This window comes from Meiothermus ruber DSM 1279, from assembly GCF_000024425.1.
Classification (GTDB): domain Bacteria; phylum Deinococcota; class Deinococci; order Deinococcales; family Thermaceae; genus Meiothermus; species Meiothermus ruber.
On record NC_013946.1, the window covers coordinates 2,504,237 to 2,557,583 of the forward strand.

The window sequence follows — 53,347 nt, forward strand, 5'->3', positions numbered from 1 at the left end:
GTTCGATGGTAGGGGCACGTTGCAACGTGCCCCTACCATGCAACGTGCCCCTACCATGCAACGTGCCCCTACCATGCAACGTGCCCCTACAATCATCGGTGATGATGATGACGCCGTGGATATGATTGGGCATCACAACGTATTCATCCAACACCACGGACGGCCGCAAAATGGCCGTTTTCAACCATTCATCCCGGACAATCAGGCCAATTTCATTCAACCGCATTTCCCCGTCCACCACATCCCCAAACAAACATTCGCGATTCTGCGCGCATATGGTGATGAAATACGCCCCCGCCTGGGTGTAGTCGTACCCCTTCAGGCGAACGCTGCGGCGGTGGTGTTTGTCGGGGTTGTATTTCACAGCCCACGCTCCTCTAAAAACCGCTCCGCATCCTTCACCCGAATCTCGCCCGAGATGAGCTTGGGCAGCAGCGCATCGCGCAGGGCGGCGAGGGTGCGGGATTCGAGCGCGTTTTCAACGACCTTGCCATACATAGGGCGCGAGAACTGATCGAAGGCATCCATTATGGGAGTGGGAGGCGTGACTACGCGGATTGGACGAAAGCTCGCTTTGCTGATTTCCAAAAATGTCGAGCCATTCGCGTGACTGAGAATCTCGTCGTGGGCGGCACGTGCCCAGCGCAGCAAGAACAGGTTTGATACACCCTGTCGTGGTTTCATCGCAATGAAACCCTGATTCACTGCTACGGGCACTTCAGCAATCGCGAGATAACCAATGGGAGCACGTGATGAAAGGAGAACTGTACCTCTCGGTAGCAAACCGGAACTGATCTGAGCCAAACCGGCATCTGTGATCTTACGCTCAGTGTCGAGCAGAACCGGCATCGAAAGCCCCGACAAGTCCTTCGGTGTGACCCAGTGATGGGTGCCACCGTCCCAAAACTCTGCGCACTCTGTCTTTGGTGTGCTACCACCGACGACTTCGGCCAAGTCACCGATGGACTTTACCCCCCACCCCTCCGGAATCTCCCCCAGCTCCGAGTCCACCAGCCGGTCGGGGAAAAGGTCGTAGAGGTGGGCGGGCAGGCCGGGCAGCGATTGGCCGCGCTGCCAGCGGCCCTCCATCTTGGCGCGCACGGGGTCGAAGTCCACAAACCACGACTTAAACAGCGCCCGCGCCATTGCCTCCAGCGTCTCGCTCATGCGCCGGTTTAGCTCTATCTTGTCGTCCAGCGTGCCGAGGATGTGGGCGATGGCGCGTTGTTCGCCCACGTCAGTTGGGACGATGACGCGAGCTTGATGAAGATGGTTACGATTTATTCCTGGAACCGCAGCCTTGTCCACATACGCAAAGAAATCCAAGCCACGCAGGAAGTAGCTGATAAAACGCGGATCGTTGCCTTTGAAGTCGCGTACGTAGAGCGTGGTGTTCAGGGGCCAAAAGTCCTGCTCGACGTAGAAGACCTCTCCGAGCGTTCCATATCGGCCGGTAACAACTCCCGGGCCCTTGACCATTGCCTCAGCGTGATAATCGGTGACTCCGGACGATGACACGATGGGCACATACCCAGGTCGGCGATCCTGCTGTGGAAGATCGTATCCACGCTTCAGCTCAATCACCTCGCCAAGCGCACACTCTTTCCACTCACCCCCCATACCCCAACTCCTTCAGGTTGGCAGCAATAGCCTTATCCAGCCTCGCGGCCTCGGCCTGCTGCTCGCGCAGTTGCGCCACCAGCCGCGCCATCTTCTCCTCAAACGGTTCGCTGTCATCTTCCTGCGCCTCGGCCCCCACATAGCGCCCCGGCGTGAGCACGTAGCCGTGCTTGCGCACCTCGTCCAGGGTGGCGCTTTTGCAGAAGCCGGGCACGTCCTGGTATTCGCCCGCGTCCTTTTCGCCGCGCCAGGCGTGGTAGGTGCTGGCAATCTTTGCGATGTCCTCGTCGGTGAGTTCGCGGTGGGTGCGGTCTACCATGCGGCCCATCTTGCGGGCATCAATAAACAGAATCTCGCCGCGGCGGTCGCGGAACTTGCCCCCAGGCGCTGCGCCAGCAGCGCCGTATGGACGAGAGCTGCGGTCGCGCGCGAGGAACCACAGGCAGGCCGGGATCTGCGTCGAGTAGAAGAGCTGGCCGGGCAGCGCCACCATGCAGTCCACCAGTCCCGCTTCAATCAGGTTCTTGCGAATCTCGCCCTCGCCCGACTGGTTGCTGGACATCGAACCGTTGGCTAGCACGAAGCCGGCCACGCCCGTGGGGGAAAGGTGGTACACGATGTGCTGCACCCAGGCGAAGTTGGCGTTGCCCACCGGGGGCACGCCGTACTGCCAGCGCTTGTCGTCGCGCAGGCGCTCGCCGCCCCAGTCGGAGACGTTGAAGGGTGGGTTAGCCAGAATGAAGTCGGCCTTCAGGTCGGGGAACTTGTCGTTGTGGAAGGTGTCGCCGTGGGCGATCTGGCCCTCGATGCCCCGGATGGCAAGGTTCATTTTCGCAAGCCGCCAGGTGGTGTAGTTCGACTCCTGGCCGTAGATCGAGATGTCGGCTTTGGCCCTGCCACCGTTGCCGTTACCGGTCGCATGGGCGCGGATAAACTCCACCGACTGCACGAACATACCCGCCGAGCCGCAGCAGGGGTCGTAGACCCGGCCATGGTAGGGCTCGAGCATCTCCACCAGCAGCTTGACCACGCAGCGGGGCGTGTAGAACTCGCCTCCCTTCTTGCCCTCGGCGCTGGCAAACTGCGAGAGGAAGTATTCGTACACCCGGCCCAGCACGTCCTTGGCGCGGGCTTCTTCGTCGCCCACCTTGATGTTGCTGATCAGGTCTATAAGCTGCCCCAGGCGTGTTTTATCCAGCGCCGGGCGGGCGTACTCCTTGGGCAGCACGCCCTTGAGCGCGGGGTTGTCGCGCTCGATACAGGCCATGGCGTTGTCCACAAGCTGGCCGATGGTGGGCTGGCGGGCCTGGGCCTTCAGGTGCGCCCAGCGGGCCTCGGGGGGCACCCAGAAGATGTTCTGGGCGCGGTATTCGTCGGGGTCTTCGGGGTCGGCGCCTTGCGCGCGTTCGGCCTCGAGCTTCCTGTGCAGCTCCTCGAAGGCGTCGGAGATGTACTTGAGGAAGATCAGGCCCAGCACCACGTGCTTGTACTCGGCGGCGTCCATGCTGCCGCGCAGGGTATCGGCCATCTTCCAGAGTTCGGCCTCGTAGCCGACGGTGGCGGCGGTGGTTGGGGTGGATTGCGGGTTGGATTTTCGCCTCGGCATGGTTTACCTCGTGGGATGTAAGCCCGGAGCGCCAGAAGTTCGCTCGGAGAGCACGTTGTGCTCTTTATGCTACGCAATCCCAAAAGCACACGCCAAGTCATTTGCACTGAAATAGCACCGGTCTATGCCCGCCCGCCGTACGCGGGCGCTGGTGCGGGAATAATTTTCAGCCTGCGACGCCCTCGAGCCGCCAGTCCACCTCGGGGTAGATGGGCCGGATGCCGTGCAGGAGTTCGTTCAGGCGGTGGAGGGTCTCGAGGCCCTCCTCGCGCAGGGCCTCGCGCAGCCGGGAGCGGTCGGGGTAGAAGCGCAGGGGGTGCTGCCAGACCGCGCGGCCTGCCAGGTAGCCCCGCGCACCGGCCCGCAGGGCTGCTTCCAGCACCTGCACGAACTGGTCGGCGTTCAGGCCGCCCGAGAGCAGCAGCCAGGGGGCCGGGAGCTTGCTGTACTCCTTCATGTCGGCCTCGAGGTCGTCCAGCGAGTAGCCCTTGCCGCCCCACTCCTTCACCAGCCCCGCCGCGCCGGGGAAGGCCAGCTTGTAAAGGTCAATGTGAAAACCGGGGTCGGCGAAGGCCGCGGCGATTTCCAGCGACATCTCGCGCAGCTTGGCGTTGTAGGTAGGGGCATCCTCGCCGGGGAGGGGGTAGGGCAGCACCTCAAAGATGAAGAGGCGGTCGGCCTTTCGGCAGGCCTCGCCCACGCTTCGCACAAAGTTCAGTTGGTGCTCGGTTATTTCGGGCGGGGCATCGGGGCGGTGCCAGGCCAGAAGCTTCAGGCCATCGGCCCCCATGCGCACCGCCTGCTCCACGCTCCAGCCGGGAATCATCGCACTTTTGCGCCAGCCGCCCTCTACGGTCTCGAAGCGGTGGTGCTCGAGGGTCAGCATCAGGCCGGTCTCGCGCGGCAGAACGGGCATGGCGGCGGGGAAAGCGTAGTGCGGGTCTATCAGGATTCCAGTCACGCCCCGGGCCAGGGTCTCGGCCAGCAGGCCCTTGAGTTCGGTCACTTCGGGCCCCACGCTCTCCGGGTCGCGGCCCAGGGCCTGGGCGACGATCTGCATCAGGGGTGGGCGCTGGTCAATGGCCAGGGTGCCAAAGCGCATGGCCCCATCGCCAATACGGGCATAGGCGCGGGCTTTTGCTGGGGTGGTTTTCATGCTTCTCCTCGTGTATCTAGCTTGCTTAGGGTTTTGGGGTTCAGGGCAAGGAAGCCAGAAAGGCCCGCACCTCGTCCCGGCGCGGGGGGCTGGCCTGGGCGCAGTGCAGGGCGGCGGTCGCCGAGGCGAAGCGCAGCGCTGCCACCTCGTTCTGCCCCTCGGCAAGGGCCAGGGTAAAGGCCCCGTGGAAGACGTCCCCCGCCCCGGTGGTGTCGCGCACCTGCACCGGGTGGGCCGGCAGGTGTCCGCCCGCATAGGCCACCCCCTGGGCCCCCAGGGTCACCGCGGCAAACACCCCCAGGGCTTGCAGTTGGGCCAGCAGCGCGTCCACGCCGCCTTTCTGCACGGCCAGTTCCTCCGAGGCCACCACGTGCGTGGCCACCTGGGTGAGCATCCAGTCCTCGTCGCGGTCGCGATCCAGGTCCAGCACCACCGGGAGGCCCCGCGCGCGGGCGGCCTGGCCCAGGCCATACCCCGCCGAGGCCCAGCGCCCGTCCAGCAGCAGCGCGCCGGTTCCTTTGAGCAGGCCCTCTTCGTCCAGCACCAGCCCCTCGGGCAGCCCGGGCCGGTAGGGGAAGATGTAGCGCTCGCCCTCCGGCGTGACCAGCACCGCCGAGACCGGGGTGGCCGCCCCAAGCTGGAAGTGGGCCCTGACCCCTTCGGCCTCGAGCATCCCCTGCAGGCGTTCTCCCGTGGCATCGTCACCCCGACGGCTCACCAGGTGGGCCTCGGCCCCCAGCCGGGCCGCCGCCACCGCGGCCACCGCCGCCGGCCCCCCGATGGTCTCGCGGTAGTCCAGCACCCCGGTGCGGCTGGCACGGGGTGGGAAGGTCTCGATGTAGTAGCGCTGGTCCAGGTTGGCCCAGCCCACGGTCAGGATCTTCACCATACCAGTCGGTTTTCCTGGGGCCGGGCGGGCAGCACCTCCAGGCCCAGCCAGGCGCACATCTCCAGCAGGGCCTCTTCATGCGCGCCCATCCCTACGGCCAGGTGGTGGGGGAGGCGGTGGTTGAGCCAGCTTGCCAAAAACTGCCGGGGGGTGAGGGGTTCGGCGGCCCAGGTGGGGCGGGTGAGGTAGCCAGAGTCCCCGTCGTAGCCTTTCTCACCGCTCAACACACCCCCGTGCACCACGGCTTTGCGGCCCGGCAGCAGGCGCAGGCCGCTGATGGGCCCGGCCCGCAGCGCCATGTCGCGCACCGCGGGCAGGTGGCGGTTGAAGTGCGGCACCAGCCGGGTGGGGCCCGCGGCCCAGGCCAGAGGCGCCTCGCCCCCGTGCCAGAGCATGATCCCTTTGGCCGAAAAGTGCGAGATGTCCAGCAGAATGGCCGGCCGGCCCGAGATGGCCTTCAGGGCTAGCTGGCTGGCCAGGCCCATCACGTCGCCCTCCGGGGCCAGGGTGTAGCCCGCATCGGCCAGGCGGGCCATGGCTGCATAGGCCATCACCCCTGTTCGGTCGGGGATTTCCGGCCACTCCCGCAGGGCCACCCCGTCGTAGGGCCGGGCCAGTTGCTCCAGGGCCAGCTCGAGGCGGAAGCTTTCGCGCAGCTGCTCCAGCGGGTACTCGGAAAGCTCGCGGAACTCTGCGACCCGCGCCTCTAGCTCGGCCTCCGAGACCGCCGCCAGGGCCTCCCACAGCTCGGACAGCTCGGCTTTCTCCACGGTGAGGCCGGTCTCGGGCAGGGCCCCAAAGGCAAAAAAACCGGGCGCGTGGCCGCCCAGCCAGAGCACCCGGCCCTCGCGCAGCACCTTCACACCCCGCAGGGCCTGCAGGGTGAGCTCGAGGCGGGTCTGAAACCAGGCATCCTCCACCGAGCCGTAGAACCACTTGGTGGGCTTTTGGGCCAGCGAGACCCCCAGGTTGAGGCCGCAGACCGCGTTCTGCGGCAGCGGGCCGCTGTCCCATACCTCGGGCAGGGCCCACAGCCCCACCGGGATGGGCAGTTCCAGAAGCGGCAAAAAGGCATCGCCGGTGGCAAAGGTCACGTGCTGCACCAGCAGCAGATCCAGCTTCGCGGCCTGGGCCGCGCGGGCCGCCGCCTCGGCCTGGGCGGTGTCGGCCACCGGCTCGGCCGCATAGGCCAGCTCGAAGCCCAGCTTGGGGCCCAGGGCTTCCAGGGCCTGGCGGGCGGTGGGCTCGAGGCCCAGCCTGGAACCCCTAAACAGGGGCCGCACGATAGGAACAAGTCCGATTCTGAGGTTTTGCATAACGATGATCTGGTACTACCTGTCGGCCTACCCTTTCACCCCCCCCTGGGTCAGGCCGCCCACCACCCGCTCCTGGAAAATCGCAATCACCAGGGCCACCGGCACCAGCGCAATTATCAGCGCCGCCGAGATCAGCGGCCATGGAAAGCTGTACTCGCCCTGCAGGAACTGGATGCCCACCGGCAGGGTGCGCATGGCCTGCGAGGGCAGCAGGGTCAGCGACAGGAGGAACTCATCCCAACTGTTGACGAAGGCCAGAATGCTGGCAGTAAAGACCCCCGGTGCAGACAGCGGCACCACGATGCGCCACAACGCTCCCAGACGAGAGCAGCCATCCACCATGGCGGCCGACTCCAGATCCTTGGGGATGCCCTGAAAAAAGCTGACCAGCACCAGCGTGGCTACCGGGATGGACAGCGCGGCATGGGGCAGAATCAGGGCGACATAGGTGTTGCGCAGCCCCAGCGCCAGCACCATCTCGAACAAGGGCAGCAGCAGGGTGACGGTGGGAAACATCGAAACCCCCACCAGCAGAGAAAAAATCAGGGTTTTGTAGGGGATGCGCAGACGGGCCAGGGCGTAGGCCGCCAGCGCCGATACGAACACACACAGCAGGGTTGCGCCCACGGCCACAATCAGGCTGTTGAGGAAATAGCGCCCGATGGGGGCCCTGGTAAGGGCCTGCACGTAGTTTTGCAGGGTCGGGTTCTCAGGCAGCCAGGTGATGGGGATGCGGGTGAGCTCCGCCTCGGTTTTGAACGAGGTCAGGAGAATCCAAACCGCCGGAAAAAAACCGTTGATAACAACGATACCCGCCGCAATCCAGAGCCATATACGGGGACTGTTGAGTTTCACCATACCCTCCCGGCTCGAGCGCGGGCGCCAGGGCGCAGACAAGCCCCGAAGGAAGCGGGCCGCTCGAGCCTAATCATCGGCCCCCCTCACATACCGCAGGTAGACCAGCGTAACCGCCAGGCTGATCAGGAACATCAGCACCGCCAGGGCCGACCCATAGCCAAAGTTGAGGTTTTCGATGCTCATGGTGCGCACATACATAGCCAGGGTTTCGAAGGAGCTGCCCCCATTCTGCATCGCAAAGGGGATGTCAAAGGTCTGGAAAGCCGTGATGGTGCGGAAGATTGCCGCCACCAGGATGGCCGGGGTCAGGAGCGGCAGGGTGATCCGCCAGAAGCTCTGCCAGCGGCTGGCCCCATCCACCGAGGCCGATTCGTAGAGCTCCTTGGGAATCACCTGCAGCCCGGCCAGCAAAATCAGGGCCACAAAAGAACTGCTTTTCCAGATGATGCTGAAGCAAATGGCCCAGAACAGCAGCTCCGGCGTGGTTACCCACAACAGCCGCTCGCCCCCTAAGCGCACGATCACATCGTTGACCACTCCATACTGGCTGTCAAAAAACCATCTAAAAATCAGCCCAGCGAACACCAGCGGCAAAGCCCAGGGTAGCAACAGACCCAGGCGCACCGGCCACTTGGCGCGAAAAGGCAGGTTGGCTAGCAAGGCCAGCAAGAGCCCCACCACCAGCGCCCCCGGCACCGTCACCAGCACAATCAGAAGGGTGTTCCACAAAGCCGTCCAGAAGCGCTCATCGGAAAGGGCCTGGGCAAAGTTGGCAAAGCCAATGAACACCGGGTTGCTGCCGGTTTCATCGGTCAGGCGGCGCTGGAACAGGCTGTTATAGATCAAGCGCGCAACCGGATACAAGGCCACCGACCCCAGCAGCAAGGCCGCCGGAAGCAGCAGCCAGAAGGCCAGGGCGCGCTCGCTCAGGTCGCCAAAGCTGCGGCGGTATTTGGGCTGAATCATGCGCACCTCCCGGTAAATCCTTGGCCCAGCCACTCGGTCATCGCCATTCCGCTATGCCTGGAGATTGTTGGGTCGGTCTTGGGCCATCTGTGCATGGCTTGTGCCAAAAAGAGCTGTTCTTGTGTTGTGCAAACAAAAAACACCGGTTGAGGGGTAGGGGCGGCAGGCCCCTACCCCAATCGGCTATTTATCGGCCGCTGTAGATCGCCTGCAGACGGTTCACGATATCGCGGGCACCCTGCTCGGGGGTTTTCTGCCGGGCCAGCACCTGGTTGGTATTAACCCGGATGGCCTCGGAGATCTCGGCGTAACGCGGATGCTGCGGACGTGCACGGGCTGCCTGCACCACAGGCAAAGCCTGGGCGAACCAGGGGTTCACCCGCAGGATGTCGGCATCGCGGTACAGCGAGGGGAAGACCGGCAGGTTGGAAGCATCAATGGCTAGAATCTTGGAGACCTCCGGGCTACTCAGGAAGCGCACCAGGCGGTGAGCCTGCGCTTTGTTGCGGCTGAAGTCGGAGACGGTCCACTGCCAGCCGCCCAGGCAGCTCGCCTGGCGGCCCCCAGGGAAGGCGGGCAGGGGCACCACGCCAATTTTGCCCTTGACCTGGCTGTCGGGGTCGTTCTGGAACCTGTTCCAGGCATAGGCAAACAGCGTACCGAAGATCCAGCGCCCGGCCTGCATCTCCTGGCGGATGGTGTCTTGGGGTTTTTCGGCCATGTTGGGGGGAGAAACCCGCCGATCCATCAGGCTGACCCAGAACTGCAAGGAGCGCTGGGCCTGTTCCACGGTGAGGCTGAACTGGCCCTGGGCGTTGGTCACATCGCCACCAGCCGCCCAAATGGGCAGCAGGAAGGTACAGACCGTCCCTTCGATGGGTGCGCCGATATAACCGATGCCGTTGAGGTTGGGGTTGTTCTCGCGCTGCAGGATGGTCTGGGCCTGCTGGATGGCCTCATCCCAGGTGGTGGGAGGCTTGAAGTTGTACTTCTCCAGCAAGTCGGCGCGGTAGTAGAGGAACATCGCGTCGGCAAAGGCCGGCAGGGCCACCAGTTGACCGTTGATCACGTTGGCCTGCGAGTAGGCCGGCAGGTACTGCCGCAGCAGGTTCTGGCGCGAAGCGGCGGGCAGATACTTGTCCAGGGTATCAGCCCAGCGACTGGCCAGGTACTGAGCGGGGCGGATAACGTCAATCAGGATCACGTCGATGCTGGGATCGCGCGAAGCCAGCACGGTGGTGAGGTACTGCTGCTGCTGATCGGAGGTAGCCCCACCCACCTCCAGATCAACCCGAACGCCGGGGTTGCGCGACTGGTAGAGGTCGAAAATCTTCCGCATCACGTCCGGGCGCTGCTGACCTCCCACGAACACCCGCAGGCGGGTTTGCTGCGCCAGGGCGGTTGAAAACACCAGCACAGCGACGAGTAGCCAAAACAACTTCTTCATCTTGTCCCTCCTCCTTGTAGATGCACGCCTAGTGTACCGAGTTCGGCCTGAAGCGTCTGGTTGACCTCCAGACCTTCCGCCAAGGCTTTCTCTCGTAAAGCGGCCCGGCGCGCACCGGGAATCCGGCCTCCGGCCGCTTTAAGAGCCTCGATGAGCTGGGCCACCCGGCCCCTGTAGCCCGGGCCAAAGGCGGCGGGGTCAAAGGCCAGCAGCAGCAGCCCCGGCTTGGCGGCCTGCGCTGGGGGCATCCAGGGCAGGGGCAGCTCGGGCGAGAGCACGTCGCCCGCCAGGGCCCCGGCCAGAATTTCCACCAGCACTGCCAGCGCAAACCCCTTGCCCTCGCCAATGGGCAGCAGTGAGCCTTCCAGCGCAGCCTTGGCATCGGTGGTTGGGCGACCCTCCTTGTCGAGCGCCCAGCCCGGCGGGATGGGCTCGCCCTTTTTAGCCGCGGCGATGATCTTGCCGCGCGCCACCACCGAGATGGAGGTATCAATGATGACCGGCTGGGGCTCGGCCGGCGCGCCCAGGGCGATGGGGTTGGTGCCCAGCACCGGCCCCGGGGCGATGGCCGGGGGGGTGTTGGCAAAGGCCAGGGCTACCAGGCCCTCTTGGGCCAGCCGGCCCACGTACGCCGAGAGCACCCCGGAATGCCCCGCGCCGCGCACGGCCAGGGCGGCGCTTCCCTGCTCCCTGGCCATCGGGGCCAGCGCCTGCACTGCAAAAAGCCCGGCCACCGGCCCGGGTGCGCCGTCGGCATGCAGAACTGCAACCCCGGGTTTGGTTCGTTCCAAACGCATCTGCGGCCGGGGGTTGAGCCCACCGGCCTGTAGCTGGGCGGTGTACTGGGCAATCCGGGTCAGGCCGTGCCCCAGGTTGCCCTCGAGCTCGGCCTCGAGGATCACCTCGGTGAAGGCCTCGGCATGATCCGGGGCCAGCCCCAGGCCCTGGAAGTGGCTCGAGACCGCCTGCTTGAGTACGGGATAAGGAACCCTCATGCCACCCCCAGGATGTTCAAAACCCCCTCGGCCACCCGCAACCCCACCGCCTCCTGGGCCTCGGCGGTCAGGCCGGCCACATGGGGGGTGATCCACAGGTTCTCCACACCCCGCAGCGGGTGTTCAGGGGGCAGGGGCTCGGGGTCGACCACGTCCAGCACCGCCCCGGCCAGGTGGCCCGAACGCAGGGCCGCCACCAGGTCGGCCTGCTGCACCAGCTCACCGCGGGCGGTATTGATGAGAAAGCTGCCCCGGGGCATGGCGGCCAGGGTCTCGGCCCGGATCAGTTCTCTGGTCTCGGGGGTTAGCGGGGCGTGCAGCGAGAGGAACTGGGCCCGCCGCAGCACCTCCGGGGTCGAGACCAGCTCAATCCCCAGGTCTTCCACCGCGCTCTCCCAGGGCAGGCGCATGGGGTCGGAGGCCACCACCCGCATGCCAAAGGCCCGGGCCCGCCGGGCCACCCGGAGCCCCACCTCGCCCAGGCCCACCAGGCCCAGGGTCTTGCCCGAGAGCTCGAACCCCCCAAAGGCCGTGCGGTTCCAGCCGCCCTCCGCCACATGGGCCGCCGCCCCCGCGATGTTGCGAGCCAGGTGCAGCATGGCGGCCATTACATACTCAGCGACGCCATTGGCGTTGATGCCCCGGGCAAAGTAGAGCTGAACCCCGGCGGCCTTCAGGTCGGGCTGGTTGATGTTGTCCAGGCCCACCCCCAGCCGCCCCACCACCCGCAGCCGGGGCGCGGCGGCCAGCAGCTCGGCGTTGACCTGGGTCTGGTTGCGCACGATCAGCGCGCTGGCCCCGGCCAGCCGGGCCTTGAGGGCTTCGCGGTCTTTCCAGAGGTGGGGGTCGTAGTGCACCTCGAGGCCGCTTTGCTGCAGGCGCTGCAGGCCGCTGGGCGTGATGAACTCGCAAACCACTATCATGGTTCAGGCGCTGGGGTAGAGCTTGGTGATGACGAACTCGTTGTGCCGCAGGAGCTCGGCCGCGGTCAGGCGGCCATTGACGGTGCGGGCGAAGACCTCGAGGATGCGGTCGGCGGCCTGGTCGAGGTTGATATCGCCCACCAGCAGATCCGGCAGCTTGACGTCGATGTGCTCGCTCATGGTGCTGCAGGTGATGGGGTTGGGCGAGACCTTGATGACCGGAATCAGGGGGTGCCCCACGATGTTGCCCTGGCCGGTGGTGAAGAAGTGCAGCACGCTGCCCCCCGCCGCGCAGAGCGTTACCTGCTCGGCCCCGGCGGAAGAGCTGTTCATAAAGACCAGACCCTGGCCCGGCTTGACCGGCTCGGCGTAGTCGAGCACCGCCTGGATGGGGCGGGTGCCGGTTTTCTGGATGTTGCCCAGGGCTTTTTCCTCGATGGTGGAAAGGCCGCCGCGGATGTTGCCCTCGGTGGGCTGGGAGCCCAGCAGGTCAACGCCCTGGGCCTCAATCATGCGGATGTAGTCGTTGTAGATCTGCATGAATTTGCGCTTGAGGGCGGGCGTGGCACAGCGGTTGGCGATCAGGTGTTCGCCGCCGGTGAGCTCGGAGGTCTCGCCAAAGATGACCGAGGCCCCCATATCCACCAGTCGATCCACCGCCCGGCCCTGGGCCTTGTTGCCGGCCAGTCCTAAGGTGGGATCGGACTCGCCGCACTTGATGGAGAGCACCAGCTCCGAGACCTGGATGGGCTCGCGCCTGAGCTCGGAGGCGTCCTGCGCCATCCGGTAGGCCACCCGGCTGGCCGCGTTGATCACGTTGAGGTCGCCGTGGCGCTCGATGGAGAAGGTCTCCACCGGTTTGCCGGTTTTGGCGATAGCCGAGGCTACCCGGTCGGTCCACTTGGGCTCGATGCCGATCACCACCACCCCATGCACGTTGGGGTTGGCCCCGTGGCCCGAAAGGGTGCGGAAGGTGAGCTCGAGGTCGGCGCCGAACTGCAAGCGCCCGTAGGGGTGCGGCAGGGCGGTGGTGCCGTGGATGAGCCGGGCCACCCCCTCGGCAGCGGCGTTGGAAAGGTCGTCTACTGGCAGGATCAGCACATGGTTGCGCACCCCCACCGCCCCGTTGGGACGGCGGTAGCCGGTCAGTTGTAGCTCTTTAGAGGCGGCTTTCCTCGGCATCAGCGGCCCCCTTTGGCCCTGGCCTTCTGGCTTTTGCTCTTGCTGCCGTAGTCCCAGCGCAGGGTGCGGATGTTGTGCACGTGTACATAGCCACCTTTTTTGACGGGCTGGGTCATGCGGCCCACCTTTTCGCCGTACTCGATAACCACATGGCCCTCGGGCATGTCCCTGAGGGCAATTTTGTGCCCCAGCGGAATATCCTCCAGCAGTTTGACCCTGTGGGTTTGCCCGCCCTCGAGGCTGTGAATGACCAGCTCCTCGCCGGCTTTCAAGTCGGCCACCGCAACCGCCACATCATCGGTGCTTTTATGCGCTAAGGCCCTATATGCCACCAGATCCTCCTTTGGTTTCTGCAAGATTTTATATCTAAAATATTTTGTGGTCAATGTGCTAAACTGGAAGACCGAGGATGACCCTGCACCGCACCACCCTGAACCGCGAAGCCTACAAGGCGCTCAGGCAGGCCATTCTGGGGCGCCGAATCCCCCCCGGCCAGAAGCTGGTGGTGCGGGTACTGGCCGAGGAGCTGGGCCTCTCCCCCACCCCGGTCAAGGAGGCCCTGGCCGCGCTGGAGCGGGAGGGGCTGGTGGTGGCGGTGCCCCACCGGGGCTATTTTGTGCTGGAACCGAGCCTCGAGGACGTGCGCGAAATCTACAGCCTGCGCGAGGTGCTGGAGGGGCTGGCGGCCCGTCTGGCCGTTGAGAACGATGGAAAAGCCCTCCTCAAGAGGCTCGAGCGGCTGTTCGAAAAGCAGCGCGAAGCGGCGGAACGGGGGGATATGGACGCCTACGGCGACCTCGACCTGGCCTTTCACCGCACCTTCTGGGAAGCCGCCGGCAGCAAGCGCCTGCTGGCCACCGCCGAGACCATAGACGGCCAGATTCGCATGCTCATCAACAGCTCGGCGGCCATCCCCGGGCGCTTACCGCAGTCGCGGGCCGAACACCAGGCTATTTTGCAGGCGGTGCGCGACAAAGACCCTCAGGCCGCCGAGGCCGCCATGCGCACCCACGTGCGCAACGCCGGGCAGGCCCTGGAGCAATTCCTGCTGCACCAGGCCAAGCGCTAAGGCCCCACCGCCAGGGCCCGCCGCACATTCCCATCCACCCTATTCAGCAGGGCCTGGGCTGCCGGGGCATCCAGCCCTTTTTCGATCATCACAATGGCGGTCTTGACGCGGTACTCACAGGCTTCCAGGGCTGCTTTGGCCTGGGCCTCGGAGGCCCCTGTGGCCGCCACGGTCAGGCGCACCGCCCGCGCCAGCAGCTTGGCGTTGGTGGCCTGCACATCCACCATCAGGTTGCCATACACCTTGCCCAGTCGCACCATCAGTGCGCTGGAAAAGGCGTTGAGGGCTATCTTTTGCGCGGTACCGGCCTTGAGGCGGGTTGAGCCCGAGATCACCTCGGGGCCAGTCTCGAGCACAATTCCTATCTGGCTCTGCTGCACCAAAGGCGTCTGGGGGTTGTTGGCGATACCGATGGTCAGGGCTCCCACCTCCCTGGCGGCGCCCACCGCCCCCAGCGGGTAGGGGGTGGTGCCGGAGGCCGCGATCGCAATCACCACGTCGTGATGCGTGGGATGCAGGGCCAGCAGGTCGCGCTTTCCGGCCTCGAGGTCGTCCTCGGCGCCCTCCACCGCCCGCCACAGGGCTTCCCGGCCCCCAGCGACACAGGCCACCGCCCGCTCCCTTGGCCAGGAAAAGGTGGGGGGCAGTTCGGAGGCATCGAGCTGCCCCAGGCGTCCGCTGGTGCCAGCCCCCACGTAAATCAGGCGCCCCCCCGCGTTCATGCGTTCGGCTGCCTGTTCGACTGCGTCTACCAACTGGGGTAGGGCCCGCTGCACGGCCTCCACCGCCCGGAGCTGATCCTCCACTAGGGCCTGCAGGATCGCTGGGGTGGGGCGGGTCTCGAGGTCGCGAAAGGCCTGGTTGATCTGCTCGGTGGCTATAAAGGGCTCTTTCATAGATACTCCAGCGATTCTAAATGCCAGACCTGAACAGCGCCCAGGCCATGCGGGCGGCGGCCTCGGCGCTCGAGGCGTGCTGAACGGTCAGTTCCAGCATTTCTCGGGCTCCTTGCTCGATGAGCGGGCTCACCTGCAAGGCCCCCCCGCACAGCACCACCGGCAGGGGCCCCAGCCGCTGGCGCAGGGTCAGGGCCAGGTCGGCCAGCGCGCGCCCGGCCTGAAGCAAGATCTGGGTTGCGGCCTGGTCGCCCTCGAGGGCCGCCCGGCCCACCGCCGGGGCCAGCCCGGCCACGGCCTGCCGCCCACCCCCGTACACCTGCGCGCGAATGTGCGGCCAGTCACAGCCCCCCAGCGCCCTGTACAGATGCCGGGCCAGCGGGTACGAAGCGGCATCCAATCCCATATCGCGCCAGCGCAACACCTGGCGCAGCGCGGTTTTCCCTATCCAGAACCCGGCCCCCTCGTCGCCAATCAAAAAACCGTGCCCGCCCGCGCGGTAAACCGTACCGTCCTGGACGATGCTGTAGGCCACCGAACCGGTTCCGGCATAGACCACGATGCCCTCCCCAGGGGCGAAGTGGGCCCGGTAGACCAGTTCCATATCGTTAAGGACAAGCACCCGGTTCTCTGGAAGCCCCAGGGCTTGCTGGATATATGCACCGAGCTGCTGGGCTTCCTTGGTGCCCGCATCCAGACCAGCAACACCGGCCACCACCGCCATCGGCGCAAATGACCGGCCCTCCCGCAGCAGCCCATCCAGCGCGGCCAGGGTCTGGGCCTTTACCTTTTCGTCGAACAGGTGGCCCACAAGGGGGGCTGTGCGTCCTCGAGCCACCAGGCGGCCTTCTTCATCCAGCACCGCCCATTTACCGCTGCTGGCGCCACCATCAATACCCAGGGCATAGCGCATGGGCTTTCTCCTAAAGCTCGAGCCCGCCCCGAAACACCCGCCCAACAGGGCGTCCGTTTTCCCACAGGGTCAGGTCGGCGGGGGCCTCTGGGCGAATCTGGCCGTGCTGGGGCCAGCCCGCCGCCAGCGCCGCCCCCCTGGTATGAGCCCACAAAACCTCAGCCGGTGTCAGGCTCTGGGCCGGGTTCAGGGGGTGCTGGGTAGCGGCCTGGAGATTAAGCTCGTAGAGCGGTTTCATCACCGGGGCATCCGAGCCAAAGGCCACAGGCAGGCCGGTCTTCCAGAGGTCGCGCAGGCGGAAGGCCTCGTGCTCCTGGCCCTTCAGGTGAAACCGCACCAGCTCGGCGTCGCCCAGTAGGTGCATGGGCTGCAGGGAGAGGGCCAGGTTGAGGCCGGCCAGCCGGGCCAGCTCGGCATCGCGCACGTGCTGGGCGTGCTCGAGCCGAAAGATGCGCCTGGAGATGGGTTGCAGTTGGTGGAACACCTCCAAGACCCCCTGCACCGCCCGGGTTCCAATGGCGTGCACCACCAGGCCCAGGCCGGCCTCCAGGGCGGCCCGCCCTTCGCTCAGGATGAGCTCGAGGGCATCGAGCGCCAGCCCGTGCGAGCCGTCGGGGTAGGGCTCCACCATCCAGGCCGTGCGGCTGCCCAAGGCCCCATCGGCAAAAAACTTGACCGCGGCGATCTCCAGGCTGTCGCCCCGCCAGCCGGGCCGGGCTTCCCGCCAGTGGTCGCGATCCAGGGCCCACCACAACCGCACCGGCAGGCGGCCCGATTCTGCCAGTTGTTCGGCCAGGCTAAAGTGGCACCAGCCCATATGGTGCACGGCGGTGTAGCCCCGGCGGGCCAGATCATGGAGGCCGCGCTCGAGTTCGGCCAGGCCGGGTTTTGGCATCACCCGCTGCACAAGCTCCTGGGCGGCTTCCAGCAGGTAGCCGGTGGGCTGGCCCTGGGCATCGCGCACCAGAACCCCACCAGGCGGGTCGGGGGTCTGGGCGGTGATACCGGCCTGCTCGAGGGCCCTGGTGTTGGCCCAGCCCGAGTGCCGGTCGCGGCTTTGCAGGAAGACGGGGTGGTGGGGGGCCGCCGCATCCAGCAGTTCGCGGGTGGGATAGGCCCGAAAAAGATAGCCGCCCCCGCGAATCCAGCCGCCGGGGGGCAGGGCACGGGCCTTCTCGGCCACCTGCTGCGCCACCGCCTGGGGGTCGGTCAGCCCCTCCAGATCCAGGCTGTCGAGTTGCAGGCCCCACATCTGCGGGTGGGCGTGGGCTTCGTGCAGACCGGGGGTGATCTGCTCGAAAAATTGCTTTTTTGCACCGGGATACCGCGCGCTCAGGTCTTGCAGACTGCCCACATCGGCAATGCGATCACCCTCCAGGTACACCGCTTCGACCTGGCCGGCCTCGGTCATGGTTTCAACGCGCCCGTATAGCAGCATGGAAGGCATCCTATCCCGCCGATGCCCCTGGCTCAAGCCGGGGGTGGAGGTTCTGTACAGCCCGATTGGGCATTCGCCCCCAAATCCAGGTTATAGCGGGCGGCTATACTCGGAGTCCGATGAGGCGCAGCGTGGTGGTCGGGCTGGGTCTGGCAACTGGTCTAGCATTGGGCTGGGCAGCCTTTGAGCATTACCACCGCAACCGCATCTATGCAGGCGTCGAGGCCGCTGGGGTTTTGGTGGGAAGCCTGACCCTGGAAGAGGCCGAGGCTCGTATTGCCGCCGCCACGCAAAACACCCCCCTGCCCCGGCTTACCCTCAAGGCAGGGAATCAAACCCTCGAGGTCTCCGCGGCCGAGCTGGGCTGGAGGCTCGATGCCAGGGCCACCGCCCTGCGCGCTTTTGCAGTAGGACGGACAAGCCTGGGCGAGCGTTTGGCCGCCCTGCGCGGGCAGATCAAGGTTCCGCTGGTGCCCAGCGTGGATGCCACAATCCTGGAAAAGCGGCTGCAATCCATCGCCCGGGGCCTCGAGCGCCCCCCCACCAACGCCAGGGTGGTCTTCAAAAACGATCGGTTCGTGGTTATTCCGGAAAAGCCAGGCCTCGAGCTGGACGTCCAGAGCGCAGTCGAGAGCTATCTACAACACCCCAAACTGACCGTGCTCGAGTTTTTCCCCAAAACCATCACCCCCCGCGTTACCGCCGCCGTGCTCGAGCCGGTGGCCCGCCGGGCCAACGAGCTCCTGCGCCCCCTCGACCTGATCTACACCGAACCCCCTCCCAGCGGCAGCGGAAAACGCCACCGGTACAGCCTGGGCGCGGCCCAGGTGGCCTCGCTTTTAAGCGTGCAGGAGGAGGTCAGGGTTAACACCCAGGCCCTGCGCAAGCTCCTGGCCCAGATAGCCACCCGCCACGACCGCTTACCCAAAGACGCCCGCTACTCCCCAGGCCCCGGGGGCCAGCTCACGGTGCAGCCCGAGGTCAATGGCTGGAAGATGAACCAGCCCGAGAGCCGCAAGCGCCTCGAGCTGGCCCTTCTGCGGCCCGATCTGAGCGAGTTTCACCTGACCGTGGTGCCCAAGGCCGCCCAGGTGCGGGCCGCCGACCTGCCCAAGGCCGAGAACCTTCAACTCCTGGCCGAAGCCACCACGCACTACGGCGGCTCGAGCCCCGAGCGGATCGCCAACGTCCACGCCGCTGCCCGCAACCTGGACGGCTACGTGGTGCCCGCGGGAGGGGTTTTCAATTTCAACGAGGCCATCGGCAGCATCAGCCCCGAAAACGGCTTCAAGGAGGCGCTGATCATCTCCGATGGGCGCACGGTCAAGGGCGTGGGGGGCGGGGTTTGCCAGGTTTCCACCACGGCCTTCCGGGCTTTGTACCAAGCCGGCCTGCCCATCCTCGAGCGCAACCAGCACGCCTACCGGGTGCGCTGGTACGACCCCATCGTGGGCTACGACGCCGCGGTGTACCAGCCCTATCTCAATCTGCGGGCCAGCAACGACACCCCAGGCCCCATCATCGTGCGCACCAGCTTTACCCGCTCCAGCCTCACGGTGCGGCTGTACGGCCTCCCCGATGGCCGCAAGGTAGCGGTCTCCAAGCCGGTCATCCTTGCCCGCACCCCCCACCCGCCCCCGCAGTACATCGTAGATCCCAGCCTGCGCCCCGGGCAGATTAAGCAGGTGGACTGGGCCGTGGATGGCTTCCGCACCCGCATCACCCGCACCATCACCCGCCCCGACGGGCGGGTGGAGGTGGACGTGCTCAACTCCAACTTCCGCCCCTGGCGGGCGGTGTATCTGGTGGGGCCTCAGACCCCCATCCCAGCGGACGAGGTGGCCTCGAGGAACCCTTAGGCCGGGCTCATCTCCACCCGGTTGCGGCCCAGGCGCTTGGCTTCGTACAGGGCCCTGTCGGCCCGCTCTACCAAAGCATGAATGCTGTCGCCTATATGCCCTTCGGCCACCCCAAAGCTCGCCGAAACCGGGCCCACCAGCTTAAAAGGCCAGAAGGCGATGTCTTCCCGTAAGCGCTCCACCGCCGCCGGCACATCCTGCTGGCTCTCACCACGCATCAAGATCATGAACTCCTCGCCCCCCCAACGCCCCAACACATCCTCCTTGCGCATGGAAACCCGCAGGCGGCGGGCCACCTCCCTGAGCACCTCGTCGCCGGCTGCGTGACCAAAGCGGTCGTTTATCTGCTTGAAGCGGTCGATATCCAGCAGCACCAAATACAAACCATGCATATGCTGCGAGGCTTCTTCCAGCAGCTCGCTCAGGGCCAGGCGGTTGGGCAGCCCGGTCAGGGGGTCGGTGCGGGCCAGGGCATGCATCTCTTCCACCTGCCGGTTGGCCAGGGCAAGCTGATCCTTGACGATGGCCAGGGCGTATAGCAAACCCGCCATAGCAAAAAGCCGCATCTCCGAGCGCACAAAGGCCAGAAACTCGGTTCTGTACTGGCCCTGGGCCACCTCGCCCCCCAGCCGCAACAGACCCAGGATCAGGGTCACCACCGCCAGGGCCAGGCTGTATGTCAGACCCTTGCGGGCATCGAATACGATGTAAAGCAGAACCATGACAAACGCCATGACCCAGTAGGTGCTCTCGATCTCGACCCAGTTCTGCTCGAGGTTGCCCCAGAACAGGTAATAAGCCAGCTTGATGGTAAAGAAAAGCGTTACCGTAGCGATGGTCTCGCGCTCAATAGCACCCAGATTAACCCCGCGGTATAGCCGCCAGGCCCAGCCCGCACACATCAGGATAAACGCCGGGTACAGCCAGCGGATAAAACCCTCCTCGGGCCGCATCAGCCAGATGAAAAACAGCACCGGTATGGCCAGCAGAATAGCCCAAAAGTAAGCCGCCCGTCTTTTGCTTTTAGAAATAGCTACAAAAAGCCCCCGCACCCCATCAGTCTAGAGGAAGCTCGAGGGCCCCGTGCGATGTTTTGAGCGTCACAGGCAGTTAGCGCGTAACGGTATCGGAAATCTTGGCCTTATCCCCCAGACGGCGCTCGTTGCCTGCTTGCAGACGCTTGATGTTCTCGCGGTGCGTCCAGAAGACCAGCCCGGCCAGCAGCACCACCGTCAGGATCTCCCACATGGGCCGGCCCAGGGCTACAGCAACCACCGCTGCGGTAAGGGCGCCGATCATGCTGCCTGCCGAGACGAAGCGGGTAAGCCCCATGGTCGCCACGCCCACCGGAAATGTGAGGAGGGCCAGCAGGGGATCCAGGAACAGCAGGGTGCCAAAGCTGGTCGCCACCCCCTTACCCCCGGTGAAGCGCAGGAAAACCGAGTAGTTGTGGCCCAGCACCGCCGCCAGCGCCACCCCGCCCAGCAAATAGCCTTCGATGCCCACCAGCCGGGCCAGCCACACCGCAATTCCACCTTTGAGCACGTCAAAAGCCGCCACCACCAGCGCCGGGCCCGCCCCCAGGGTGCGCAGGATGTTGGTAGCACCGGTATTCCCGGAACCCACCTTCTGGATGTCCACCCCATAGTAGCGGGCCACCCAAGCCCCCGCGGGGATCGCGCCAAACAAGTAAGCTAGCAACAAAACAAGCCAGGTTGTCCAGTCCACTGGGGCATTTTATACCCAACAGCCCGTGGCCCAAAGGCCCGTCTGGGAACTGCACCTGGAACCAGCGCTCAGTCGCTAAAGCGTTCCTCTTTCCAGGGGTCGCCCCGGCGATGGTAGCCGTTCACCTCCCAGAAGCCCAGTTCCTCCTTATCCAGAAACTCCAAACCCCGCACCCACTTGGCGCTCTTCCAGGCGTACAGGTGCGGCACCACCAGGCGCAAAGGGCCGCCGTGGTCCCGCGGGAGGGGCTGGCCAAACAGGGTGTGGGCCAGGATATTCTCCGCGCGCAAAAAGTCCTCGAGGCTGAGGTTGGTGGTGTAGCCCCCGTAGCAGTGCACCAGCACCGCCCTGGCCTGCGGCTTGAGTTGAACCTGCTGCATTAGGTCGAGCACCCGGACGCCACTCCACTGTACGTCCAGCTTGCTCCAGCGGGTCACGCAGTGAAAGTCGGCGGTCAGGTCGGACTGGGGCAGGGCCATCAGATCGGCCCAGCTCAGGGTTCTGGGCTCCTCAACCTGGCCTTTGATTTCAAATTGCAGCTCTTCTGGGCGCACGGTGGGGGTGGGACCGTAGGTGAGCACCGGGAATTTTTCGGTGAGCACCTGGCCGGGAGGCACCCGGTGCTGATCCACTACCCTGGGCTTGAAGAAGTTACCGAACATGGCTCTAGCCTAGCTGGGCTCGAGCCCCAGCCCCGTAAGCAAACGTACAATGCCTAGCGGGAGCGGTAGCGAATCACCTCGACCTTTTCCATGGTGATTAGGCCTTCCTGCACCATCTGGTCGAGGGTAGGCAAAAAGCCCTGTATTTTCTCTTCGCTGTCTACAATTTCGATGCAGATGGGCAGGTCTTCGGATAGCTGGAGGATTTTAGCGGTGTGGATGCGGGAGTGGGCTCCAAAGCCCATGAAGCCCCGGAACACGGTGGCACCGGCCAGGCCGGCTTTTTTGGCCTCGAGCACAATCGCTTCGTAGAGGGGCCGCCCCTGCCACTTGTCCGACTCGCCCAGAAAAATGCGCACCAGTTTGGCTTCGCCCTGCAGTTTCATACCCACCTCCCGGCCCAGCGGTAGGCCAGCCAGACCAAGACAAACCCCAGCACCACACTGCCAGCCACATATAAAAAGGCTTTGAGCCACTCCCCCTGCTGCACCAGGGTCAGGGTCTCCCAGCTAAAGGTGGAGAAGGTGGTGTAGCCGCCCAGCACCCCCACCGCCAGAAAAAGCCGCCACTCCGGGCTCAGGGCCCCCTCGAGGCTCAGGCGCAGCACCAGCCCAATCAGAAGGCTGCCGGTGATGTTAATCAAAAAAGTGCTCCAGGGAAACCCCGGCCCCAAGAGGCCCTGCACCCAGGCCCCCAGCCCATAGCGCAGCATGGCCCCGATGGCCCCGCCCAGCATGACCAGCAGATAGCGTTCCACCCTGCACAGTATCTTGTCTAAAGCCCGGCTTAATCCAGTCCCCTGTGGTGCTCTCAGGAAGTAAGGGGTAGACTTTTGGGATGAGATTCCTGGGCTTTTCATTAGTTGTATTGCTGCTGGTGGGCTGTGCGCCCCAGCCTGGAATTGGCGAAAAAGAGCGCCGTGAATGGGGCCTGCAGCCCATCATCAGCGGGTTTGCCCCCGACCGGGGCGAGGGCGGCAAGTACAAACTGCGCGAGCGGGTGTTTTTTAGCTTTACCCTGAGCCAGCCGGGCTACGTGACCCTGGTGACCATGGACAGCGACGGAACGACGGTGGTGCTCGAGCGCAACGTGCAGTTGCCGGCAGGCCGCCATACCTTCCCCCTAGCCACCGACCGCAACGCCCAGGGCCAGGCCGCCTACCTGGTGGTGCCGCCCCTGGGGCCTTCGCGCTTCCGGCTGCTGTATACCGATGTGCCGGCCACCAACCGGGAGCTTTTCCGGGGCAAGCTCAGCAACGATGAATTCAACCGGCACACCCAGGCCTACCTGAGCGCTGCCACGGTGCGCGACGTGGCCGAAACCTGGATGGAGGCGGTGCAATGAGATGGTGGCCCATAGCCCTGACCGGTGTGCTGGGGCTGACAGCCTGCACCCCGCCGGGCCCCCAGACCCAGGTCTGCACACCCGTCACCGATACCGGCACCGTGACCGGCAGCTTTACGCCGGTGGCGACGCTCAAGGTGCTCGACCCCGACAAAACCGAGGTGGCCCCCGGCCAGGTGGTGGTGACCGACAGCACCTTCAGTGCAAGCGCCGGGGACGTGCTTGTAAGTAATTGCAACGACGGCCTGCTACAGAAGGTCAAGAGCGTCTCCGCCCAGTTTGTGGGGGGGAACGGGGTCTCCAGCCAGGCGGTGCGGAAAGTTTACATTCAGACCGAGGAAGCGAGCCTCGAGGACGCCATTGCCTCGGGCGAGGTAACCCTCGAGACCGACCTCACCATCGGCGAGGCCAGCCTGGTGCAGGCCCTGGATGGCGTGAGCGTACAGGACTTCACCGGGCGCATCAACCTGACCAACGTCAAGTTCGATATTCCGGGCGTGCCCGGCGGGAGCATCACCCTCAACGGCTCTATCGAGCAGACCCTCAAACCCAGCTTCAACCTCAAGTTCAGCAACGGCAGCGTGGAGGTGTTCAGGGCCGGCCTGAGCGGCACGCTCAAGTCCTCCATTACCGCCACCATCCAGGCCAACGCCAGCTACAGCCCCTTTAGCCTAAGCAAGGAGCTGGCCTCCTGGAACATCAAACGGGCCTTTCTGGTGGGCAGCGTGCCGGTGGTGGTGGTCTTGCAGCCCAAGCTAATCGCCGGGGTGAGCAGCAACGCCGGGGGCAAGGTGACGGTCTCGGTGGGCATTGCCCCCACCTTTACCACCAACCTCCAGCTCGACTACAACCGCAACCGCACCACCAACGGGGGATGGAACAATACCTTTACCGCCAACTTTGCCCTCAACCCCACCTTCAACTACTCGGTTCCGGTACAGGGCACGGGCAATGCCTTCGCGGGGCTGGCTATGGACATCAAGTTCTATGGGGTGGCCGGGCCCAGCCTCGAGACCAAGCCTTTCATCAACCTGACCCTGAACGGCAACAACGGCACCGCCGGACTCAAAACCGGCATCAACGGCCAGAGCAAGGTCGAGGCTGGCTTCAAGGTGCTGGGCAAGGGGCTCGAGACCAGCTACAACGGGCCCAGCATCGAGCAGGCCCGCACCTTTAGCTGCCAGGCCCCCAGCACCTGCACTGCCAACTGAGTACGCCATGGGAAGCTGCGCCCCCTGGCTCATCGTAGTAAATTTGCCCTTCCTGCGGGGAGTCTTGGGGTGAGGAAAATCCAGCAGGGGTAAGGCCGGTTGAACTTTGGGCCAGTAGGCCCCAAAATACCCAGGTGTTCGAGTTTGCCATCACCGCCCAGTCCGGCCGGGCCCGCACTGGGCTTTTTCACACCCCCCACGGCCTGGTGCAAACCCCTTTGTTCATGCCGGTTGGCACCCAGGGCAGCGTCAAGGGCATCAGCCCCCGCGAGCTTAGGGAAATCGGCTCACAGATCATTCTGGGCAACACCTACCACCTGCTGCTGCGGCCCGGCCCCGAGCGGGTGCGGGCCCTGGGTGGGCTGCATAAATTCGCCGCCTACGACGGCCCCTGGCTCACCGACTCGGGCGGTTTTCAGGTGATGAGCCTGGGCGACCTGCGCCAGATCAGCGAGCAGGGCGTGACCTTCCGCAGCCACCTCAACGGCGACCTGATCGAGCTAACCCCCGAGTACAGCATCCAGGTGCAGGAAGCCCTGGGGGCCGATATCATCATGGCCTTCGACGAGTGCCCCCCCTACCCGGCCAGCCCGGAGTACCTCAAGGCCTCCATCGAACGCACCCTGCGCTGGCTCGAGCGCTGCCTTAAGGCCAAAACCCGGCCCGACCAGGCCCTGTTTGCCATTGCCCAGGGCGGGATTGACCTGGCCCTGCGTAAAGCCAGCGCCGAGGCCACAGCGGCCTTCGATACCCCCGGTCTGGCCATTGGCGGCCTGGCCGTGGGGGAACCCAAGGAGGGCATGTACCCGGCGGTGGAGCTTTCCACCCGGCTGCTGCCCGAGTCCAAACCCCGCTACCTGATGGGGGTGGGCCACCCCGAGGATCTGGTGGCCTCGGTGGCCCTGGGGGTGGATATGTTCGACTGCGTCTACCCCACCCGCACCGGGCGCTTTGGCTATGCCCTGGTGACCGAGGGGCGGCTCAACCTCAAGCTCTCGCGCTACCTCGACGACCCCCGCCCCATCGACCCCACCTGCGACTGCTACGCCTGCACCCACTACAGCCGGGCCTACCTGGCCCACTTGGTGCGGGCCGAGGAGATGCTGGCCCCCCGCATGATCTCGCTGCACAACCTGCGCTACCTGCACCGCCTGATGGAAAGCGCCCGAAAGGCCATCCAGTCCGGCAACTACGGCGAGTTTGCTAAGGACTTCGCCGGCCAACGCTTTGGGCAGCAGATTCCCGCGTGGTTTACCAGGGCCCTCGAGGAAGGTGGCCACTGGTAGTAGCCTCAACCCTCCTGGTAAAAACGACTATTCAGGTAGTAGTCGTTGTATAGGATTTTGAAAAAGGCCACCAGGGGCACGGCCAGTAAAGCCCCCGCCACCCCAAACAGCGAGCCCCCGATCAGCACCGCAGCAATGCCGGTCACCGGGTGCAGGCTGGTGGTACGGCCCATAATGATCGGCCAGACCACCCCCTGGATCTGGTTGCAAACCCACAGCACCAGGGCCACCACCGCAAAAGCCAGCCAGCCCAGCGGTAAAGCCAGCAACAAGGCCGGTATGGCCGAGATGATCACCCCCAGCACCGGCACAAAGCTAAAAATAAAGGCCAGAAATCCCAAAGACATGGCCTGGGTCAGCACCCCCACCCCAAACCCCTGAAAAGCCCCGAACGACAGGTACATGGCCAGGCTGATGAGCACCCCGTTGAACAAAGCGCCCAGCAGGGTACCCCGCACATAGCCCCCAAAGGCTGCATCGGCTTTTTGGGCCAGTTCCTGCACCTTGGGCTGGTAGGGCAACGGAACCGCGCGGAACAGCGCCGCCCCCACGCGGGGCAGGTCGTAGAGCAGGTAGATCGAGATGGTAATGACCGTCAAAAGCTGGAAGGCGCCGCCCAGAAGCCCTGTGAAAAAACCCAGCAGGTTGCCCCCCTGTGCCAGCAGGCTCTGCAAGCCGCGCAGCAGGGTCTGGGTGAAGGCTTGTAGCAGGGTTTGCAGGTTGAGGGTGGCCTGGTTGAGGGCCTCGAGCAAAACCGGCGGCAGCTCGATGCGCCCGATCTGCTCTGGCAGGCCCCGCGCCCAACCCACCAGGGGCTCTACCAGGCTGGGCAGATTGTTGACAAAGCGGGCGAGCTGCGTTGTCATACCGGCCAGCAGCACCGTGGCCAGCCCCAGGAAAAAGAGCAGGCCCACGAACACCACCACCACACCCAAGGCCCGCGTCAGACGCCGTTGCTCAAACCAGCGCACCACCGGGCTCGCCAGGTAAGAAAATACAAAGGCCGTCGAAACGATTCCAATGGCGGTGCGCGCGCCGTTCAGCACCCAGCTCAGCAGCCAAAAAACCAGCCCCGCCAGCAGCAAATACACCACAAGGCGTATCCAAGGGTTCTGCCAGGCCCAGCTCAGGGTTGTGCTCATACCTTTATCCCTCACGGTAGAACCGGCTGTTCAGATAAAGCTCGGTATAAAGCACCTTGAAAAAAGCCAGCAGCGGCACCGCCAGCAAGGCCCCTACCAGACCATAGAGGCTCGAGCCCACCAAAATGGCCGCAATTACGCTCACCGGATGCAGGCTGGTGGCCTGGCCCAGAATGCGCGGGCTCAGGACATGGGCTTCCACCTGGTTGGCCACCACCACCACCCCCAAGACCGCCAGCACCTGCGGCCAACCCACCGTAAGGGCCAGTAGCATCGCCGGCACCGTGGAAACAATCACCCCTACAAACGGAACCAGATTGAATACCGCTGCCAGAAACCCCAGCGACCCTGCCAGCGGCACCCCGCATATCCAAAAACCCACCGTCACGATCAGACCTACGCTGATGGCCACCAGAAGCTGTCCCCGGATGTATCCCCCCACCGCCCGATCCAACTTGGCAGCGATATCGGCCACAAAAGGTTGGTACGGCAAGGGAACCGCCTGGAAGAGGGTCTTGGAGATTTGCGGCAGGTCGTAGAGCAGGTAAATCGAGATGATCAGCGCGGCAAAAAGCTGCAACACCCCTCCCACCAGCGAGGCAAAGAAGCCCACCAGGCTCCCTCCCTGGGCCAGCAGCGCGCGCAAACCCTGCAAAAGGGTCTGGGTAAAGCCCTCGAGCAAGGTCTGCAAACCCTGGGCCGCCTGGGCAAAGGCCCCCTCCAGGGCTGGTGGAAGCTCTACCTGGCCGATGCGCGAGGGCAGGTTCTCAATCCAGGTGAGCAAGGGGGTCAGGATGCGGGGAAGTTCGGTCACGTAGCGGGCCAGCACATTTACCATTTCGGCGATCAGAAACGAGGCCAGCCCCAAAAACAGCCCCAGCCCCAGGTATACCAGGAGCACCCCCACAAAGCGCGGCACCTGGCGCTTTTCCAAAGCCCGCACGATGGGCGAGGTTAGATAGGCAAAAATAAAAGCCAGCGCCAGCGTAATCAGCGCCCCCCGGGCCCCCCCCAGCACCATCCCCAAAAGCTGGAGAAGCAGGTAAATCGAAACCGCATAGACGGCAATCCGCACCCACAACAGCTTCCAGATCTCGGCGAGGTCACGGCGCATGGGGATTACAATACCGCACGGTTCAGGGAAGGGCGAACTCGAGCCGGGCCCTGGCCCGCAGCGCCTCGGGTGTGAGTCCCTGGCCGAAGTACCTGTCTCGATCGGGCTCACCATCCCACAGCTCAAACAAGAGCCGCGCACCTTCACGGGTGCCTCGCACGGCGGCCTCGGTTCCGCTGTTGCCCACCCGGCCAATCCACTGCCCCTTGTGCACCCTGCTACCCACCTTTAGCCCCGGCGCGATCTCGGCAAGGTGGGCGTACACAGTGGTAAAACCGCCTGGATGGCGAATCCAGACCTCGCGCCCCCGCAGTTTGTCCATCTGCTCGGGCCCGGCCCCATTGGCCACCGCCCGAACCAGGGCCTCAAACTCGGCACGGCTCATTTCTTTGTAGCTGGTCTCGGCCTTAATCACCTCGCCCCCGGCGGCGGCCACCACCCCCATGCCATAGCGCACCGGAATACAGGCATCATCACCAGTAAACACAAAACCAGGGTTGGTGCCCTTGCGGTATTCGCGGGGGGCACCGGGCAGGTTGCCATCGGTTTTGGGCAGGCAGGCGCCGGGCAGGGGCAGCATAAAGCCCCCAGGGCCTTGCTCGAGGCGCTCTTTGAGCTGGGAAATTTCCGATTGCAAAACCGCAATCTGCCGGCGGGCACCGGATAGTTGCACGCTCTGCCACAAGGCCAGCAGGGTCACCAGAGCGAGCAGAATCCAGCCGGGCTTGATCGGCATGGGCCTATTTTATGCCAAAAGTAAAGAGGCACAGCGGGCTGTGCCTCTTGATGCTGGATGGCCTAGAGCAGGCTTAGCAGACGGGCTTTGATCTGCTTAGCGGTGAGGCCCTCGAGCTTCATGCCTTTGGCGCGCTCCACCAGCTCGTACACCTTGTGGGCGTGGCTGTTAGCGACGCGGAAGGTGATGGCCTGACCAACAACGGTAACGGTCACCTTGCGTAGGTTGGGCTCCTGCCAGCGCTTGGTATAGCCGGTGATCTTCTTACCCACCCCACCTTCGCGTTTGGCCTTACCACGGGTAATGATACTGTAGGCCACTACGGGGCGCTTGCCGCTAATTTCGCAAATCTTCGACATTGCAGGACTCCTAACTGCCAATGCAAGGGGCTGCCCCCTTGCCTCAGGGCAACAGCAAGGAGTATAGCATACCCTCATGGGAGCGTGCTAGACTTCCAGCGGTATGAATATCGCCACCTGGCTGGTTCCTGCCCTGCTGGTTGCCGATCAGGCCATCAAACTTGCGGTGCTATGGGCGGTTGGGCCACGTGTGTTCGAAGGCGAGGTAGGCGCGGTTTTTTTGAGCAATTTGTTTTGGGTCGTGGATGCCACCTTTGTGAAAAATACCGGTGCAGCCTTTGGGATATTCCAGGGTGGGGCCCGCATTTTGGTCTGGATAAGCCTGCTAATAGGCCTTGGCATTCTCGTATATCTGAGCCTGCATCACCGCCGAACCCCCCTGTTGCAGCAGTTGGCCTTATCCCTGATTGCCGCAGGGGCCCTGGGCAACGCAATCGATCGACTGGGCCACGGCTGGGTGGTCGACTACGTGGACATCAACCGCACGGGGCTGTCTATTTTAGACAATTTCCCCATCTGGAATCTGGCCGACGCATGCGTGGTGGTGGGGGTGTTTTTACTGTTGCTACCCCAGCGTAAGCGTCGGTACTAGCCGAGCGCAGACGCTCCGGTTGCGCCGCGGGCGTTCTTTTCTCCATTCAAGGTGGGAGAACAACGGCCTGGGAAGACCTTAAGGCCACGCACCCTGCGCTTGCCAACCCATCATCGCGGTGTGACTGCGGTTCAGACCTCGGGCTTGAAAGCTGTGGGAGCGACGGTTTCGGGCTGCTTGCTCTGGGCGATAATTTCCCGCACGCGCTCGCCCTGCACAATCTCGGTATCCAGGAGTTCGGCGGCCAGCTGATGCACGGCTTTGGCGTTTTCGGATAGAACCTGCTTAGCCCGTTCGTAGGCCCGATCCAGGATGGCCCGGATGTCCGCATCGATCAGGCGGCTGGTCTCCTCGGAGTGGTCTTGCTTTTTGGCGATCTCCTCCCCCAGGAAGATGGGGCCGGTGTTGGAGCCCCAGGCCACGTTCTTGAAGTGGTCGCCCATTCCCCAGTCCAGCACCATCTGCTTGGCCAGGCTGGTGGCCTGCTTGAAATCGTTGGCGGCCCCGGTGGTGATGGTACCCACAAACAGCTCCTCGGCCGCCCGACCCGCCAGGGTCATGGCCAGGGTGTCCTCGAGGTGCTCCTTGCTCATCAGGATGCGCTCCTCGGGCTTGCTCCAGCGCACCCCCAGGGCCATACCGCGGGGCACAATCGAAACCTTTTCGGTTTTGTCGGCATAAGGCAGCTCTTCGCCCACAATGGCATGGCCGGCCTCGTGGTAGGCCACAGCGCGCTTTTCTTGCTCACTAAGCTTCAGGGTTCCACGCTCCAGGCCCAGCATGATCTTGTCGAGCGCTGCCTGAAAGTGAGCGTTGGTGATTTCACTGGCATTCTCACGGGCCGCCTGCAGGGCCGCTTCGTTGACCAGGTTTTTCAGGTCGGCTCCGCTGAACTGCGGTGTCAGGCGGGCCAGGTTGTTTACGTCGACGTCCGGGGCAAACTTCTTACCCCGCATGTGCACCTGCAGAATTTCCTTGCGCTCCTCCAGGGTCGGCAGTCCAATTACCACCTGCCGGTCAAAGCGCCCTGGGCGCAAAAGGGCAGGGTCGAGGATATCCGGGCGGTTGGTCGCAGCCAGCACAATGACGCTGGTATCCTTCTCAAAACCGTCCATCTCGGAGAGGATCTGGTTAAGGGTCTGTTCCCGCTCATCGTGGCCGCCCCCAATGCCGGCCCCGCGTTTGCGGCCAATCGAGTCAAGCTCGTCTATAAAGATAATGGCCGGCGCGTTGCGGCGGGCCTCGTCAAACAGGGTACGTACCCGGCTGGCCCCCACCCCCACAAACATCTCCATAAACTCCGAGGCCGACACCGAGAAGAACGGCACCCCAGCCTCCCCGGCCACCGCGCGGGTCAGCAGGGTCTTACCGGTGCCGGGCGGCCCCACCAGGAGCACGCCCTTGGGAATCTCCGCCCCAATGGCGATATATTTTTGCGGGTTTTTGAGGAAGTCCACCACTTCCATCAGCTCGCGTTTGGCCTCGTGGTGGCCGGCCACATCCTTGAAGGTGGTATTGACCCGGCGCTCCTTACCGTACTGGCGCGCCCGGCTCTGGCCGAACTGCATAACCTGCCCCGCCCCCCCCTGCGAGCGCATGAAAAAAAACCACCAGAAACCAATCAGGGCCGCAATGGGCAGCAGGGTATACAGGAGCTGGGGCCAGATGCTAGGCAGCCGGTTTTCGATAACCACGCCGTTCTGACGAAGGAGGTTGGTAAACTGCGGATCGCTGTACCCCGCTGGAAGGGCAATCACGGTAAAGCGATCGGTGGTTTCAGTGTTGTTGCCCACCCGGATGCGCTCAGGCGCCTTGAAAAAACCAGTAATCCGGCCTTCCTGCAAAATAACCCGGGCCACCTTGCCCTGTTCAATGTAGGTGATAAAGTCGCTGTATGGAATGCTGGTGCGGGCGTTGTTGCCGCCCCCGAATAAGGTGAAAAGCCAGTAGGCCAGGATGAAGATAACAAGCAAGCTCCAAGGATTGATACGCGTAGGCAAACCAGAACCTCCATTGAGTGCCTGTGGTGCAGGCAGCACACATTCTGCCGATTATATAACGGCAGCGCGGTGCACTAGATTATGGTACTCAATCCTGGCGCAATGAATGAGTCCTAGGGTCGAAAGCCCAGGCCCGTTCGCAGGTGCAGCTTACACCGCGGCCCCCAGCCCCGCCTGGCCTGGCAAAGCAGACCTGGTTCTTATCGCTCTAAGCTTTGGGCTTTATGATGGAGGGTAATGCAAGTGGTACTCGAGGCCCTCCACCAAGGCGACTACGATACGGCGTTCGAAACGCTGATACGCACCTTGGCATTGGCGCAAGGACAGGAGGCAGCAGAGGCCGCCCTGCTATTGGCCGAGGCCTACTCACTGTACGGCGAGGGGGGCATCGAAGGCGCCAACCGGGCCCTGGAAGAGGGGCTAAGCAGCGTGCCATCCCTCGAGGCCCACCCGCGCTATCGCTCCATCCTGGGCGAGATGCGCGCACTGGAAGGTGCTTCGGAAGACGAGGTGCGCCAAATACTGCCCCGCACCACCGACCCTCGAGCCCTCTACCACCAGGCCCAGGCGCTGATGTACCTGGGTCTGCCCGAAGAAGCCCTGGAGATCCTGAACCGCCCCCTCGAGCTGCCGGCTTTTCTGGCCTGGCGGGCGCATACCTTGCGGGGCAAGGCCCTGGAGCGTCTGGGGCAGCCCGCCGAGGCAGCCGCGGCCTACAAAGAAGCTTCGCGGCTGGCAGTGGGCATGGAGCATTACTGGAACCTGATCGACGCCTCGGCCATGTTTGTAGAGGCCGGGATGGGCCTCGAGGCCCTGCAAGCCCTGCAAGAGGCCGAGCTCGAGGCCCCGGAGCTGGAAGACCCCGAGGAGGCCGCCACCCGCTACTATCTGATCGCGCGCAGCCACCTCCTGCTGGGCAACCCCAACCTGGCCCTCGAGGCCATCCAGCGGGCTTTGGAGATCGAGCGCGAAGGTGCAGAGCCGGCCCACGGCACACCGCTGGTACACGGCCAGGCGCTTATGCAGCTGGGGCAGCCCCGCGAGGCCATTGAGGCCTTCCGGGAGGCTGTGCGGCGGGCTGAAGAACAGGACAGAAGCTACGCCTTGCACGAGCTGGCCGTTGCGTACCTCGAGGCTGGTGAGCTGGCCGAGGCCGAGGCCACCCTGCGGGAGGTGCTGCGCGACCCCGAGTACGGCCACCTAGGCGACGCCTACGGCGACCTGGCCGAGGTGCTCTACCGCCTGGGCCGCTACGATGAGGCCCATCAAGCCGCCCATGAGGCCATCCGCCAGGGAAGCCCAAGCACCGGATACCTGATCCTGGGCAACCTGGCCTACGACCTGCTACACCTGGAAGAGGCCCTCGAGCACTACACCCAGGCCTGCGAGACCGCCGCCGAGGGCAGCCGCGACTGGGTCACGGCCCAGCAAATGGTGGTGGATACCTTGGCCCAGCTAGGCTTTCGCCGCCCCAACGAGATCATCCACCGCAGCGAGGCTGTGCTGCCTTACCTACACCCCGCCGACGAGTGGCACCACACCCTGAGCAGCTACCTCGAGCGCGCTCGCAGCCTGATGGATGGTAGCCGGACACTCAACTAGCACCGATGGTTCAGACAGCCTGGCCCGGCCTGACAACGGCCGGTGCGGGGCACGCTAATATAAAGCCGATGAAAGCACTGGCCCTCATTGCACACGACGGCAAGAAAGCCGATATGGTGTCGTTTGCCAAGGATCACAAAGACCTCCTGGCACGCTTTCCGCTGGTGGCCACCGGCACCACCGGGCGAATGCTGGAGGAAAAAGCTGGCCTGGCCGTAACCCGCCTGCTTTCGGGGCCTTTGGGCGGCGATCAGCAGATCGGGGCTATGGTGGCGGAGGACAAGGTGCTGGCGGTGGTTTTCCTGCGCGACCCCTTGCAGGCCCAGCCGCACGAACCCGATGTGCAAGCCCTGATGCGGGTATGCGACGTGCATAACGTACCCCTCGCCACCAACCTTACCGCTGCTGAAGCCGTGCTAGCCTGGCTGCAGAGCGAGCTGTCCGCCAACGAGCGGCAGGAAAACCACTAGGCCCGGGCCGCAGATAGTGTCAAAAGACCGAATGTTAGAAAAGTTGAGTGCTATATTAGCAAGTAGGTATGACACCGGTTGAGTGGATTCAACAAATGGTCGAAGCCAACCGCGAAGCCCTGCGGCAGATGCCCTTTCCGCCCGGCATGGCCGAGTACGTAGAGGAGCTGGTGCGCACAGGTCAGACGGAACAGATCATAGCCATCATAAAGATGGGCTTCTTAATCGGCGTCCAGCAAGGCGCCCGAAGCGAACCGATACCAACCGCACCTCCTGTGCGCATCCAGGCCTAGGCCCGGGTTATCGACGGCCGGGAGGGGCTCCTGGTGGTAGACGCGCTTTCTTAACCCAAGGGGTCGGCATTCCTGACCAATGGCGACTATGCTATTGGTTAGGACGGTTGCTATGCCGCAGCGCTATATTCCACCCCCTACCCCGCAGTACGCCCTCGAGTCCGGCCCCATTCTCCTTAAGGACGGCCGAACCGCCACCCTGCGCCCGGCCCAGCCCGAGGATCGGGCCCTGTTTGTGGAGTTTCTCCAACGCCTATCCCCGCAAGCCCGCACCTTCCGGTTTTTCTCCGAGGTCGACCCCGAAACCGCCGCCGATCTGCTTTTGCGCAAGCCCCCCGATGAGGACAAGGTGACCCTGGTGGTGCTCACCGGCGACCCCGAACGCATCATTGCCACCGGTGAGTACGTGCAGGAGGGGCCCGGCTCCACCTCGGCTGAGGTGGCTTTTTTGGTAGACGACTGGTACCAGGGACGGGGCCTGGGCTCGCTGCTGCTCGAGCGGCTGGCCCTGATCGGGGTGCAACGCGGCATCCGGCGGTTCCATGCCTTCACCCTGGCCGAAAACAAGCAGATGCTGGATGTGTTTAAGGCCAGCGGTTTCCAGGTCGAGTCGCACACCGAGTCCGGCGAGGTGGAGGTCAGTTTCGATATCGAGCCCAACCCCGAGATGGTGGCCCGGTTTGAGTTGCGCGAGCGCGTGGCCACGGTGGCCTCGCTGCTGCCGGTTTTGCGCCCCAAGGGCGTGGCCGTGGTAGGTGCTTCCAGAGATCCTAGCAGCGTTGGCTACCAAATTCTGGAACACCTGGTGCTCAACCGGTTCCAGGGCCCGGTCTATCCGGTCAACACCGCCGCCACCCCCGCCGCGGGCGAGGTGCCGGTGGTGGGCTCGATGCTGGCCTACACCTCGGTCAAGGCCGTGCCGGGGCCAATTGACCTGGCGATCATCACCACCCCCCGCGACAAGGTGCTGGAGGCTGCCGAGGCCTGTGGCCAGCGGGGGGTCAGGGCCCTGATGGTGATCACCACCGACATGGAAGAGCGGCAGATCAAAGCCCTGGCCCAAACCTGCCGCCACTACGGCATGCGGCTGTTGGGGCCGGGTTCACTGGCTCTAATGAGCACCAGCTCCGAGGTGCAGCTCTGTGCTGGCCTGGCCCCGCGGCTCCCCTTGCAGGGGCGGATCGCCATGTCCAGCCAGAGCGGGGCTGTGGGGCTGGCGGTGCTGGAGTACGCTCGCGAGATGGGAATGGGGTTTTCCAACTTTGTATCGCTGGGGGCCAAAGTGGACATCTCCTCCAACGACCTGATTCAGTACTGGGAGGAAGACCCCGAGACCGGACTGATCCTGCTGTACGTAGAGTCGTTCGGCAATCCCCGGCGCTTTGCCCGGCTGGCCCGGCGGGTGGGTCGTAAAAAACCCATCCTGGCCGTCCGACCCGGGCGCGATCCGGTGGTGGAGGCGCTCTTCAAACAAACCGGGGTGGTGCGGGCCGAAAACCTGGAGGAAATGTTCGATATCGCAGCCATTCTGGCCCACCAGCCCCTACCCGAAGGCCCCAATGTAGCCCTGCTGACCAATGCTTCGGGGCCCGCATACCTGGCCAAGGACGCCCTCGAGGCCGAGGGGTTACAGGCCGAGGTTCGCGACCTGGGCTCGAGGGCCTCCGCTGAAGAGTACCTGGCGGCCGCGCAAGCGCTCCTCTCAGGCGGCTACCATGCCTTTATCGCGCTCTTCGTACCGCTGGGCTATGCCACCCTGGAGGAGGTCGCCGAAGCCTTGCAAACCGCTTTTAATGAAGCTCGAGCCCAGGGCATCCAGATTCCGCTGCTCACCTGCTTTATGGCCGCAGGGCGGCCACGCGTGCGGCTGGGGGCCGAGCTGGTGCCCTCGTACCGCTTCCCCGAATCGGCCGGACGCGCCCTGGCCGCAGCCTACGCATACGCCCAGTGGCGCACCACCCCACCCGGGGAGATCCCCGACCATGGGGTACAGGAAGACGCCGCCCGGGCCCTGGTCGGGAAAGCCCGGGGCCAGCTTAGCCCGAAACAAACCCAGGAACTGCTGGGGTACTTCGGCATCGCGCTCAGGCCTTCTTCCCAGCCAGGCATCGCCCTGGTGCTGCGAATCCGGCACGATGCCCTGTTTGGGCCGGTGCTGAGCCTGTCCCTTACCGGGCTGCCCCTTGGAGAGCAACTACTGGGTCTGCGCATCACCCCTCTCACCGACCGGGAAGCCCTCGAGATGCTACAGCCGCTGGCCGGCAAAGCCCACCTCGAGAGCCTCCAAGACCTGCTGCTGCGGGTCTCGCGTATGGTTGAGGAGCTGCCCGAGGTGGAGGGACTCGAGCTTACCTTGCACAGCCAGCCGGAAGCCACTGCGGTGACCCAGGCTCAGGTTCGGCTACGCAACCACCCAGCCAAACGGTAGTTTTTCCAGCCCCCGGCGGCTCAGGGCTTCAGGCCCACAAAAATGCTCCAGTCCTCTTCCCCGTCCTCCGATACAGCCAGGTGATAGTGCAGGGGCTCGAGATCCTGTTCGCTCAGCAAAAGCTCCAGCGGCGCCACAAAAGCCCAGCGCACCAGCCCTTCGTGCCGAATGAACCGCTGGGGCTTATGCTCGGGCCGCACAATCAGCACCAGGCGACCGCGCGGTTTGAGCACCGGTAGGGCGCACTCCAGGTGCCTCGAGAGCCAGTTGGTGTAATCCGTCTCGGGGTGCTCGTGGATGCTGGGGTCGAAGACGTTGCGGGCAAACCAGGAAAAAGTAGGAGGATGCAGCACCAGCAAATCGGCCACCGCCTCCCCCAGCGCATCCACCAGATCGGCGATATCCATCTTGTGCACCAGCCGGCCATCCCCGTTGATGTCGCTACCCCAGGCTTTACGACCCAGTTCCAGGGCCTTCTGCACCACCGTTCCCCTGCCCGCCATAGGATCCACCACCAGGCCCCCTGGCTCGCTGTAGCGCTGGATCAGCACCTCAGCGATCGCTGGATTGAGGCCCTCGAGCCGACGGCTCCGCTTATCGGCAGGAAAGATCCAGACCGGCCGGCTGGCCCAGTCCACCGGGGCCCGGCGCGTTGTCAGTAGCCTGGGCCAAGAGTGCTCCTGGACGGCTTTTTGCAATTGGGCAAGCTCCAACTGCCGCTTTCGATACAGGCTTAGGAGCTTGTGCACCTCAACAAAGCTGGCTCCTTCTACCAGGAGCTCCCGCAAGAGGGGGCCCACCGGTGGCTCCAGGCAGGCCAGGGCCAGCACCGTGTAGCGCAGGTGCTTGGTGCTGGTCATCCCCACCAGATGGGTGAACACCTTGAACCGGGCCTCGTCCAGCTCCAGCAGGCTCGAGGCAATCTGTTGGTCGTTTGCTTCTGGCCGGTTCAGAAAATCCCGACCGGCCTGTATCACCCGCTGATAAACCAGATGCGCGTTCGGCATGGTTTCATTTTGCCGCCAGAAAGATTTCCGCTAAACAGAAAAGTGTTTGCCCTGCCTGCTACTCGATCACAATCTTCTCCGAGGCTGTTTCGGGCTGGGGGTACTGCATCGCCAAGCCCTCCAGGGTTTCTACCAGGATGTGGCTCACCAGCCAGTTGCGGTACCAGTTCTTGTTGGCCGGAATGACATACCAGGGGGCATACTCGGTGCTGGTCTCGCGGATGGCTGCTTCATAGGCCTCTTGATACCTGTCCCAAAGCCGGCGATCCTCGAGGTCGCCCATACGAAATTTCCAGCGCTTCTCGGGGTTATCTAAGCGCTCCTGCAACCGCTGGCGCTGCTCGTCTTTGGAGATATGCAGGAAGAATTTGAGGATGGTGGTTCCCTCATCGGCCAGCATGCGCTCGAACTCGCGGATGTGGCGGTAGCGCTTCTGCCAAACCTGTTGGGGCACCAGGTTTTTAACCCGCACCACCAGCACGTCCTCGTAGTGGGAGCGGTTGAAAATCACCAGCTCACCCTTGCGGGGCACCTGCTGGTGCACCCGCCAGAGGTAGTCGCGGGCCAGCTCCTGCTCGGTGGGCACACCAAAACTGGCCACGCGCACCCCGCTGGGGTTTACCCCGTCGAAAACCACCCGGATGGTGCCATCCTTGCCGCCCGCATCCATGGCCTGCAACACCACCAGTACCTTGTGCTGGCCTTCCGCATACAGCAGCTCTTGCAGCTTCTCCAAACGCCTGTTGAGCACAGCCAGGGCTTCCAGGGCCGCTTGCTTGCCCCCCTCAAAGGCGCTGGTGTCGTCGGGATCGAAGCGCTTTAGTTCAAAGCGACCATCCGGTTGAACGCGGTATTTTTTCATCTGGGCTCCCATCAGGAATTCTATGCTGCAGAACCCCATCCGGCCAGCATCCCAGCCTCATCCTTGCGTCCGGGTGGCTCCGGTAGGCTAATGGGGTGCACCGGTGGATTGGCTGGCTTTTATGTTTGTCGTTGGCGACCGCCCAGCAACCGTCGCAGATACTTGTGGGACACCGGGCCCCGGTGGGGGCTGTGGCTTTTGGCCCTGGGGGAAGGTTGGCCCTGGGAGCGGATACCTACGTTCATCTCCACCAGGCCGATGGGCGTTTTTTGCGCACCCTGAGCGGGCACAGCGATACCGTGCGAGCCCTGGACTTCGCTGCGGATGGCACCTTGCTCAGCGCGTCCTCCGATACCACCCTGCGGCTGTGGAACCCCCAGAGCGGCCTGCTGAAAGGCGTGTTGCAAGGCCACCGCGATCAGGTTTGGTCGGCCCGCATCAGCCCGGATGGGCGTCAGGTGCTCAGTGGTAGCGCCGACGGTGAGTTGCGCCTTTGGAGTGTGCCAGCGCTGGGCTTGTCTCGGTCTATTTATGCAGGGCGCGGCTGGATATACAGCGTTGGGCTTTCCCCGTTAAACCCTGTCTGGGCAGCCGGGGGGCAGGATGGGGTGCTCTTGTGGAATCCCCAGAGCGGCCACCGGCTGCCCCTTCTGGGCTCCCTCTCGGTGCGAGCGCTGGCCTGGGGGCCGGACGGCCAGTTGGCCACTGGCGACCGGGACGGACAGATACAATTGTGGAGTGCCGAGGGGCGCTATGTGCAGCAGTGGAGTGCGCATCGCCTGGCGGTGAGCGCCCTGGTCTGGCGCAAGCGCGCGCAGCTCATCAGCGGGGGGCAGGACGGCCAGATTATCTTCTGGGACACAGGCCGGCCCCAAAAAACCCTCCAGACGGCCTCGGTGCTGGCCCTGGCTGTGGGCGAAAGCCGGCTCCTGAGCGGCCACGACGATGGGCGGGCCCGGTTGTGGAGCCTGGACGGAGGGCTGCTACGAACCCTCGAGCCCCCTGCGGCCTCGGTGAGCGCCCTGGCCTACAGCCCCGACGGGAGGCTGCTGGCCAGCGGGGGCTGGGACGGCGAGGTCTGGCTGTGGAACCGCCAGGGGCAGCCCATCCACAGGCTGAGCGAGGCCGCCCTGGAAATTACCGCCCTGGCCTTCAGCCCGGATGGGCAGTACCTGGCCGCAGGCAGCCGCGACGGCCTGACCCGCCTCTACCAAACAGGTAGCGGGCGGCTGTTGCAGAGCCTCGAGGCCCATGGCAACGGGGTGGGGGCCCTGGCCTTCGCCCCAAACGGACGGGCCCTGGCCACCGGCGGGCGCGACCGGTTAATCCGGCTCTGGGACTGGCGGCAGGGCCGGAAGGTGCTCGAGTTCCGCGCCCACGAGTCCCACGTAACGGGCCTGGCTTTTAGCCCCGACGGGCGCACGCTTTATAGCAGCAGCAGCGATGAAAGCCTGGCCTGGTGGGCCCTGCGCCCCGAGGGGGTGGGGCTCCTGCGCCGGGTCATGGCCCACGCCCGGGGCCTCTACGGCCTGGCCCTGAGCCCCAACGGACGCCTGCTGGCCACCGCCAGCCACGACCAGACCCTCAAGCTCTGGGATGCCCAGTCGGGGAAGCTGCTCCGGGTGCTGGAAGGGCACACCGAGGCCGCCCAGGCCCTGGCCTTCTCGCCCGACGGCCAGCGGCTGGCCAGCGTGGGCTGGGACAAGACCCTGCGCCTGTGGAGCGTGCAGGGGCCGCTTTTACAGACCACCTCAGGGTTTGTGCGGCCCCTCTACGCGGTGGCCTGGGCCCCTGATGGCCGGCTGGCGGTGGGCAGCGGCACCCTGCGGCAGGCCGGCACCGTGGCTTTATTCAGACCGTAGCTCAGGCCAGACCCGCCCATAGGGGCGCACCTCACCCTGGGGGAAGGCCTGCTGCAAGAGTTCCTGCAAGAACCGCCCCGCCATGGGCAGCAGGCCGGTGCAGCCCTGGTTCACATAAACAAACACATAGCCGGGCGGGCGGGGCGACTGGCTGAAGGTGAGCACCCCAGCATATTCCGGAAAAGCCTCGTAAAAAATAGCCAGAAGGCCCTCCAGCAAGGCCCTGGCCTCGGGCAGGGGCTGGCCCTCCAGCGGGCGCACCCAGAAGGTGACCACCTTGAGGGGGGTCATGGCCGGCCTCCGTGCTGCCAGACCGGCACCCCGCGCAACAGTTCGGCCAGTTTTTTCGCCCCCTCGGCCAGGCGCGGCCCCGGACGGCCCAGGTAGGCCTCCTCGAGGGCGAACACCTGCTTATGCTTCAGGGCGGGGATATCCAGCTTGCGGCGCAGAACCACCTCTGGACGCAGTTTTTTCGCCCCGCACCACGAGACCGTAATCAGGTCAGGCTGGGCCTCCTCCACCAGGGCGGGGGTGAGGGGCTGGGAGCGCACCGGCAGGTGGGCAAAGGCGTTTTCCGCCCCCAGCGCCTCCAGCATCTGCGTTACCCAACTGTGTTGCCCGGCGGCAATCATGGGCCGGGGCCACCACTCCACCATCACCCTGGGGGGGCGCACCCAGTTGGGCAGCGAGCCCCGGGCCTGGGCGATCATCCACTGCATGGCCCGCACCACGTGCCGGCCCTGCGAGGCCACCCCCAGAAGATCCGCCACCTGAATAATGTCGTTGTAGACGTCCTGCAGGCTTTGCGGGTCGAGCACCACGTGGGGGATTTGCCGCGCTTGCAAACCCTCCACCACCCGCTCCATGCCCGGCACGCTCAGGCTGGCCAGCACCAGGTCGGGCTTCAGGGCCTCGACCCTGTCCAGGTCAATCTGGAGGTCGGGCCCTACCCGGGGCAGCCGGGCCACCTCGGGAGGAAAGTCGGAGTTGCTGTCCACCCCCACCAGCCTGTCCAGGCAGCCCAGGGCCCAGACGATCTCGGTGTTGGAGCAGGTCAGGCTCACCAGGCGCATACCAGCCCTCCTTTATCGGCGTTTTTTGACCAGCCACTTCTCCTCGGCGAAGCCTTCGCGTTTATTGACCACTCGAGCCAGCGTAAAAAGCAGGTCCGAGAGCCGGTTGAGGTAGCGCAGGGCCTCCGGGTTCACCTCCTCGGTGCGCATCAGCGCCACCACCCGGCGCTCGGCCCGGCGGGCAATGGTACGGGCGAGGTGCAGGGCCGCCGCCGCAGGATGGCCGCCGGGATGGATGAAGCCGGTGAAGCGGGGGGCTTCTTCCTGGTAGCGGTCAATCAGGGCCTCGAGCTTCTCCACGTCTGAGGCGTCCATGCGGGCCAGGTTGCGCTCGTAAGGGCCGCCGGCGCGGGTGGCGAGGTCGGCCCCTAGGTCGAAGAGGGCGTTCTGGAGGTACTCGAGGTCGGCTTCAATGTCGGCGTGGGCCGCCCCCAGGGCCGCGCGAGCCAGCCCGATGGCGCTGTTGGCCTCGTCCACCGTGCCATAGGCCTCCACCCGGGGGTGGTCCTTGCCCACCCGCTCGGCCCCGTACAGGCCGGTCTCCCCCGCGTCACCGGTTTTGGTGTAGATTTTCATGCTTTCATTTAACTCTACCCAAGGCGGCTCGAGTGGGTCACGCCCAACATACCTCACTATGCCTGGCAGTACTATGGTCTCATGCGCAGGGGAAGTGTGCTGGCCATCCTGGAGGAACCGCTGCCTGGCCTAGCCCAACAGTACGGCATCAAAAGCCTGTACCTGTTCGGCTCCACCGCTCGCGACGAGGCCAGTCCCGACAGCGACGTGGACTTTTTGGTGAGATTGGCGCAGCCCACCTTTGAGCGCTACATCGGCCTCAAGCACGCCCTGGAAGACCTGCTGGGCTGCAAGGTGGATCTGGTCAGCGCCAAGAAAGTACCGGCCGAGCTGCGCGCCCACCTCGAGGCCGATGCACTTCGGTTGATTTGAAAAGGGGCCCATGCGCCACCCCACCCCCCCCAACCCCCACCTACAAAAGCGGGTCTACCTCGAGCAGATGCAGGAGGCCGCCCGGCGAGTCCTGCGCTATACCGCTGGGATGAAGTTGGCCGATTTTGCCGCCGATCTGCGCACCCAGGACGCCGTGCGCCACAACCTCCACCGCCTGGGCACGATGGCTGCTGCCATGCACCCCAGCCTGCGCGAGGAACTGCCCGAGCTGGACTGGAGAAGCATCCTGGACTTACCCGACCTGGTCAGCCACCTCCACTTTGGCATTCAGGACGAGATTCTCTGGGATCTAATCCGGCGCACCCTGCCCTACTGGCTGGTGGTGCTGGAGGAGGCCCTGGAGCAGTCGGTGTGACATCTTAGACTGAGACCATGCACATTCGTCTGCTCGTACTCCCAGCCCTGGCCTCTTTTGCCCTGGCCCAGACCACCCACACCGTCCAGCCCGGCGAGACCCTCTACCGCATCGCCCAGCAGTACAACACCAGCGTGGAAGCCCTGCAGGTGCTGAATAACATCGCAGACCCCACCCAGCTTCGGGTGGGGCAGGTGCTGCGGGTGACGGGGCAGCCCAGCCCAGCCCTTCGCCGCCTCACCCAGGCCCCGGCCCCCATCGAGGCCATCGAGTGGCCCGGCGAGACCATCCAGGGCCACCTGGCGGTGATCCGCATCACGGCCCCGGCACCGGTACAGGGCGAGGTGCGCTTCCTGAACAACACCTACCCCATCCAGCAAAACCGCGTGCTGCTGCCCATACCGGCCCTGCAAGCCCCTGGGGTCTACCCCGCCCGGCTGCGGGTGGGGGGGGCGGAGGTGGGGCTCGAGGTGCGGGTGGTGGCCGGAAGCTTTGGGCGCTTTGTGCTGCAACTGCCCCCCGACCGCCAGGCCCTGCTGGTGCCCGAGCGGCTGCGGGCCGAACGGCTCAAGGTGGTGGGCTCCTGCGACTTCGACCGGCCCCAGCAGTGGCGGGGCCCCTTCCAGAAGCCCGTCCAGACCAACCGCATCACCGACCCCTTCGGCACCCGCCGCAGCTACGACGGCGGGCGCAGCTACTCCTACCACGAGGGGCTCGACTACGGCGTGCCCGAAGGCACCCCGGTCTATGCCCCGGCCCCGGGTGTGGTGGGCCTGGCCGAGCGGCTCTTTGTGCGGGGGAACGCCGTCACCCTCAACCACGGGCTGGGGGTGTGCAGCGGCTACTGGCACCTCTCGCGCATTGCTGTAAAACCGGGCCAGACTGTGCAGGCCGGCGACCTGCTCGGCTACTCGGGCAACACCGGCCTGTCCAACGGGCCTCACCTGCACTTCGAGATCCGGGTGCGGGGCATCCCCACCAACCCCGCCCCCTGGTTCCTGAGCGTTCCCTGACCCAGCAGCCTATGGGGCGAAACCGCGCGCGGGGCGAACCCCCTGCTCGGTGGCTAGAAAGCGCACCGGCACGTCCCAGGGGTCGTGCGGCAGCTCGGGCAGCACCAGCGCCTCGGCCACCAGGCCCACCGTGAGGGTGCGTGGGGGTAGCTGGGCCAAAAAGCGGTCGTAGAAGCCCTGCCCATACCCCAGCCGGTGGCCCCAGGGGTCGAAGGCCAGGCCCGGCACCAGCACAGCGTCCAGCACCTCGAGCGCCACCTTGGGGGTCTCGGGGGCCGGCTCCCAGAAACCATACCTGTGCTTGACCAGCCGGCAGGGCAGGGGGTGCACCTCGAGCTGGTGGGTGCGGGCCCTGGGCAGGTAGTAGGCAGCGGGGTACAGGCGCTGCAGTGCGGCGGGATCGAGTTCGGAGCCAAAAGCGCTGTAAAGCAGAATGTGCCGGGCCCGGTGTTCTTGCAAAAAACCGGTCAGGTGTTGGGTCACTTCTTGCGAGAGTGTTCCGGTGGGAAGGTTTTTGCGTACCTCCTTGGCCCAGCGCCGGAGTTCGGCCTTGTCCATACCCGTCAGTATTTCATCCCAAAGCGAGACCGCAAGTTATCAGAGATATAACTGGAAGGCTGGTTGACAGTCTAGGGTGTCGTTTGTCAAAATCCTCTAGGTGAGGGAGGTGACCCCTCGAGACACCTTTGTCCCACAGGAGTCCACTATGCCCAGATACGTTTACCAGAACCTTGAGACCGGCGAACAATATGAGTTCGAGCAGGGTTTTCACGATCCCGCCTACACCCATCACCCCGAGACCGGCGCTCCCATCAAGCGTCTGATTTTTGCTCCGGCGGTGGTGTTCAAGGGCTCGGGCTGGTACATCAAAGACTCCAAGGCCGGCTCCAACGGCAAGTCCGAGTCCGGCAACAAGGAAGCCGGGAGCGCGGCGGCCGATTAAGGGGACAACCTCAAAAATAAACCCATAAAACACGCAGCCTTGGCTTATTAATAGCCGGGCTTCTTTGTTTTTGTCTTACCTCTATCCTAATCTGCTGCCCATCCACCATACTGGGGTCGTATGACCATGGAAACGAGGTGTGTATGTTCCTGCTCTTAGGCATCGTGGTGGCTGTCCTGGGCATCGTCCTGCTGGCACAGCCCGGTGGGCGGCGGGCGCTGGGCGCGCCGCTGCTGCTCGTTGGGTTAGCTATAGCGACCATATCACAAAGCTTTGTGGTGGTTCCGGCAGGCCACGTGGGGGTGGTGTTCAACGTGTTTGGCGGCGTGCAGCCCGCCCCCCTGGGGGAGGGCTTCCGCATCGTGATACCGGGTATTCAAAGCGTTGTTCTTTACGATGCTCGCCTGAAGGAAGTAACCCTGGCCAAGGGGCCGGCCCCCTCGAATACCAGCACCCCCGGCGAGGACGCCATTACCGCCCGCAGCAAGGAGGGGCTGGACATTGGGGTAGACGTCACCGTGCAGTACCGCATCAAGCGCGAGGAGGCCCCCCAGCTTCACCGCAACCTGGGGCCGAACTACCTCGAGACCCTGATCGTGCCCCAGATTCGCAGCAAGGTGCGCGACGCCGTAGGTTTGTTCAACGCCGCCGAGCTCATCAGCACCCAGCGAACCCAGCTCGAGGCCGCCGTAACCAGGGAGCTGCGCGAAGACCTGGGGGCGCAGCATATCGAACTCATCTCGGTGCTGTTGCGCCGGATTGATATTCCACCCTCGGTGGCTAAGGTAATCGAGGAAAAGCAGACCGCCGAGCAGCAGGTGCAGGTGGAGATCAACCGCCGGCAGCAGGCCGAGATCGCCGCCCAGCGGGCCGTGGTACAGGCCAAGGGCGAACGCGACGCCGCCATTCTGCGGGCCGAGGGCGAGGCCCAGGCCATCCGCCTGCGCGGCGAGGCCCTGCGGCAAAGCCCCCAGGTCATCCAGCTCACGGTGGCCGAAAAACTGGCCCCCAACATCCAGACCATCCTGGTGCCCACCACCGGCAACTTCCTGCTCGACCTGCGCAGCCTGCAGCAGGCCCAGCCGGCGCGGTAGCCCTACTGGGTGTTGGGGGCGGCCTCGAGCGGCCGCACCCGCACCGCAGCGCCGGGCTTAATCTGGTACCTCGCAAACCAGCCCTGCCCCACCTCGAGCACCTGCCGGTAAACCACCCCCGGCACATAGCTGCGACAGCCTTTGCCCTGGGGGGGAGCGGGGCAGGGCTCGATGTCCAGAATGGCTAGAATGGTGCCGCGGCTATCCAGAAAAGCCACCGAGACGGGCTTCTCGAGGCCCATCCCCGTCCAAGCCTGGTCGCGGGGTTCCAAAAAGCTATACAAAAGGCCCTGGTGGGCTTTTCGGGTGAAGAGGTCGAGCACCCTGGGGTTGGAGAGCCTGTACACCGGCAGCTCCACCGTTCCCTTGGGGCTCGAGATGCTCACCACTGCGTTGGGCACGGGAGGGGTACGCTGTGGCGGGCGGTTCAGAATCTGGCCCGCCCAAAAATAGCCCGTGGTGGAGAGCGCCACCGCCAGGGCAATGAGCCCCAGACCATAGCCACGCAGACCTCCGGAGCGGCTCATGGGTTGCTTACCACCGCAATTTCGAACAGGTAGGGCCAGAGCTTACCGGTAACAAAGATGCGCCGGGTCTGGCTGTCGTAAGCGATGCCGTTGAGCACCGCGTCGGGGTTGGGGTTACGGGCCTGGGCCAGAAGCACCAGCCCGCTCAGGTCGAGCCAGGCCTCCACATTGCCGCTCTGGGGGTTGATGATGGCGATGCGGCTGGTCTGCCAGACATTGGCCCAGATGCGGCCCTGGATGTACTCGAGCTCGTTCAGCCGGGTTACCGGCTGCCCCCCGGCCCGCACCGTAAGGGTGCGCTCGGGCCGGAGGGTGCGGGGGTTGAGGAAAAATAGCTGGGCCGAGCCGTCCGACATAATCAGGCGCTGGCCGTCGTGGGTCAGGCCCCAGCCCTCGGTCTGGTAGGTGAAGCGCCCCACCGGGTTGAAGTTGAGGTCGTAGATAAAGCCCTCCTGGTTCTGCCAGGTGAGCTGATAGAAGCGGTTCTGGAAGAGGGTGATGCCCTCGCCAAAGTACTTCTGCGGCAAAGACCGGCTTTGCAGCACCCGCCCGGTCTGGAGTTCCACCTTGCGCAGGCTGGACTGGCCGTAGAGACCGGTGCCCTCGTACAGAAAACCGTCGTGGTAGATGAGCCCCTGGGTAAAGGCCTGGGGGTCGTGGGGGTAGGTGTTGACAATGCGAAAACCCCAGACCGGAACCGAGGGCTGGGCCAGGGCCAGGCCCAGCAGGGCCAAGAGGGCAAGGAACGCTCGAATCACGCCCTTTACCTTACCGCAAGGCCCCAAAGATGAATGAGACCGGGGTCAAGGGTTGGCCTCCAAGAGGAGGCTTTCCAGATAGCCCCGCAACTGGGTATGCAGGGCCTCGAGGGGCTGGGTTGCATCCAGTAGCACAAAGCGTTCGGGCTCGGCCTGGGCTAGCTCGAGGTAGCCCTGCCGCACCCGCCGGTGAAACTCGAGCGGCTCGCGCTCGAGGCGGTCGCGTCCTTCGAACCGCTCCAGACCCACCTCCGGCGGTAAGTCGAACAAAAAAGTCTTGTGGGGCCGGATACCCTGCGTCGCCCCCTGGGCCACAGCCCGCAGCCAGCCCAGATCCAGCCCCCGCCCGTAGCCCTGGTAGGCCAGGGAGGAGTCCAGCCAGCGGTCGCACAGCACGATATGCCCCAACCCCAACGCCGGTTGAATGACCCGCTGCATGTGCTCGGCGCGGTCGGCGGAGTAGAGCAGGTACTCGGCCTCGGCGCACATGGGATCCTGATGTAACAAAAGCCCGCGGATGGCCTGCCCCAGCCGGGTGCCGCCCGGCTCGCGGGTGAGCACCACCTCACGCCCTTTTGCCCGAAGCCACTCCGCCAGAAGCCGGGCCTGGGTCGACTTGCCCGCCCCCTCGGGGCCTTCAAAAGTTATAAAAAGACCTTTCATGCTACAGCCCGGTCGGATGCTCAATAAACACCCAGGGCAGGCCAAACTCGCGCTCCAGCCGGGCGGCCAGGGCCTTGACCCCGAAGGTTTCGCTGTCGTAGTGGCCGGCGTAAATCACGTTCAGGCCCAGCTCGAAGGGCTCGTGGTAGTGGGCGTGGGCGGGCTCGCCGGTGATGAAAAGGTCGCAGCCCAGGGCTTTGGCCAGCCCCACATCCCCGGCCCCGCCCCCCGAAACAATGCCCACCCGGCGCACCTCGTCCAGCCCCGCCCGCACCACCAGGGGCTGCATGCCGGTCAGCTCGCCGATGCGGTCTTCCACCAGGGCCAGCGGCGTTGGCTCGGCAAACTGGCCGATGTAGCCGATGTTGCCGTACTTGGGGTGCGGGAAGGGCTCCAGGCTTTGCAGCCCCAGCTCGCGGGCCAGCACGGCGTTGTTGCCCACCTCGGGGTGGGCGTCGAGGGGAAGGTGGGCCGTGTAGAGGCTGATACCCGCCGAAAAAAGCCGCTCGAGGCGCTTCTTCTGATACCCCACAATGGCGAAGGGCTGCCCCCAGAAGAGGCCGTGGTGGGTAATCAGGAAATCCACCCCGGCCTCGGCGGCCTTGTCGAAGGTGGCCTGGGCTGCGTCCACCGCGGCCCCCACCCGGCGCACCTCTTCCCGGCCTTCCACCTGCAAACCGTTGAGCGAGGGGTCTTTGAACTCCCGTATTTTTAAGTAATCATCCAGCCAGCGAACCAGATCATCGCGCCGCATGGCTTCAGTCTACCGGTTGCGCCGCCAGGGCCCTGCGCACCTCGTCCACCTCGTTCCAGGGAATGGCCTCGGTGCCCCGCTCGAGCGTCCGCTCGTGGCCTTTGCCGCTAAAGAGCAGGGTATCGCCCGGCTGGGCTTCCTGGATGGCGTAGCGGATGGCCTCGCGCCGGTCGGGGATGAGCACGTAGCGGCGGGGGTCGCCGTGGGCCTGGGCCATGGCCTCCAAAATGGCCTCCAACGGCTCGGTGCGGTGGTCTTCCTCGGTAAAGATGGCGAGATCGGCCAGCCGCGCCGCCACCTGGCCGATGCCCACGCGCCGGCTGGGATCCTGATTCCCGGCGGCCCCGATCACCACCAGCAGGCGGCCCTGGGTGGTGGGGCGCAGGGTCTGCAGGGCGGCCTCGAGGCTGGCCCCGGTGTGGGCGAAGTCCACCACCACCCGAAAGGGCGCGGCCTGCACGAGCTGCATCCGGCCCGGCACGCCGGGAAAACCAGCCAGGCCTTCCTGGATTTGCTCCACCGAGAGGCCCACCTGCGCAGCAGCGGCCATGGCGGCCAGGGCGTTCTCGGCATTGAAGCGGCCCACCATGGGAAGCCGTACGGCAAACCGGCCCATGGGCGAGACCACCTCAAACTCGAGGCCCGTACTGCTTTCCACCAGGTTGTGGGCCTGCCAGTCCCCTTGCTGGCCGTAGCTCCAGGTCTGGGGGCGGCCCCGCAGGGTCTGGGTCCAGGGGTTGTCGCTGTTCACAACGGCGAACCTCGAGCGCTCCAGGAGCTTCTTTTTCTCGGCAAAGTAGTTCTCCATGCTCCCGTGCAGGTCGAGGTGGTCTTGGTAGAGGTTGGTGAACACCCCCACCCGATACTCCAGCCCCCGCACCCGCTCCAGCGCCAGCGCGTGGCTGCTGACCTCGAGCACCGCCTGCCGGCAGCCCGCCTGCACGAAGCGGTGCAGCATCTCCTGTACCTGCGGGGCCTCGGGGGTGGTGAAGTGGCCGGGCAAAAAAAGCTCTTCTTCGCCAATTTTGATGCCCACCGTGGAGAGCCTGCCCACCGGTGGACGGGCCCTTTGCAGCAGGTGATGGAGCAGCACCGCAACGGTGGTTTTGCCCTTGGAGCCGGTCACCCCCAGCAGCTCCAGCCGTTGCGCCGGATACCCCCAGAAGGCCGCCGATAGATCGGCCAGGGCCGCGCGCGCATCCGCCACCCGCAGGTAGGGCACGCTCAGGTGCAGCTCGCGCATCCCCACCACCGCCACCGCCCCGTTCTGGATGGCCTGGGGGATGTAGTCGTGCCCATCGAAAGGCTTGCGGCTCGGCAGGGGCACGCCGGGGATCGCCACGAAGACAAAACCCGGCTGCACCAGGCGCGAGTCGTGGGTCACACCCCGCACCTCCAGGGCCGGGGCGGTCTGGCCGAATAGTCCAAAAAGCTCTTGCAGGGTTGGCATCCAGGCCGCTCCGTTAGACTTGATTTTTGGGCCCCTCGAGCCGCTCGACCGGCCCCCCGGCCTCGGCCCAGGCTTTGAAGCCGCCCTCGATGTGGCAGACCGGCTCCAATCCCATCCGCTGGGCGGTCTGGGCTGCCAGGGCCGAGCGCCAGCCCCCCGCACAGTAAAACACGAACTTTTTACCCGAGGCGAAGATGGGCTTGTGGTAGGGGCTTTCGGGGTCTATCCAGAACTCCAGCATGCCCCTGGGGGCGTGAAAAGCGCCGGGGATCTTGCCCTCGCGCTGGAGCTCGCGGATGTCCCGCAAGTCCACAAACACGTAGTCGGGGTGGCCCAGGTAGCCTTTGGCCTCCTCTGCCGAGATGGTCTCGATCTCGGCCAGGGCCTGCTCGAGCAGCTTTTTATAGCCGACCTTCATTGCCATGCCTCAATTTACTCATCCGAGCGGTTTAAGCTAGCTAAGGTATGCGTGGTTGGCTTTGGCTCTTACCCTTGCTGCTTTCGGCCTGTGTGGTGGGCGTGCGGCCCGAGCCCGACCCTCCCCCGCCGGTGCGGCCCGTACCCCAGACCTCCAGTTTCGTGCTGAATGCCCGGCTGGGCCTGCCGCCCTATCCCGGCAGCGTGGCTATCAAGCGCGAGGAGCGGGGCGGCTCGAGCGAGGCCGAGTTCGAGACCCGCGACCCCCTCGAGCAGGTCTACACCTTCTTCCACAACTGGCTCACCAGCCGGGGCTGGGTGCGCACCCGCCTCGAGTACAAAGGCCCGGCCAGCAAACTCGAGGCCGAGTACCGCCGCGGGGCCGAGCGCTTCAAGCTCGAGCTCGACCAGCAAGGCCGCAGTGGGCGCTACAAGCTCGAGATAGATTTCTGAAAGCCCAGGCCACACAAGGCCCTGCAGATCTGTGGCATTCTGAAGCCGATGCGCCGGGCCTACTCCACCGCACACTGCACCCTCGAGCTTCCCGATTACCACCCTTTCCCCAAGTACAAGTACGCTGGGGTCGCCGAGGCGCTACGGGGCGAGCTGGACATACAACCCGCCCCGGCCATCGCCTGGGAGACCCTGGCCCTGGCCCACACCCCGGACTACCTGCAAAAGCTTCGCTCAGAAGGGCTCAGCCGGCAGGAGTCGCACAAGGTAGGGCTGCCCTGGAGCCAGAGCCTGCTCACCCGGGCCTTGCATGCAGCAGGCGGAACCCTGGCCGCCACCCTGGACGCCCTTCAGACTGGGCTGGGCCTCAACCTGGCCGGGGGCACCCACCACGCCTATCCGGGGCGGGCCGAGGGCTACTGCCTGTTCAACGATGTGGCCGTGGCAATTGCTTACTTGCGGGCCCAGGGCTGGAATGGCCGGGTGCTGGTCGTGGATCTCGATGCCCACCAGGGTAACGGTACAGCAGCTTTTTTTCGGAACGACCCCACCGTCTTTACCCTTTCGGTGCACGCCGAGCGCAACTACCCCCTCAAAAAAGAGCCGGGCGACCTGAACGTAGGGTTGGCGGACGCCACCAACGATGCGGCGTATCTGGAGGCATTGGAGGCTGCGCTGGAACAGGCCTTCACCCACCGGCCGGATCTGGTTTTCTACAACGCCGGGGTGGATGTGCTGCAAAACGACCGCTTCGGACGTTTGGGCCTGAGCCTGCAAGGGCTGGCCGAGCGGGATCGAATGGTATTTGAGAAGATCCGGCAGGCCGGCCAGCCCCTGGTGGTGGTGATGGGCGGCGGCTACAACCGCGACCCACAGACGACTGTGGCCGGCCATGCCCAGACCTACCGCCTGGCCCTCGAGACCCTCGCGAACCGCTAAACACCTTGCTACGCAGCAGAGGCTGGCCTGCGATACACTGCCCCCATGCAACCACCCCGCAATATCCTCTCCATCCAAAGCTGGGTTTCCTACGGCCACGTCGGCAACGCCGCCGCGGTGTTTCCGCTGCAACGCATGGGCTTCGAGGTATGGGCCATTCACACCGTGCAGTTCTCCAATCACACCGGCTACGGGCAGTGGAAGGGCATGATCCTGCCGCCCGAGCACCTTGTAGCGGTGGTGGAAGGGATCGCCGAGCGCGATGTACTGGGCCAGTGCGACGCGGTGTTGTCAGGTTATATGGGCAGCGGCGGCACCGCCGGGGCGATTCTATCGGCCCTGCACAAGGTGCGCCAGCTCAACCCCAGCGCGCTGTTCTGCTGCGACCCGGTGATGGGCGACGAGGGCCGGGGCCTGTTTGTACGCCCGGAAATCCCCGAGATCATCAAAAACCAGGTGCTGCCCCAGGCCGATATCCTCACCCCCAACCAGTTCGAGCTCGAGCTCCTCACCGAGCATCCCAGCAAAACCCTACCAGAGGCGCTCGAGGCCGCCCGCATCGTCCGGGCCCGGATGCACCCGGGCGGCCCCCGCATCGTGGTGGTAACCAGCCTGCTGCGCCAGGGAGCCCCTGAAAATACCATCGAAACCCTTGCCGTAGCCGAGGAGGGGGCCTGGCTGGTGCGCACCCCCCGCATCCCCCTCGAGCCCCCCCGCAACGGAACCGGCGACGCCATTGCGGCCCTGTTCTTGGGGCGCTACCTCCAGACCCACCAGGTAGCCCAGAGCCTCGAGCACGCGGTCTCGGCCATGTACAACCTGCTGCTGCTCACCCACCAGATGAATACCCGTGAAATTCAGCTCATCGCCGCCCAGGACGAATACATCAACCCCAGCCGTCGCTTTGCCGCCGAGCAGGTGGCATGAGGGCTAGTCGTAAAAGTAAGCCCAGCCAGCCGAACGCACCGCCAGGTAGTAGGCATAGGCCGCCGAGTAGCAAGCCGACCGGCTCAAGAAGCTTCTGGGGCGGCAGATCTGGTTCATGTTGACCAAAAAGTTGTCGTCGGAAAGCTTGCGCCCGGTCTCGTTGTAGAGGCTGGGAAAACGTGGAAAGTTGGCATAGCCAAAGTCGTGCACATTGCAGGCCGGCCGGAAGGTCTCGCGGTAGCCCAGCCCCAGGCCCTCCGGGGCCGAACACCCATTGCGGCTCCAGTCAAACTGCGGATAGCTGGCCCGCGCGTTGTAGTAGGCGTCGTAGTTGGCCACGCTGCCCAGGGCAATGCTCTGCACCAGCAGCAGGTCGCCCGCACCCAGGCTTTGCAGGGCCAGCCGGGCCTGCTCGAGGTTCTGCAACGCCTCTGTATAGGCCGCAATGGCCTCGGGCTCGACCCCTAGCTGGCGCATGTCCTCCACAATGGATGCACTGGTCGACTCGGTAGCCGGCTGGCTGCAGGCCGCCAGCAACAAGGCCAGTATTCCCACCGCAAAACGCATCGGTTTACCCATACTCAACCCTCCTTCAAGGATTCCTTAACCCTGCGGGGATAGCCTACCACAGCAATTTCAGCTCCTCCACAGGGTAAGTCGCCCCACACACCCAAGCCCCTTTCTAAACGATCATAAGAAAGTCGTCCCTAGCAACGTCCCCTAGCCAACAAGGAGGCCTTATGCGAAAATTCTGGCTTGCAGGAGGGTTGCTGCTGGGCCTGGCCCTGGCCCATCACGGCTGGAGCAGCTACGACGCCAGCCGGGTGATTACCGCCACCGGCACCATCACCGAGGTCACCTTCGAGTTTCCCCATGCCACCATCTGGATAGAGGTTCCCCCCTCCGGCCTGACCCTGCAGCGCAGGTGGTACGTGGTGCTGGCCCCACCCTCGAGGATGACGGCCCGGGGACTGCCCAACGGCAGCCTCAAGGTGGGGGCGCGGGTCACGGTGGTGGGCTACCCACACCGCACCGAGCCTGAGGAAATGCGGGCCGAACGCATCATCGTAGATGGCAAAACGGTGGAACTGCGCTGATGGGTGAAGCCTGGGTCGCCTGGCTGGACTGGCTGCATACCACCCCGCTCGCGCAGACCATGCGCCAGTCGGAGTGGCTCTACC

60 protein-coding genes (2 of these 60 cut by a window edge) are annotated in these 53,347 nt (G+C 64.7%); 21 read left to right on the forward strand and 39 right to left on the reverse strand.

The genetic code is table 11. The features are described 5' to 3' along the window. From MRUB_RS12340 to MRUB_RS12400, 13 genes are all read right to left on the reverse strand, one after another. A protein-coding gene (locus tag MRUB_RS12340; RefSeq protein ID WP_013014700.1) for a transposase crosses the window boundary here: on the reverse strand, window positions 1-364 show its 5' portion. Its footprint begins 242 nt before the window's first position; 364 of the gene's 606 nt are visible here — the first part of the coding sequence; it begins with the start codon at window positions 362-364; the stop codon falls past the left edge of the window. Then, window positions 361-1,620 carry a restriction endonuclease subunit S gene (locus tag MRUB_RS12345; protein WP_013014701.1) on the reverse strand — a complete coding sequence of 420 codons (1,260 nt, stop codon included), beginning with the start codon at window positions 1,618-1,620 and terminating at the stop codon, window positions 361-363. Before MRUB_RS12345 ends, MRUB_RS12340 begins: the two co-directional genes overlap by 4 nt. Continuing rightward, window positions 1,610-3,226, reverse strand: a complete 1,617-nt coding sequence (locus MRUB_RS12350; protein WP_013014702.1) for a class I SAM-dependent DNA methyltransferase — start codon at window positions 3,224-3,226, stop codon at window positions 1,610-1,612. The genes MRUB_RS12345 and MRUB_RS12350 overlap by 11 nt, the downstream gene beginning before the upstream one ends. A gap of 166 nt (window positions 3,227-3,392) precedes the next feature. Next, window positions 3,393-4,382 (reverse strand): tagatose 1,6-diphosphate aldolase, encoded by a 990-nt coding sequence (locus tag MRUB_RS12355; RefSeq protein ID WP_013014703.1) that lies wholly within the window; start codon window positions 4,380-4,382, stop codon window positions 3,393-3,395. A gap of 40 nt (window positions 4,383-4,422) precedes the next feature. Continuing rightward, entirely contained in the window at window positions 4,423-5,271 is an 849-nt protein-coding gene (locus tag MRUB_RS12360; RefSeq protein WP_013014704.1) for a PfkB family carbohydrate kinase, read from the reverse strand. Continuing rightward, entirely contained in the window at window positions 5,265-6,587 is a 1,323-nt protein-coding gene (locus MRUB_RS12365) for a fucose isomerase (RefSeq protein WP_013014705.1), read from the reverse strand. The genes MRUB_RS12360 and MRUB_RS12365 overlap by 7 nt, the downstream gene beginning before the upstream one ends. A gap of 27 nt (window positions 6,588-6,614) precedes the next feature. Next, window positions 6,615-7,445, reverse strand: a complete 831-nt coding sequence (locus MRUB_RS12370) for a carbohydrate ABC transporter permease (RefSeq protein WP_015586738.1) — start codon at window positions 7,443-7,445, stop codon at window positions 6,615-6,617. 66 nt (window positions 7,446-7,511) lie between these two features. Continuing rightward, the gene (locus tag MRUB_RS12375) at window positions 7,512-8,411 is read right to left on the reverse strand and encodes a carbohydrate ABC transporter permease (protein WP_013014707.1); all 900 of its coding nucleotides are present in this window, start codon (window positions 8,409-8,411) and stop codon (window positions 7,512-7,514) included. Window positions 8,412-8,598: 187 nt separating this feature from the next. Next, entirely contained in the window at window positions 8,599-9,858 is a 1,260-nt protein-coding gene (locus MRUB_RS12380) for an ABC transporter substrate-binding protein (RefSeq protein ID WP_013014708.1), read from the reverse strand. After that, window positions 9,855-10,853, reverse strand: a complete 999-nt coding sequence (locus tag MRUB_RS12385; RefSeq protein WP_013014709.1) for an Ldh family oxidoreductase — start codon at window positions 10,851-10,853, stop codon at window positions 9,855-9,857. Before MRUB_RS12385 ends, MRUB_RS12380 begins: the two co-directional genes overlap by 4 nt. Continuing rightward, window positions 10,850-11,776 carry a hydroxyacid dehydrogenase gene (locus MRUB_RS12390; RefSeq protein WP_013014710.1) on the reverse strand — a complete coding sequence of 309 codons (927 nt, stop codon included), beginning with the start codon at window positions 11,774-11,776 and terminating at the stop codon, window positions 10,850-10,852. The genes MRUB_RS12385 and MRUB_RS12390 overlap by 4 nt, the downstream gene beginning before the upstream one ends. Before the next feature lie 3 nt (window positions 11,777-11,779). After that, a complete protein-coding gene (locus MRUB_RS12395; protein ID WP_013014711.1) occupies window positions 11,780-12,958 on the reverse strand; it encodes a UxaA family hydrolase in 1,179 nt (392 codons plus the stop codon). Next, complete coding sequence (locus MRUB_RS12400) at window positions 12,958-13,290, reverse strand: UxaA family hydrolase (RefSeq protein WP_013014712.1); 333 nt, start codon at window positions 13,288-13,290, stop codon at window positions 12,958-12,960. The genes MRUB_RS12395 and MRUB_RS12400 overlap by 1 nt, the downstream gene beginning before the upstream one ends. A 77-nt stretch (window positions 13,291-13,367) precedes the next feature. On the opposite strand from MRUB_RS12400, the gene MRUB_RS12405 reads away from it, so the two are divergent. Further along, a complete protein-coding gene (locus tag MRUB_RS12405; RefSeq protein WP_013014713.1) occupies window positions 13,368-14,027 on the forward strand; it encodes a GntR family transcriptional regulator in 660 nt (219 codons plus the stop codon). On the opposite strand, the gene murQ is transcribed toward MRUB_RS12405, so the two are convergent. Genes murQ through MRUB_RS12420 form a run of 3 tightly spaced genes read right to left on the reverse strand, consistent with a single transcriptional unit; the run spans window position 14,024 to window position 17,274 of the window. Beyond that, a complete protein-coding gene (murQ, locus tag MRUB_RS12410) occupies window positions 14,024-14,923 on the reverse strand; it encodes an N-acetylmuramic acid 6-phosphate etherase (protein ID WP_013014714.1) in 900 nt (299 codons plus the stop codon). The two genes, MRUB_RS12405 and murQ, sit on opposite strands and share 4 nt — an antisense overlap. Window positions 14,924-14,939: 16 nt before the next feature. Then, window positions 14,940-15,836, reverse strand: coding sequence for an N-acetylglucosamine kinase (locus MRUB_RS12415; protein ID WP_013014715.1), 897 nt, complete (start codon window positions 15,834-15,836; stop codon window positions 14,940-14,942). 10 nt (window positions 15,837-15,846) lie between these two features. Next, window positions 15,847-17,274, reverse strand: a complete 1,428-nt coding sequence (locus MRUB_RS12420) for an amidohydrolase (protein WP_013014716.1) — start codon at window positions 17,272-17,274, stop codon at window positions 15,847-15,849. Window positions 17,275-17,393: 119 nt separating this feature from the next. Here MRUB_RS12420 and MRUB_RS12425 point away from each other — a divergent pair, with 119 nt between their 5' ends. Beyond that, complete coding sequence (locus MRUB_RS12425) at window positions 17,394-19,133, forward strand: VanW family protein (protein WP_013014717.1); 1,740 nt, start codon at window positions 17,394-17,396, stop codon at window positions 19,131-19,133. Here the strand turns inward: MRUB_RS12425 and MRUB_RS12430 are convergent. The 5 genes from MRUB_RS12430 to crcB all read right to left on the reverse strand — a co-directional run bounded on the left by MRUB_RS12430 (window position 19,130) and on the right by crcB (window position 22,280). Then, the gene (locus tag MRUB_RS12430) at window positions 19,130-20,185 is read right to left on the reverse strand and encodes a GGDEF domain-containing protein (RefSeq protein ID WP_013014718.1); all 1,056 of its coding nucleotides are present in this window, start codon (window positions 20,183-20,185) and stop codon (window positions 19,130-19,132) included. The two genes, MRUB_RS12425 and MRUB_RS12430, sit on opposite strands and share 4 nt — an antisense overlap. A 58-nt stretch (window positions 20,186-20,243) precedes the next feature. After that, complete coding sequence (plsY, locus tag MRUB_RS12435; protein ID WP_013014719.1) at window positions 20,244-20,861, reverse strand: glycerol-3-phosphate 1-O-acyltransferase PlsY; 618 nt, start codon at window positions 20,859-20,861, stop codon at window positions 20,244-20,246. A 68-nt stretch (window positions 20,862-20,929) separates the two neighbouring features. Further along, on the reverse strand, window positions 20,930-21,523 hold the full coding sequence (locus MRUB_RS12440; RefSeq protein WP_013014720.1) for a sulfite oxidase-like oxidoreductase: 594 nt from the start codon (window positions 21,521-21,523) through the stop codon (window positions 20,930-20,932). Between the two features lie 53 nt (window positions 21,524-21,576). Next, a complete protein-coding gene (locus MRUB_RS12445) occupies window positions 21,577-21,909 on the reverse strand; it encodes a DUF190 domain-containing protein (RefSeq protein ID WP_013014721.1) in 333 nt (110 codons plus the stop codon). Beyond that, the gene (crcB, locus tag MRUB_RS12450) at window positions 21,906-22,280 is read right to left on the reverse strand and encodes a fluoride efflux transporter CrcB (protein ID WP_013014722.1); all 375 of its coding nucleotides are present in this window, start codon (window positions 22,278-22,280) and stop codon (window positions 21,906-21,908) included. Before crcB ends, MRUB_RS12445 begins: the two co-directional genes overlap by 4 nt. Before the next feature lie 80 nt (window positions 22,281-22,360). Here crcB and MRUB_RS12455 point away from each other — a divergent pair, with 80 nt between their 5' ends. The 3 genes from MRUB_RS12455 (at window position 22,361) to tgt (ending at window position 25,364) form a co-directional block, all read left to right on the forward strand. After that, on the forward strand, window positions 22,361-22,867 hold the full coding sequence (locus MRUB_RS12455; RefSeq protein WP_013014723.1) for a DUF4384 domain-containing protein: 507 nt from the start codon (window positions 22,361-22,363) through the stop codon (window positions 22,865-22,867). Continuing rightward, window positions 22,864-24,078: a hypothetical protein gene (locus tag MRUB_RS12460; RefSeq protein ID WP_013014724.1), complete on the forward strand. Its 1,215-nt coding sequence runs from the start codon at window positions 22,864-22,866 to the stop codon at window positions 24,076-24,078. Before MRUB_RS12455 ends, MRUB_RS12460 begins: the two co-directional genes overlap by 4 nt. 134 nt (window positions 24,079-24,212) lie before the next feature. Continuing rightward, window positions 24,213-25,364, forward strand: a complete 1,152-nt coding sequence (tgt, locus tag MRUB_RS12465) for a tRNA guanosine(34) transglycosylase Tgt (protein ID WP_013014725.1) — start codon at window positions 24,213-24,215, stop codon at window positions 25,362-25,364. 5 nt (window positions 25,365-25,369) lie between these two features. On the opposite strand, the gene MRUB_RS12470 is transcribed toward tgt, so the two are convergent. The 4 genes from MRUB_RS12470 to MRUB_RS12485 form a co-directional block, all read right to left on the reverse strand. Beyond that, on the reverse strand, window positions 25,370-26,506 hold the full coding sequence (locus MRUB_RS12470; RefSeq protein WP_013014726.1) for an AI-2E family transporter: 1,137 nt from the start codon (window positions 26,504-26,506) through the stop codon (window positions 25,370-25,372). 4 nt (window positions 26,507-26,510) lie between these two features. Then, a complete protein-coding gene (locus tag MRUB_RS12475; protein WP_013014727.1) occupies window positions 26,511-27,620 on the reverse strand; it encodes an AI-2E family transporter in 1,110 nt (369 codons plus the stop codon). Between the two features lie 22 nt (window positions 27,621-27,642). Further along, complete coding sequence (locus tag MRUB_RS12480) at window positions 27,643-28,356, reverse strand: M23 family metallopeptidase (protein WP_013014728.1); 714 nt, start codon at window positions 28,354-28,356, stop codon at window positions 27,643-27,645. A 62-nt stretch (window positions 28,357-28,418) separates the two neighbouring features. Then, window positions 28,419-28,715, reverse strand: a complete 297-nt coding sequence (locus MRUB_RS12485) for a large ribosomal subunit protein bL28 (protein ID WP_013014729.1) — start codon at window positions 28,713-28,715, stop codon at window positions 28,419-28,421. A 103-nt stretch (window positions 28,716-28,818) separates the two neighbouring features. Here MRUB_RS12485 and lspA point away from each other — a divergent pair, with 103 nt between their 5' ends. After that, on the forward strand, window positions 28,819-29,307 hold the full coding sequence (gene lspA / locus MRUB_RS12490; protein ID WP_013014730.1) for a signal peptidase II: 489 nt from the start codon (window positions 28,819-28,821) through the stop codon (window positions 29,305-29,307). A gap of 131 nt (window positions 29,308-29,438) precedes the next feature. Here the strand turns inward: lspA and ftsH are convergent, their stop codons facing one another. Beyond that, entirely contained in the window at window positions 29,439-31,307 is a 1,869-nt protein-coding gene (gene ftsH / locus MRUB_RS12495) for an ATP-dependent zinc metalloprotease FtsH (RefSeq protein ID WP_013014731.1), read from the reverse strand. A gap of 237 nt (window positions 31,308-31,544) precedes the next feature. On the opposite strand from ftsH, the gene MRUB_RS12500 reads away from it, so the two are divergent. The 4 genes from MRUB_RS12500 (at window position 31,545) to MRUB_RS12515 (ending at window position 36,100) form a co-directional block, all read left to right on the forward strand. Continuing rightward, the gene (locus MRUB_RS12500) at window positions 31,545-32,909 is read left to right on the forward strand and encodes a tetratricopeptide repeat protein (protein ID WP_015586735.1); all 1,365 of its coding nucleotides are present in this window, start codon (window positions 31,545-31,547) and stop codon (window positions 32,907-32,909) included. A 68-nt stretch (window positions 32,910-32,977) separates the two neighbouring features. Then, window positions 32,978-33,379, forward strand: coding sequence for a methylglyoxal synthase (gene mgsA / locus MRUB_RS12505; RefSeq protein WP_013014733.1), 402 nt, complete (start codon window positions 32,978-32,980; stop codon window positions 33,377-33,379). Between the two features lie 68 nt (window positions 33,380-33,447). Continuing rightward, entirely contained in the window at window positions 33,448-33,672 is a 225-nt protein-coding gene (locus MRUB_RS12510; RefSeq protein WP_013014734.1) for a hypothetical protein, read from the forward strand. 112 nt (window positions 33,673-33,784) lie between these two features. Beyond that, complete coding sequence (locus tag MRUB_RS12515) at window positions 33,785-36,100, forward strand: bifunctional acetate--CoA ligase family protein/GNAT family N-acetyltransferase (RefSeq protein WP_013014735.1); 2,316 nt, start codon at window positions 33,785-33,787, stop codon at window positions 36,098-36,100. Window positions 36,101-36,120: 20 nt separating this feature from the next. Here the strand turns inward: MRUB_RS12515 and MRUB_RS12520 are convergent, their stop codons facing one another. Together MRUB_RS12520 and MRUB_RS12525 are read right to left on the reverse strand one after the other, a co-directional pair. Beyond that, window positions 36,121-37,107, reverse strand: coding sequence for a DNA methyltransferase (locus tag MRUB_RS12520; RefSeq protein WP_013014736.1), 987 nt, complete (start codon window positions 37,105-37,107; stop codon window positions 36,121-36,123). A 58-nt stretch (window positions 37,108-37,165) separates the two neighbouring features. Further along, the gene (locus MRUB_RS12525) at window positions 37,166-37,969 is read right to left on the reverse strand and encodes an AMP/ADP-polyphosphate phosphotransferase (RefSeq protein ID WP_015586734.1); all 804 of its coding nucleotides are present in this window, start codon (window positions 37,967-37,969) and stop codon (window positions 37,166-37,168) included. Window positions 37,970-38,184: 215 nt separating this feature from the next. On the opposite strand from MRUB_RS12525, the gene MRUB_RS12530 reads away from it, so the two are divergent. Then, window positions 38,185-39,831, forward strand: a complete 1,647-nt coding sequence (locus MRUB_RS12530) for a WD40 repeat domain-containing protein (protein WP_235438226.1) — start codon at window positions 38,185-38,187, stop codon at window positions 39,829-39,831. On the opposite strand, the gene MRUB_RS12535 is transcribed toward MRUB_RS12530, so the two are convergent. The 3 genes from MRUB_RS12535 to MRUB_RS12545 are packed head-to-tail and all read right to left on the reverse strand — an operon-like array spanning window position 39,817 to window position 41,480. Next, window positions 39,817-40,122 (reverse strand): hypothetical protein, encoded by a 306-nt coding sequence (locus tag MRUB_RS12535; protein WP_013014739.1) that lies wholly within the window; start codon window positions 40,120-40,122, stop codon window positions 39,817-39,819. The two genes, MRUB_RS12530 and MRUB_RS12535, sit on opposite strands and share 15 nt — an antisense overlap. Next, complete coding sequence (locus MRUB_RS12540; RefSeq protein ID WP_013014740.1) at window positions 40,119-40,904, reverse strand: cobalamin-binding protein; 786 nt, start codon at window positions 40,902-40,904, stop codon at window positions 40,119-40,121. The genes MRUB_RS12535 and MRUB_RS12540 overlap by 4 nt, the downstream gene beginning before the upstream one ends. A 12-nt stretch (window positions 40,905-40,916) precedes the next feature. Next, complete coding sequence (locus tag MRUB_RS12545; protein WP_013014741.1) at window positions 40,917-41,480, reverse strand: cob(I)yrinic acid a,c-diamide adenosyltransferase; 564 nt, start codon at window positions 41,478-41,480, stop codon at window positions 40,917-40,919. 81 nt (window positions 41,481-41,561) lie between these two features. On the opposite strand from MRUB_RS12545, the gene MRUB_RS12550 reads away from it, so the two are divergent. From MRUB_RS12550 to MRUB_RS12560, 3 genes are read left to right on the forward strand one after another with little or no spacing between them, the layout of a single operon-like run. Further along, complete coding sequence (locus MRUB_RS12550; protein ID WP_013014742.1) at window positions 41,562-41,852, forward strand: nucleotidyltransferase family protein; 291 nt, start codon at window positions 41,562-41,564, stop codon at window positions 41,850-41,852. Between the two features lie 10 nt (window positions 41,853-41,862). Then, a complete protein-coding gene (locus MRUB_RS12555) occupies window positions 41,863-42,228 on the forward strand; it encodes a HepT-like ribonuclease domain-containing protein (RefSeq protein WP_013014743.1) in 366 nt (121 codons plus the stop codon). 17 nt (window positions 42,229-42,245) lie between these two features. Then, window positions 42,246-43,241, forward strand: a complete 996-nt coding sequence (locus tag MRUB_RS12560) for a LysM peptidoglycan-binding domain-containing M23 family metallopeptidase (protein ID WP_013014744.1) — start codon at window positions 42,246-42,248, stop codon at window positions 43,239-43,241. A 9-nt stretch (window positions 43,242-43,250) separates the two neighbouring features. Here MRUB_RS12560 and MRUB_RS12565 read toward each other — a convergent pair whose 3' ends face one another. Further along, on the reverse strand, window positions 43,251-43,799 hold the full coding sequence (locus MRUB_RS12565; RefSeq protein ID WP_013014745.1) for a 5-formyltetrahydrofolate cyclo-ligase: 549 nt from the start codon (window positions 43,797-43,799) through the stop codon (window positions 43,251-43,253). A gap of 148 nt (window positions 43,800-43,947) precedes the next feature. Between MRUB_RS12565 and MRUB_RS12570 the strand changes: the two genes are divergently transcribed. After that, window positions 43,948-44,184 carry an FmdB family zinc ribbon protein gene (locus tag MRUB_RS12570; protein WP_013014746.1) on the forward strand — a complete coding sequence of 79 codons (237 nt, stop codon included), beginning with the start codon at window positions 43,948-43,950 and terminating at the stop codon, window positions 44,182-44,184. A gap of 143 nt (window positions 44,185-44,327) precedes the next feature. Continuing rightward, window positions 44,328-45,278, forward strand: coding sequence for a prohibitin family protein (locus MRUB_RS12575; RefSeq protein WP_013014747.1), 951 nt, complete (start codon window positions 44,328-44,330; stop codon window positions 45,276-45,278). A gap of 2 nt (window positions 45,279-45,280) precedes the next feature. On the opposite strand, the gene MRUB_RS12580 is transcribed toward MRUB_RS12575, so the two are convergent. From MRUB_RS12580 to MRUB_RS12605, 6 genes are read right to left on the reverse strand one after another with little or no spacing between them, the layout of a single operon-like run. Continuing rightward, the gene (locus tag MRUB_RS12580; RefSeq protein WP_013014748.1) at window positions 45,281-45,805 is read right to left on the reverse strand and encodes a DUF192 domain-containing protein; all 525 of its coding nucleotides are present in this window, start codon (window positions 45,803-45,805) and stop codon (window positions 45,281-45,283) included. Then, window positions 45,802-46,563, reverse strand: coding sequence for a glutaminyl-peptide cyclotransferase (locus tag MRUB_RS12585; protein ID WP_013014749.1), 762 nt, complete (start codon window positions 46,561-46,563; stop codon window positions 45,802-45,804). Before MRUB_RS12585 ends, MRUB_RS12580 begins: the two co-directional genes overlap by 4 nt. 45 nt (window positions 46,564-46,608) lie before the next feature. Then, window positions 46,609-47,226, reverse strand: a complete 618-nt coding sequence (gene tmk, locus MRUB_RS12590; RefSeq protein WP_013014750.1) for a dTMP kinase — start codon at window positions 47,224-47,226, stop codon at window positions 46,609-46,611. A gap of 1 nt (window position 47,227) precedes the next feature. Then, entirely contained in the window at window positions 47,228-47,980 is a 753-nt protein-coding gene (locus MRUB_RS12595; protein ID WP_013014751.1) for a Nif3-like dinuclear metal center hexameric protein, read from the reverse strand. 4 nt (window positions 47,981-47,984) lie between these two features. Continuing rightward, window positions 47,985-49,430 (reverse strand): UDP-N-acetylmuramoyl-L-alanyl-D-glutamate--2,6-diaminopimelate ligase, encoded by a 1,446-nt coding sequence (locus MRUB_RS12600; protein WP_013014752.1) that lies wholly within the window; start codon window positions 49,428-49,430, stop codon window positions 47,985-47,987. Window positions 49,431-49,443: 13 nt separating this feature from the next. Next, the gene (locus MRUB_RS12605) at window positions 49,444-49,854 is read right to left on the reverse strand and encodes a rhodanese-like domain-containing protein (protein WP_036199599.1); all 411 of its coding nucleotides are present in this window, start codon (window positions 49,852-49,854) and stop codon (window positions 49,444-49,446) included. A gap of 41 nt (window positions 49,855-49,895) precedes the next feature. On the opposite strand from MRUB_RS12605, the gene MRUB_RS12610 reads away from it, so the two are divergent. From MRUB_RS12610 to pdxY, 3 genes are read left to right on the forward strand one after another with little or no spacing between them, the layout of a single operon-like run. Continuing rightward, window positions 49,896-50,300 carry a hypothetical protein gene (locus MRUB_RS12610; protein ID WP_013014754.1) on the forward strand — a complete coding sequence of 135 codons (405 nt, stop codon included), beginning with the start codon at window positions 49,896-49,898 and terminating at the stop codon, window positions 50,298-50,300. A 48-nt stretch (window positions 50,301-50,348) separates the two neighbouring features. Continuing rightward, window positions 50,349-51,239: a histone deacetylase family protein gene (locus MRUB_RS12615; RefSeq protein WP_013014755.1), complete on the forward strand. Its 891-nt coding sequence runs from the start codon at window positions 50,349-50,351 to the stop codon at window positions 51,237-51,239. 45 nt (window positions 51,240-51,284) lie between these two features. Continuing rightward, the gene (pdxY, locus tag MRUB_RS12620) at window positions 51,285-52,166 is read left to right on the forward strand and encodes a pyridoxal kinase PdxY (protein WP_013014756.1); all 882 of its coding nucleotides are present in this window, start codon (window positions 51,285-51,287) and stop codon (window positions 52,164-52,166) included. A gap of 3 nt (window positions 52,167-52,169) precedes the next feature. Here pdxY and MRUB_RS12625 read toward each other — a convergent pair whose 3' ends face one another. After that, entirely contained in the window at window positions 52,170-52,745 is a 576-nt protein-coding gene (locus MRUB_RS12625; RefSeq protein WP_013014757.1) for a phospholipase A2, read from the reverse strand. A gap of 161 nt (window positions 52,746-52,906) precedes the next feature. On the opposite strand from MRUB_RS12625, the gene MRUB_RS12630 reads away from it, so the two are divergent. Together MRUB_RS12630 and MRUB_RS12635 are read left to right on the forward strand one after the other, a co-directional pair. Then, window positions 52,907-53,263, forward strand: a complete 357-nt coding sequence (locus tag MRUB_RS12630; protein WP_013014758.1) for a DUF6152 family protein — start codon at window positions 52,907-52,909, stop codon at window positions 53,261-53,263. Beyond that, window positions 53,263-53,347, forward strand: the beginning of a protein-coding gene (locus tag MRUB_RS12635; protein WP_013014759.1) for a hypothetical protein. The gene runs 410 nt beyond the window's last position; only the first 85 of its 495 coding nucleotides appear in the window; its start codon is at window positions 53,263-53,265; the stop codon falls past the right edge of the window. The genes MRUB_RS12630 and MRUB_RS12635 overlap by 1 nt, the downstream gene beginning before the upstream one ends.

Excerpts from the sequence above, each read along its gene's own strand:
- MRUB_RS12345 (WP_013014701.1), bottom strand. The coding sequence starts at position 1,620 with ATGGGGGGTGAGTGGAAAGAGTGTGCGCTTGGCGAGGTGATTGAGCTG.
- MRUB_RS12350 (WP_013014702.1), bottom strand. The coding sequence starts at position 3,226 with ATGCCGAGGCGAAAATCCAACCCGCAATCCACCCCAACCACCGCCGCC.
- MRUB_RS12355 (WP_013014703.1), bottom strand. The coding sequence starts at position 4,382 with ATGAAAACCACCCCAGCAAAAGCCCGCGCCTATGCCCGTATTGGCGAT.
- MRUB_RS12360 (WP_013014704.1), bottom strand. The coding sequence starts at position 5,271 with ATGGTGAAGATCCTGACCGTGGGCTGGGCCAACCTGGACCAGCGCTAC.
- MRUB_RS12365 (WP_013014705.1), bottom strand. The coding sequence starts at position 6,587 with ATGCAAAACCTCAGAATCGGACTTGTTCCTATCGTGCGGCCCCTGTTT.
- MRUB_RS12370 (WP_015586738.1), bottom strand. The coding sequence starts at position 7,445 with ATGGTGAAACTCAACAGTCCCCGTATATGGCTCTGGATTGCGGCGGGT.
- MRUB_RS12375 (WP_013014707.1), bottom strand. The coding sequence starts at position 8,411 with ATGATTCAGCCCAAATACCGCCGCAGCTTTGGCGACCTGAGCGAGCGC.
- MRUB_RS12380 (WP_013014708.1), bottom strand. The coding sequence starts at position 9,858 with ATGAAGAAGTTGTTTTGGCTACTCGTCGCTGTGCTGGTGTTTTCAACC.
- MRUB_RS12385 (WP_013014709.1), bottom strand. The coding sequence starts at position 10,853 with ATGAGGGTTCCTTATCCCGTACTCAAGCAGGCGGTCTCGAGCCACTTC.
- MRUB_RS12390 (WP_013014710.1), bottom strand. The coding sequence starts at position 11,776 with ATGATAGTGGTTTGCGAGTTCATCACGCCCAGCGGCCTGCAGCGCCTG.
- MRUB_RS12395 (WP_013014711.1), bottom strand. The coding sequence starts at position 12,958 with ATGCCGAGGAAAGCCGCCTCTAAAGAGCTACAACTGACCGGCTACCGC.
- MRUB_RS12405 (WP_013014713.1), top strand. The coding sequence starts at position 13,368 with ATGACCCTGCACCGCACCACCCTGAACCGCGAAGCCTACAAGGCGCTC.
- murQ (WP_013014714.1), bottom strand. The coding sequence starts at position 14,923 with ATGAAAGAGCCCTTTATAGCCACCGAGCAGATCAACCAGGCCTTTCGC.
- MRUB_RS12415 (WP_013014715.1), bottom strand. The coding sequence starts at position 15,836 with ATGCGCTATGCCCTGGGTATTGATGGTGGCGCCAGCAGCGGTAAATGG.
- MRUB_RS12420 (WP_013014716.1), bottom strand. The coding sequence starts at position 17,274 with ATGCTGCTATACGGGCGCGTTGAAACCATGACCGAGGCCGGCCAGGTC.
- MRUB_RS12425 (WP_013014717.1), top strand. The coding sequence starts at position 17,394 with ATGAGGCGCAGCGTGGTGGTCGGGCTGGGTCTGGCAACTGGTCTAGCA.
- MRUB_RS12440 (WP_013014720.1), bottom strand. The coding sequence starts at position 21,523 with ATGTTCGGTAACTTCTTCAAGCCCAGGGTAGTGGATCAGCACCGGGTG.
- MRUB_RS12445 (WP_013014721.1), bottom strand. The coding sequence starts at position 21,909 with ATGAAACTGCAGGGCGAAGCCAAACTGGTGCGCATTTTTCTGGGCGAG.
- MRUB_RS12455 (WP_013014723.1), top strand. The coding sequence starts at position 22,361 with ATGAGATTCCTGGGCTTTTCATTAGTTGTATTGCTGCTGGTGGGCTGT.
- MRUB_RS12460 (WP_013014724.1), top strand. The coding sequence starts at position 22,864 with ATGAGATGGTGGCCCATAGCCCTGACCGGTGTGCTGGGGCTGACAGCC.
- MRUB_RS12470 (WP_013014726.1), bottom strand. The coding sequence starts at position 26,506 with ATGAGCACAACCCTGAGCTGGGCCTGGCAGAACCCTTGGATACGCCTT.
- MRUB_RS12475 (WP_013014727.1), bottom strand. The coding sequence starts at position 27,620 with ATGCGCCGTGACCTCGCCGAGATCTGGAAGCTGTTGTGGGTGCGGATT.
- MRUB_RS12480 (WP_013014728.1), bottom strand. The coding sequence starts at position 28,356 with ATGCCGATCAAGCCCGGCTGGATTCTGCTCGCTCTGGTGACCCTGCTG.
- MRUB_RS12485 (WP_013014729.1), bottom strand. The coding sequence starts at position 28,715 with ATGTCGAAGATTTGCGAAATTAGCGGCAAGCGCCCCGTAGTGGCCTAC.
- lspA (WP_013014730.1), top strand. The coding sequence starts at position 28,819 with ATGAATATCGCCACCTGGCTGGTTCCTGCCCTGCTGGTTGCCGATCAG.
- MRUB_RS12500 (WP_015586735.1), top strand. The coding sequence starts at position 31,545 with ATGCAAGTGGTACTCGAGGCCCTCCACCAAGGCGACTACGATACGGCG.
- mgsA (WP_013014733.1), top strand. The coding sequence starts at position 32,978 with ATGAAAGCACTGGCCCTCATTGCACACGACGGCAAGAAAGCCGATATG.
- MRUB_RS12510 (WP_013014734.1), top strand. The coding sequence starts at position 33,448 with ATGACACCGGTTGAGTGGATTCAACAAATGGTCGAAGCCAACCGCGAA.
- MRUB_RS12515 (WP_013014735.1), top strand. The coding sequence starts at position 33,785 with ATGCCGCAGCGCTATATTCCACCCCCTACCCCGCAGTACGCCCTCGAG.
- MRUB_RS12520 (WP_013014736.1), bottom strand. The coding sequence starts at position 37,107 with ATGCCGAACGCGCATCTGGTTTATCAGCGGGTGATACAGGCCGGTCGG.
- MRUB_RS12525 (WP_015586734.1), bottom strand. The coding sequence starts at position 37,969 with ATGAAAAAATACCGCGTTCAACCGGATGGTCGCTTTGAACTAAAGCGC.
- MRUB_RS12535 (WP_013014739.1), bottom strand. The coding sequence starts at position 40,122 with ATGACCCCCCTCAAGGTGGTCACCTTCTGGGTGCGCCCGCTGGAGGGC.
- MRUB_RS12540 (WP_013014740.1), bottom strand. The coding sequence starts at position 40,904 with ATGCGCCTGGTGAGCCTGACCTGCTCCAACACCGAGATCGTCTGGGCC.
- MRUB_RS12545 (WP_013014741.1), bottom strand. The coding sequence starts at position 41,480 with ATGAAAATCTACACCAAAACCGGTGACGCGGGGGAGACCGGCCTGTAC.
- MRUB_RS12550 (WP_013014742.1), top strand. The coding sequence starts at position 41,562 with ATGCGCAGGGGAAGTGTGCTGGCCATCCTGGAGGAACCGCTGCCTGGC.
- MRUB_RS12555 (WP_013014743.1), top strand. The coding sequence starts at position 41,863 with ATGCGCCACCCCACCCCCCCCAACCCCCACCTACAAAAGCGGGTCTAC.
- MRUB_RS12560 (WP_013014744.1), top strand. The coding sequence starts at position 42,246 with ATGCACATTCGTCTGCTCGTACTCCCAGCCCTGGCCTCTTTTGCCCTG.
- MRUB_RS12565 (WP_013014745.1), bottom strand. The coding sequence starts at position 43,799 with ATGGACAAGGCCGAACTCCGGCGCTGGGCCAAGGAGGTACGCAAAAAC.
- MRUB_RS12570 (WP_013014746.1), top strand. The coding sequence starts at position 43,948 with ATGCCCAGATACGTTTACCAGAACCTTGAGACCGGCGAACAATATGAG.
- MRUB_RS12575 (WP_013014747.1), top strand. The coding sequence starts at position 44,328 with ATGTTCCTGCTCTTAGGCATCGTGGTGGCTGTCCTGGGCATCGTCCTG.
- MRUB_RS12580 (WP_013014748.1), bottom strand. The coding sequence starts at position 45,805 with ATGAGCCGCTCCGGAGGTCTGCGTGGCTATGGTCTGGGGCTCATTGCC.
- tmk (WP_013014750.1), bottom strand. The coding sequence starts at position 47,226 with ATGAAAGGTCTTTTTATAACTTTTGAAGGCCCCGAGGGGGCGGGCAAG.
- MRUB_RS12595 (WP_013014751.1), bottom strand. The coding sequence starts at position 47,980 with ATGCGGCGCGATGATCTGGTTCGCTGGCTGGATGATTACTTAAAAATA.
- MRUB_RS12600 (WP_013014752.1), bottom strand. The coding sequence starts at position 49,430 with ATGCCAACCCTGCAAGAGCTTTTTGGACTATTCGGCCAGACCGCCCCG.
- MRUB_RS12605 (WP_036199599.1), bottom strand. The coding sequence starts at position 49,854 with ATGGCAATGAAGGTCGGCTATAAAAAGCTGCTCGAGCAGGCCCTGGCC.
- MRUB_RS12610 (WP_013014754.1), top strand. The coding sequence starts at position 49,896 with ATGCGTGGTTGGCTTTGGCTCTTACCCTTGCTGCTTTCGGCCTGTGTG.
- MRUB_RS12615 (WP_013014755.1), top strand. The coding sequence starts at position 50,349 with ATGCGCCGGGCCTACTCCACCGCACACTGCACCCTCGAGCTTCCCGAT.
- pdxY (WP_013014756.1), top strand. The coding sequence starts at position 51,285 with ATGCAACCACCCCGCAATATCCTCTCCATCCAAAGCTGGGTTTCCTAC.
- MRUB_RS12625 (WP_013014757.1), bottom strand. The coding sequence starts at position 52,745 with ATGGGTAAACCGATGCGTTTTGCGGTGGGAATACTGGCCTTGTTGCTG.
- MRUB_RS12630 (WP_013014758.1), top strand. The coding sequence starts at position 52,907 with ATGCGAAAATTCTGGCTTGCAGGAGGGTTGCTGCTGGGCCTGGCCCTG.